General features: G+C 60.0%; 46 protein-coding genes and 1 tRNA gene. 27 read left to right on the top strand and 20 right to left on the bottom strand.

Translation table 11 applies throughout. The features are described 5' to 3' along the window. Positions 1–48 precede the first annotated feature (48 nt). Positions 49–125: transfer RNA gene (locus tag OC71_RS24150), tRNA-Arg, on the bottom strand. A 275-nt stretch (positions 126–400) separates the two neighbouring features. On the opposite strand from OC71_RS24150, the gene folD reads away from it, so the two are divergent. Then, positions 401–1,255: a bifunctional methylenetetrahydrofolate dehydrogenase/methenyltetrahydrofolate cyclohydrolase FolD gene (gene folD, locus OC71_RS24145; RefSeq protein ID WP_041074114.1), complete on the top strand. Its 855-nt coding sequence runs from the start codon at positions 401–403 to the stop codon at positions 1,253–1,255. Between the two features lie 230 nt (positions 1,256–1,485). Beyond that, positions 1,486–2,424 (top strand): D-alanyl-D-alanine endopeptidase, encoded by a 939-nt coding sequence (gene pbpG / locus OC71_RS24140; protein ID WP_041074112.1) that lies wholly within the window; start codon positions 1,486–1,488, stop codon positions 2,422–2,424. A 53-nt stretch (positions 2,425–2,477) separates the two neighbouring features. On the opposite strand, the gene OC71_RS24135 is transcribed toward pbpG, so the two are convergent. The 3 genes from OC71_RS24135 to OC71_RS24125 all read right to left on the bottom strand — a co-directional run bounded on the left by OC71_RS24135 (position 2,478) and on the right by OC71_RS24125 (position 3,663). After that, positions 2,478–2,684 carry a hypothetical protein gene (locus OC71_RS24135; protein WP_027613905.1) on the bottom strand — a complete coding sequence of 69 codons (207 nt, stop codon included), beginning with the start codon at positions 2,682–2,684 and terminating at the stop codon, positions 2,478–2,480. Positions 2,685–2,695: 11 nt separating this feature from the next. Next, positions 2,696–2,902, bottom strand: a complete 207-nt coding sequence (locus OC71_RS24130) for a DUF6021 family protein (RefSeq protein WP_041074110.1) — start codon at positions 2,900–2,902, stop codon at positions 2,696–2,698. An 89-nt stretch (positions 2,903–2,991) separates the two neighbouring features. Then, a complete protein-coding gene (locus OC71_RS24125) occupies positions 2,992–3,663 on the bottom strand; it encodes a lipoprotein (protein WP_041074108.1) in 672 nt (223 codons plus the stop codon). 234 nt (positions 3,664–3,897) lie between these two features. Here OC71_RS24125 and OC71_RS28405 point away from each other — a divergent pair, with 234 nt between their 5' ends. After that, the gene (locus OC71_RS28405; protein ID WP_177327930.1) at positions 3,898–4,059 is read left to right on the top strand and encodes a hypothetical protein; all 162 of its coding nucleotides are present in this window, start codon (positions 3,898–3,900) and stop codon (positions 4,057–4,059) included. Between the two features lie 187 nt (positions 4,060–4,246). Here the strand turns inward: OC71_RS28405 and OC71_RS24120 are convergent, their stop codons facing one another. Both OC71_RS24120 and OC71_RS24115 read right to left on the bottom strand, forming a co-directional pair. Next, a complete protein-coding gene (locus OC71_RS24120) occupies positions 4,247–4,996 on the bottom strand; it encodes a TerC family protein (RefSeq protein WP_041074106.1) in 750 nt (249 codons plus the stop codon). 29 nt (positions 4,997–5,025) lie between these two features. Continuing rightward, positions 5,026–5,268 carry a hypothetical protein gene (locus tag OC71_RS24115; RefSeq protein WP_025108906.1) on the bottom strand — a complete coding sequence of 81 codons (243 nt, stop codon included), beginning with the start codon at positions 5,266–5,268 and terminating at the stop codon, positions 5,026–5,028. 231 nt (positions 5,269–5,499) lie between these two features. Here OC71_RS24115 and nhaR point away from each other — a divergent pair, with 231 nt between their 5' ends. Next, positions 5,500–6,399 carry a transcriptional activator NhaR gene (gene nhaR / locus OC71_RS24110; RefSeq protein WP_041074104.1) on the top strand — a complete coding sequence of 300 codons (900 nt, stop codon included), beginning with the start codon at positions 5,500–5,502 and terminating at the stop codon, positions 6,397–6,399. On the opposite strand, the gene OC71_RS24105 is transcribed toward nhaR, so the two are convergent. Further along, on the bottom strand, positions 6,394–7,557 hold the full coding sequence (locus OC71_RS24105; RefSeq protein ID WP_041074102.1) for an MFS transporter: 1,164 nt from the start codon (positions 7,555–7,557) through the stop codon (positions 6,394–6,396). The two genes, nhaR and OC71_RS24105, sit on opposite strands and share 6 nt — an antisense overlap. Before the next feature lie 337 nt (positions 7,558–7,894). On the opposite strand from OC71_RS24105, the gene sstT reads away from it, so the two are divergent. Beyond that, positions 7,895–9,127, top strand: coding sequence for a serine/threonine transporter SstT (gene sstT, locus OC71_RS24100; RefSeq protein WP_041074100.1), 1,233 nt, complete (start codon positions 7,895–7,897; stop codon positions 9,125–9,127). Positions 9,128–9,281: 154 nt separating this feature from the next. On the opposite strand, the gene OC71_RS24095 is transcribed toward sstT, so the two are convergent. Then, a complete protein-coding gene (locus OC71_RS24095) occupies positions 9,282–9,791 on the bottom strand; it encodes a DUF1993 family protein (RefSeq protein ID WP_041074098.1) in 510 nt (169 codons plus the stop codon). A gap of 125 nt (positions 9,792–9,916) precedes the next feature. On the opposite strand from OC71_RS24095, the gene OC71_RS24090 reads away from it, so the two are divergent. Continuing rightward, entirely contained in the window at positions 9,917–10,561 is a 645-nt protein-coding gene (locus OC71_RS24090; RefSeq protein ID WP_041074096.1) for a YceH family protein, read from the top strand. 131 nt (positions 10,562–10,692) lie between these two features. Here the strand turns inward: OC71_RS24090 and OC71_RS24085 are convergent, their stop codons facing one another. Both OC71_RS24085 and OC71_RS24080 read right to left on the bottom strand, forming a co-directional pair. Next, positions 10,693–11,211, bottom strand: coding sequence for a cupin domain-containing protein (locus tag OC71_RS24085; RefSeq protein WP_041074095.1), 519 nt, complete (start codon positions 11,209–11,211; stop codon positions 10,693–10,695). 216 nt (positions 11,212–11,427) lie between these two features. Continuing rightward, on the bottom strand, positions 11,428–12,246 hold the full coding sequence (locus tag OC71_RS24080; protein WP_041074093.1) for a shikimate 5-dehydrogenase: 819 nt from the start codon (positions 12,244–12,246) through the stop codon (positions 11,428–11,430). A 257-nt stretch (positions 12,247–12,503) separates the two neighbouring features. On the opposite strand from OC71_RS24080, the gene OC71_RS24075 reads away from it, so the two are divergent. The 3 genes from OC71_RS24075 to OC71_RS24065 all read left to right on the top strand — a co-directional run bounded on the left by OC71_RS24075 (position 12,504) and on the right by OC71_RS24065 (position 13,563). Next, positions 12,504–12,854, top strand: coding sequence for a hypothetical protein (locus OC71_RS24075; protein WP_007965394.1), 351 nt, complete (start codon positions 12,504–12,506; stop codon positions 12,852–12,854). A gap of 229 nt (positions 12,855–13,083) precedes the next feature. Beyond that, entirely contained in the window at positions 13,084–13,278 is a 195-nt protein-coding gene (locus tag OC71_RS24070; protein WP_025108897.1) for a hypothetical protein, read from the top strand. Between the two features lie 102 nt (positions 13,279–13,380). After that, complete coding sequence (locus tag OC71_RS24065) at positions 13,381–13,563, top strand: hypothetical protein (RefSeq protein WP_041074091.1); 183 nt, start codon at positions 13,381–13,383, stop codon at positions 13,561–13,563. Here the strand turns inward: OC71_RS24065 and OC71_RS24060 are convergent. Then, positions 13,560–14,621: an AI-2E family transporter gene (locus OC71_RS24060; RefSeq protein ID WP_041074089.1), complete on the bottom strand. Its 1,062-nt coding sequence runs from the start codon at positions 14,619–14,621 to the stop codon at positions 13,560–13,562. The genes OC71_RS24065 and OC71_RS24060 overlap by 4 nt on opposite strands. Before the next feature lie 249 nt (positions 14,622–14,870). Here OC71_RS24060 and yegQ point away from each other — a divergent pair, with 249 nt between their 5' ends. Continuing rightward, positions 14,871–16,214 (top strand): tRNA 5-hydroxyuridine modification protein YegQ, encoded by a 1,344-nt coding sequence (gene yegQ, locus OC71_RS24055; protein ID WP_041074087.1) that lies wholly within the window; start codon positions 14,871–14,873, stop codon positions 16,212–16,214. Positions 16,215–16,423: 209 nt separating this feature from the next. Here yegQ and OC71_RS24050 read toward each other — a convergent pair whose 3' ends face one another. Then, entirely contained in the window at positions 16,424–16,654 is a 231-nt protein-coding gene (locus OC71_RS24050) for a hypothetical protein (protein ID WP_041074085.1), read from the bottom strand. Between the two features lie 92 nt (positions 16,655–16,746). Next, positions 16,747–17,460, bottom strand: coding sequence for a FadR/GntR family transcriptional regulator (locus tag OC71_RS24045; RefSeq protein WP_041074082.1), 714 nt, complete (start codon positions 17,458–17,460; stop codon positions 16,747–16,749). Between the two features lie 366 nt (positions 17,461–17,826). Here OC71_RS24045 and OC71_RS24040 point away from each other — a divergent pair, with 366 nt between their 5' ends. Next, positions 17,827–19,173 (top strand): MFS transporter, encoded by a 1,347-nt coding sequence (locus OC71_RS24040; protein ID WP_041074080.1) that lies wholly within the window; start codon positions 17,827–17,829, stop codon positions 19,171–19,173. Positions 19,174–19,207: 34 nt separating this feature from the next. Beyond that, entirely contained in the window at positions 19,208–20,551 is a 1,344-nt protein-coding gene (gudD, locus tag OC71_RS24035; protein ID WP_041074079.1) for a glucarate dehydratase, read from the top strand. A gap of 127 nt (positions 20,552–20,678) precedes the next feature. Here the strand turns inward: gudD and OC71_RS24030 are convergent, their stop codons facing one another. Further along, positions 20,679–21,551, bottom strand: a complete 873-nt coding sequence (locus OC71_RS24030; protein WP_041074077.1) for a LysR family transcriptional regulator — start codon at positions 21,549–21,551, stop codon at positions 20,679–20,681. A 160-nt stretch (positions 21,552–21,711) separates the two neighbouring features. Between OC71_RS24030 and ampC the strand changes: the two genes are divergently transcribed. Beyond that, the gene (gene ampC, locus OC71_RS24025; RefSeq protein WP_041074075.1) at positions 21,712–22,878 is read left to right on the top strand and encodes a class C beta-lactamase; all 1,167 of its coding nucleotides are present in this window, start codon (positions 21,712–21,714) and stop codon (positions 22,876–22,878) included. Between the two features lie 136 nt (positions 22,879–23,014). Here the strand turns inward: ampC and OC71_RS24020 are convergent, their stop codons facing one another. Beyond that, entirely contained in the window at positions 23,015–23,587 is a 573-nt protein-coding gene (locus tag OC71_RS24020; protein ID WP_041074073.1) for a DUF4174 domain-containing protein, read from the bottom strand. Between the two features lie 209 nt (positions 23,588–23,796). On the opposite strand from OC71_RS24020, the gene OC71_RS24015 reads away from it, so the two are divergent. Continuing rightward, positions 23,797–24,270 carry a GNAT family N-acetyltransferase gene (locus OC71_RS24015; protein ID WP_041074071.1) on the top strand — a complete coding sequence of 158 codons (474 nt, stop codon included), beginning with the start codon at positions 23,797–23,799 and terminating at the stop codon, positions 24,268–24,270. A gap of 80 nt (positions 24,271–24,350) precedes the next feature. Here OC71_RS24015 and OC71_RS24010 read toward each other — a convergent pair whose 3' ends face one another. The 3 genes from OC71_RS24010 to OC71_RS24000 form a co-directional block, all read right to left on the bottom strand. Next, the gene (locus tag OC71_RS24010; RefSeq protein WP_041074069.1) at positions 24,351–25,136 is read right to left on the bottom strand and encodes a sulfite exporter TauE/SafE family protein; all 786 of its coding nucleotides are present in this window, start codon (positions 25,134–25,136) and stop codon (positions 24,351–24,353) included. A gap of 190 nt (positions 25,137–25,326) precedes the next feature. Then, positions 25,327–26,559: an MFS transporter gene (locus OC71_RS24005; protein WP_041074067.1), complete on the bottom strand. Its 1,233-nt coding sequence runs from the start codon at positions 26,557–26,559 to the stop codon at positions 25,327–25,329. Positions 26,560–26,735: 176 nt separating this feature from the next. Then, positions 26,736–27,485, bottom strand: coding sequence for a hypothetical protein (locus tag OC71_RS24000; protein WP_041074065.1), 750 nt, complete (start codon positions 27,483–27,485; stop codon positions 26,736–26,738). Between the two features lie 234 nt (positions 27,486–27,719). On the opposite strand from OC71_RS24000, the gene OC71_RS23995 reads away from it, so the two are divergent. The 3 genes from OC71_RS23995 (at position 27,720) to OC71_RS23985 (ending at position 30,385) form a co-directional block, all read left to right on the top strand. Beyond that, positions 27,720–28,868 (top strand): aldose epimerase family protein, encoded by a 1,149-nt coding sequence (locus OC71_RS23995; RefSeq protein ID WP_041074064.1) that lies wholly within the window; start codon positions 27,720–27,722, stop codon positions 28,866–28,868. A 196-nt stretch (positions 28,869–29,064) separates the two neighbouring features. Then, positions 29,065–29,886 (top strand): aldo/keto reductase, encoded by an 822-nt coding sequence (locus OC71_RS23990; RefSeq protein WP_041074062.1) that lies wholly within the window; start codon positions 29,065–29,067, stop codon positions 29,884–29,886. Between the two features lie 28 nt (positions 29,887–29,914). Beyond that, entirely contained in the window at positions 29,915–30,385 is a 471-nt protein-coding gene (locus tag OC71_RS23985; protein WP_041074060.1) for a DUF1810 domain-containing protein, read from the top strand. Here OC71_RS23985 and OC71_RS23980 read toward each other — a convergent pair. Continuing rightward, positions 30,350–32,710 (bottom strand): DNA polymerase II, encoded by a 2,361-nt coding sequence (locus OC71_RS23980; protein ID WP_161794918.1) that lies wholly within the window; start codon positions 32,708–32,710, stop codon positions 30,350–30,352. The genes OC71_RS23985 and OC71_RS23980 overlap by 36 nt on opposite strands. Before the next feature lie 329 nt (positions 32,711–33,039). Between OC71_RS23980 and OC71_RS23975 the strand changes: the two genes are divergently transcribed. Beyond that, positions 33,040–33,480 carry a CBS domain-containing protein gene (locus OC71_RS23975; RefSeq protein ID WP_041074056.1) on the top strand — a complete coding sequence of 147 codons (441 nt, stop codon included), beginning with the start codon at positions 33,040–33,042 and terminating at the stop codon, positions 33,478–33,480. Between the two features lie 92 nt (positions 33,481–33,572). On the opposite strand, the gene OC71_RS23970 is transcribed toward OC71_RS23975, so the two are convergent. Beyond that, a complete protein-coding gene (locus OC71_RS23970) occupies positions 33,573–34,196 on the bottom strand; it encodes a glutathione S-transferase N-terminal domain-containing protein (RefSeq protein ID WP_041074054.1) in 624 nt (207 codons plus the stop codon). A gap of 1,082 nt (positions 34,197–35,278) precedes the next feature. Between OC71_RS23970 and OC71_RS23965 the strand changes: the two genes are divergently transcribed. The 9 genes from OC71_RS23965 to OC71_RS23925 all read left to right on the top strand — a co-directional run bounded on the left by OC71_RS23965 (position 35,279) and on the right by OC71_RS23925 (position 46,619). Further along, a complete protein-coding gene (locus OC71_RS23965; RefSeq protein ID WP_041074052.1) occupies positions 35,279–36,103 on the top strand; it encodes an energy transducer TonB in 825 nt (274 codons plus the stop codon). Between the two features lie 46 nt (positions 36,104–36,149). Further along, positions 36,150–36,857: a MotA/TolQ/ExbB proton channel family protein gene (locus OC71_RS23960; protein WP_003223576.1), complete on the top strand. Its 708-nt coding sequence runs from the start codon at positions 36,150–36,152 to the stop codon at positions 36,855–36,857. After that, complete coding sequence (locus tag OC71_RS23955) at positions 36,857–37,258, top strand: biopolymer transporter ExbD (RefSeq protein WP_003223575.1); 402 nt, start codon at positions 36,857–36,859, stop codon at positions 37,256–37,258. The genes OC71_RS23960 and OC71_RS23955 overlap by 1 nt, the downstream gene beginning before the upstream one ends. A gap of 207 nt (positions 37,259–37,465) precedes the next feature. Continuing rightward, on the top strand, positions 37,466–40,177 hold the full coding sequence (locus OC71_RS23950; RefSeq protein WP_041074050.1) for a TonB-dependent receptor: 2,712 nt from the start codon (positions 37,466–37,468) through the stop codon (positions 40,175–40,177). Between the two features lie 149 nt (positions 40,178–40,326). Beyond that, complete coding sequence (locus tag OC71_RS23945; RefSeq protein WP_041074048.1) at positions 40,327–42,192, top strand: extracellular solute-binding protein; 1,866 nt, start codon at positions 40,327–40,329, stop codon at positions 42,190–42,192. A gap of 1 nt (position 42,193) precedes the next feature. Beyond that, the gene (locus tag OC71_RS23940) at positions 42,194–43,258 is read left to right on the top strand and encodes a microcin C ABC transporter permease YejB (RefSeq protein ID WP_041074046.1); all 1,065 of its coding nucleotides are present in this window, start codon (positions 42,194–42,196) and stop codon (positions 43,256–43,258) included. Beyond that, positions 43,258–44,280 carry an ABC transporter permease gene (locus OC71_RS23935; RefSeq protein WP_041074044.1) on the top strand — a complete coding sequence of 341 codons (1,023 nt, stop codon included), beginning with the start codon at positions 43,258–43,260 and terminating at the stop codon, positions 44,278–44,280. The genes OC71_RS23940 and OC71_RS23935 overlap by 1 nt, the downstream gene beginning before the upstream one ends. A gap of 14 nt (positions 44,281–44,294) precedes the next feature. Then, positions 44,295–45,980, top strand: coding sequence for an ABC transporter ATP-binding protein (locus OC71_RS23930; RefSeq protein ID WP_052510617.1), 1,686 nt, complete (start codon positions 44,295–44,297; stop codon positions 45,978–45,980). 117 nt (positions 45,981–46,097) lie between these two features. After that, a complete protein-coding gene (locus OC71_RS23925; protein ID WP_041074042.1) occupies positions 46,098–46,619 on the top strand; it encodes a DUF3455 domain-containing protein in 522 nt (173 codons plus the stop codon). Positions 46,620–46,716 lie beyond the last annotated feature (97 nt).

The following is a 46,716-nucleotide window of genomic DNA, read 5'->3' as shown; positions in this document are numbered from 1 at the left end:
ACTGAGCTACGCCCACCATATCGCGCTACTTGTGCCAAAGCTGCCTAATGGCGCACCCGGCAGGACTCGAACCTGCGACCATCCGCTTAGAAGGCGGATGCTCTATCCAGCTGAGCTACGGGCGCCTTATTAATCTGTACTCTTGGAGGACTACAAACTAAATGCTTTCCAGCTTCGCAGAACGCTAATTCCGCTCAACCTTCTTAACCAGTGCTAGGCTGTGCCCGACAAGTGCGACGAATAGTATAGAGCGCTCCCAAGGTCGTCAAATCCTTTTTGAAAAAAATTCATTTAATTAAAGGAGTTAGGGGAATTTGCTGACCAAGCGCCTTTGCCCTCACCGTCTGACATGCGAGAATGCGTTCTCTTTTTTTCCCCTCTCGATGGTTAATCACGCGCAATGACTGCACAACTAATCGACGGCAAATCGATCGCCGCCAGCCTGCGCCAGCAGATCGCCCAACGAGTTGCCGAGCGTCGCCAGCAAGGCCTGCGCACTCCCGGCCTCGCGGTGATCCTGGTCGGCAGCGATCCTGCCTCTCAGGTTTATGTCTCGCACAAGCGTAAAGACTGTGAAGAGGTAGGCTTCCTCTCCCAAGCCTACGACCTGCCCTCCGACACCACTCAAGAAGCGCTGACCGATCTGATCGATCGCCTCAACGACGACCCGGCCATCGACGGCGTTCTGCTGCAACTGCCGCTGCCCGAGCACCTGGACGCCTCCAAGCTGCTGGAGCGCATTCGCCCGGACAAAGACGTCGACGGTTTCCATCCTTATAACGTCGGCCGTCTGGCCCAACGCATCCCGCTGCTGCGCCCATGCACCCCGAAAGGCATCATGACCTTGCTGGAAAGCACCGGCGTTGACCTTTATGGTCTGGATGCGGTGGTGGTTGGCGCCTCCAACATCGTCGGTCGCCCGATGGCGATGGAACTGCTGCTGGCCGGTTGCACCGTGACCGTCACCCACCGCTTTACCAAGGATCTGGCCGGCCACGTCGGTCGCGCCGATCTGGTGGTGGTCGCCGCCGGCAAGCCGGGCCTGGTCAAGGGCGAGTGGATCAAGGAAGGCGCGATCGTGATCGACGTCGGCATCAACCGTCAGGACGATGGCAAGCTGGTCGGTGACGTGGTGTACGAAACCGCTCTGCCCCGCGCCGGCTGGATCACTCCGGTTCCCGGCGGCGTTGGCCCGATGACCCGTGCCTGCCTGCTGGAAAACACCCTCTACGCGGCAGAAACCCTGCACGCCTGAGAGGCTTTTCCGCAATAAAAGAACCCCGCCTTTGTGCGGGGTTTTTTGTATCTGAGAAAAAACACTAACCGTTCGCCGGAAACCCCTCTTTTTACAGGCCTTTTCACGAGATTTTCAGGTCATTCAAACAACCATCGACAGATCTTCAGCCATACTCCTAGAATGCGACGCTTTGAAGAAATAACCCGTTACAAACTAACGGAATATCCAACCTTTATGAGTTCGCCCGCGTGAAAATTCGTCTTTCGATCCTGAGCCTGGTTTTTGCTTTTTCAGGCACATTCGTCACGCCAACCGTCAACGCCGCTGAAACCACTGCTGCGCCACGCGATGCTTCGCAACTGAAGATCGCCTCCGGCAGCGCCCTGCTCATGGATTTGCAGACCAATAAAGTCATCTATTCGAGCAACCCGGATGTGATCGTACCCATCGCTTCGGTCAGTAAGCTGATGACCGGGCTGGTGGTCGTTGAAGCGCACCAGAACATGGACGAATGGATCGACGTCGACATCAGCCACACGCCGGAAATGAAAGGCGTGTTCTCCCGAGTCAAGCTGAAGAGCGAACTGCCGCGCCGGGAAATGTTGCTGATTGCCCTGATGTCCTCGGAAAACCGTGCAGCCGCCAGCCTTGCGCATCACTACCCGGGCGGTTATGCAGCCTTCATCGCGGCGATGAATGCCAAGGCCAAGGCACTGGGCATGACCAACACCCACTATGTCGAACCGACCGGCTTGTCGGAACGTAACGTTTCCACCGCCCGCGATCTGAGCAAACTGTTGGTGGCCGCGAGCAAGCACCCGATCCTCACTGAACTGACGACCACCAAGGAAAAAACGGTGTCGTTCCGCAAACCCAACTACACCCTGGGTTTCCGCAACACCGATCACTTGGTGAACAAGGCCGACTGGGACATCAAAATCACTAAAACCGGCTTCACCAACCCGGCGGGTCATTGCCTGGTGCTGGTGACGCGGATGAGCAACCGCCCGGTTGCCCTGGTGATTCTCGATGCGTTCGGCAAATACACGCACTTCGCCGATGCCAGCCGTATCCGCAGTTGGATGGAAACCGGTCGCAGCACCAACGTTCCGGCAGTGGCCCAACAATATAAGGCCGAGAAAAACCTCAAGGCGCGCCAGAGCGGCGTGGTCGAAGCCTCCAAGTAGTTCGCGAAACAATAAAAAGCCCCGACATCTCGGGGCTTTTTAATGCCTGCGTCTCAGTCATTGGGCAGCGGCATCTGTTCGTCATCGGGAATGCCATCACCGGCACTCGGATCGCGATGATGCTCCGGGGTCAGCACATTAGGCCGGGCCAATGGATCACGCAGCGGGCTGTCCGGATCCAGTACTGGGTCTACGTCATCCTCAGGCGTGGTCGGCACGCTGTCCGGTTTTTTATCGTCAAAGCTGGAATCGGTACTCATACGCACCTCCCTTAGGGTTTCAGATCAGCCAACGGATCATAAGGCTTGGCCGGACGCTTGCTGTCTTCGCCGGTCTCCACATCCTTCGGCGCCTTGGCAGGGCCGACCGGATCAACCTGCGGGTCGTCGAGATCCGGTGAATCCGGATCGAAACCCAGATCATGACCGGACGAATGCTCGCTTGAATGTGGGCCTTTCGGGGATGGGGAATCTGCCATGCTCGCCTCCTGATTCACCCGCACATTCGGGCTCTATCGTTAAGAGGCGTGCCGGGCGTGAGGGTGCCCGGCAAATGACGAACGGAGGCTTAATGTGCAGCCAGAGCTTTTTTGGCTTGCTCCGCTTCACGCTCCTGCCCGGCCTGCGCCAACTCATCGGCCGCCTTTAGCCAGCGCTGACGATCAACCTCGGCTGGAATCTGCGACGGCTTCTGGATCAGCACGGCCCAACCGCCCGACTTCTCGAACGCCGACTCGAAGGAACTGAAACTCATCAGTTCGCGGCGATTCATTCCGGCGCGCAACAGCACTTTCTGTTTCAAGCGGTCGTAACCGGAAAGAATGGCGTAACGCGGCTCAGCCCAGAACGCCGAGCCTTCGCTAAAGCGCACCATCACCGGATATCCGGCCGCGACCTGGGTGAGCAAGGCTGGCAGGTTCTTGTCCAGCGGATAGACCACCATGCCGTAATCGCGGGCCAGGTTTTGCAGATTCTGCTGCAACTGATCCTGTGCACCCGGCAGCTGCAACGGTTTTTCCAGCAGCCCCGGCGTGATCATGATGCCCTGCTGCGACAACAGGCTGGCCAGCACTTGCGGACCACTCTGATTGGCTTCACCGCGATAGAACGTACCGCTGAGTTCGACCCGCTCCGGCAGGCGCTTGACCTGCGGCGCGACAGTGCCCGCACAACCCGCCAATACAGCCGCGCAACCGGCCACCAGCAACGCCCCTCGCAATCGAGTCAATACCTGCACCATTGTCACTCTCTGATCAGACGCCGGTCATCGTGTTCCGGCAACGCCTGTGATCATAGGGCGACGCACGGCTGCGGTATAGCCTTAACCCGCAGACCGATCGATTGCATAGAGCGAACTGATTGGTCATCACCGACCTTTGGTCAATAGTCTGAAACACCCCATTGTCTAGACTGTCACTGAAACAGAGCGAATTGAAAAAGTGTGTGCCCGACGCAGGGCAAAGAGGAGGCACTGATGAGCCTGACCATGACCATCGTAATGTTGATAGCCGGCTGGCTGGCCGTTGCCAGCGCCATGCTGTGGGGCGTGCTGCGCATTGCGCGACGCCATCATCATCCAGTCGATTCGACCCCGAATCACAAGCCAGAAAAGCACCACCACGCGACTGCGCACTGACAGGTCAGTTGATATAAAACCTCTGTAGGAACTGCCGAAGGCTGCGATCTTTTGATCTTGCTCTAAAAATCAAAAGATCGCAGCCTTCGGCAGCTCCTGCATAAGGCACAAGCCGTACGGCATGAGGCATAAGCAAAAGGGCCGGCTGAACTCGACGAGTCCAGCCGGCCTTTTGGTTTGCTGCAGATTATGCCTGCTGAGCCAGCTTCTTCTGCTTCGCCCGGCGCGACATCATGTTCAGCACTTCAATCGCTGCCGAGAAGGCCATGGCCGCGTACACATAACCTTTCGGTACATGGGCACCGAAGCCTTCGGCGATCAGCGTCATGCCGATCATGATCAAGAAGCCCAGGGCCAGCATCACCACTGTCGGGTTGTCGTTGATGAACTTGGCCAGCGGCTCAGCTGCGAACAGCATCACCATCACCGACACCACCACCGCGATCACCATGATCGGCAAGTGTTCAGTCATGCCCACCGCAGTAATGATGCTGTCGATGGAGAACACCATGTCCAGCATCAGGATCTGACCGATTGCGGCAGCGAAGCCCAGGGTCACGGTCGAAGTTGCCGTTTTCGGATCTTCCGGAGCCGGGTCCATGCTGTGATGGATCTCGGTCGTGGCTTTCCACACCAGGAACAGACCACCGGCAATCAGGATCATGTCTTTCCAGGAGAACGCCTGGCCCATGATTTCGATTACAGGTTCGGTCAACTGCACGATGAAAGCGATGGTGCTCAACAGGGCCAGACGCAGGATCAGCGCCATGCCGATACCGATGCGGCGCGCCTTCTGCCGATGCTGCACAGGCAACTTGTTGGTCAGGATCGAAATAAAGATCAGGTTATCGATGCCGAGCACGATTTCCATCACCACCAGTGTGGCCAAAGCAACCCAGGCGGCGGGGCTGGCGGCGAGTTCTAACAGATATTCCATGGGTCAGTCCTGGCTCTTGTATGACGGTTTTAGATGGTCTTGGAGGAAGATTCGGATTTTTCCGCATCTTTTTCCGGCGCTTCTTTTTTCTCGATCAAGCCGCCGGTGGCGTCGCTGAGCGCTTGTTCAGCAGCTTTGTGCGTATCGTCGATCGCCTGTTTGGCGCTTTCGGCAGCCTTGCCCATCAACTGCTGGGCACTTTTCTCGGCCTGATCGCAACCGGCCATGAGCAGTAAAGACGTGAACATCAATGCAGGGATTGTGTATTTCATGAGACTTCCTTCGAATGAACAGACAGGGTCACAGACCACCCGTCGATGGCTGGGCATTCTAGGGAGACAAACACTTCAGGAAAATTCGTATTTTTAGCGGCTATACTTCGGCATTAACGAACTATGACCATCAGTGTAGAAGCTGCCGAAGGCTGCGATCTTTTGATTTTTTAAAGCAAGATCAAAAGATCGCAGCTTGCGGCAGCTCCTACAGGGGGGGGGAACCTTAGAGTGCTCAATTACCGACAACTGCATTACTTCTGGGTGGTCGCCAAGACCGGCAGCATCGTGCGTGCCTGCGAGCAACTCAACCTCACACCGCAAACCATCAGCGGGCAGATTTCGCTGCTCGAACAAACCTACGGCATCGAACTGTTTCAGCGGGTCGGCCGCCAGCTGGAACTGACCGAGGCCGGACGCCAGGCCCTGCCCTACGCCGAGCAGATGTTCCAGTTGGGCGGCGAACTGGAGTTGATGATGCGTGCCCAGCCCAACGAACAGCAGATCCTGTTTCGCGTCGGCGTGGCCGACGTGGTGCCCAAGTCCATCGTCTATCGGCTGATCGCGCCGACCATGGAGTTGCACGAACCGCTGCGCATCACCTGCCGCGAAGACAAACTCGAACGCCTGTTGGCGGACCTGGCCATCCAGCGTCTGGACCTGGTGATTTCCGACAGCCCGATGCCGTCGCACCTCGACATCAAGGGCTACAGCCAGAAACTCGGCGAATGCGGGATCAGTTTTTTCGCCACCGCGCAATTGGCGGCGCAATACGGGCAAGACTTTCCGCGCAGCCTCAACGGCGCACCGCTGCTGATTCCCGGCGCAGAAACCGTGGTGCGCAGCCGTCTGCAGCGCTGGTTTGCCGAGCAGCAGATCCAGCCACAAATCGTTGGGGAATTCGATGACAGCGCCCTGATGCAGGCCTTCGGCCAATCGGGCAGCGGGATTTTCATCGGCCCAAGCGTGATTGCCGATGAAGTCAAACGCCAGTACGGCGTCGAGGTGATTGGCCAGACCGACGCGGTGACCGAGTCGTTCTATGCCATTTCCGTGGAACGCAAGGTCAAGCACCCCGGCATCGTGGCGATTACCGAAGGTGCCCGACGCGAGCTGTTTACCGCGCTATGACGCCTGGGCGCACGCTTCGCGCGGCTTGAGCGTCATCAAGACCATGGCGAGGAATACCGACAACAGAATGAACCCGGCAGCGGCAAATCCCAGAAAGCCAAGGCCGGCACTGTCGATCACTCGACCGCCGATCATCGCTCCGAGGCCGATCCCGAGGTTGGCCCCGGCGATATTCAGCGAGGCGGCAAAGGCTGGCGCTTCCGGTGCGGCCTTCATCAGGCGTACATGGCTGACCAGAAACAGCGCCGCCTGGGTGATACCCCAGATGCCCATGGCCACCGCCAGGCCCAGCGTCGAGTGGATATTCGGCACCAGCGAGACCATGCCGGCAATCATGAACGCGCAGAACAACACCGAGGCGCCCAGTGGATGACGATCCACCGCGCGACCGCCCAGTGAGTTGCCGATCAGCCCGACCGCACCGAAGCCCATCAGGCACCAGCCAACCACCGTACCGTTGAACCCGGCCAGACGCTCAAGAATGTCGGCCAGATAGGTATAAGCGGTGAACATGCCGCTGAATACCAGGATCGACAACAGCACATGGCCGAGCATCAGCGGGCTGCGCAGGATCTTGAACTGCGAGCTGAAGCTGACCTGGTGCTGATGCAGGCTGGTTTTCGGCAAATAAACAAACAGCAACAAGGCCTTGGCAAAAGCGATCACCGCCAGAATCGCGAATGCACTGCGCCAGCCGAACGCATCGGAAATCAACGTGCCCACCGGGATGCCGAATACCGTCGCGCAGACGATGCCGAAGCCGATCTTGGCAATCGCACGGCCGGCGTAATCCGGGCCGACGATGTCTACAGCGGTCTCACTGGCCAAGGCCCAGAACACCGGCAGGCCGAGGGCCGGGATCAAGCGCGCAATGGCCATGACCCAGATGTTCGGCGCCAGCGCGGCAACGGTGTTGGCCAGGCCGAACATGATCAGGATGGTGATGAACAACTTGCGCCGCTCGAAGCGGGCGAAATAGGCGGTCAAAAACGGGCCGAACATCGCCACCGTGAAAGCGAACAGAGTCACCAGCAGACCCGCCTGCGGAATGGTTACCGCCAGGTCTCGGGCAATGGCCGGCAACAGGCCGACGATGACGAATTCCGTGGTCAGCACCGTGAATCCGGCAGCGGACAACAGAAGAATGGGCAACAGCATGAGCAACTCCAGCAAAACGACGACACCAGCGAAGGCCGGAAGGCCCGCTGGCAACGATTAAAATGAGGATGGCGAATCTTAACAGAGTGTTTCAGCAGTGACTTGCATAAACCTGCCGACTTGCCGATCAATCCGGTGGCAGATCGTCACAGGCCTGAAGGATAACGCCTACGCTGTGATAAAGTCCGCGCCCTGAAAAACGTACACCCTGTTCAGCGCCCCGTTTAACAGCGTTGATCGCGCGTCAGCCCTTTCGGTTCGTGCCGGTGACCTGCCCCCTTGATGTACCACCGGTTTCACGCAACCTTGCACCCTATAAAAAATCAGAGATGCCGTTATGACCGCTTCATCCCCTTCTCTAATGCAACGCCTGAAAAACCTCAGTCTGGTCACGCAGATCCTGATCGGCCTGCTCGCCGGTATCGCTCTGGCGTTGTTCGCCCCGGAAGCGGCAAAAGGCTCGGCGTTCATCGGCAAAGTATTTGTCTCGGCGCTCAAAGCCGTGGCGCCGATTCTGGTGTTCGTGCTGGTGATGGCGTCGATCGCCAACCACAAGCACGGTCAGGAAACCCACATCAGACCCATCCTGTTCCTGTATCTGCTCGGCACTTTCGCCGCAGCCGTGGTCGCGGTGGTGGCCAGCATGGCGTTTCCCTCGCATCTGGTGCTGTCCACCGACAATGTGTCAGTCACCGCGCCGGGCGGCATTGCCGAAGTGCTGCAAAGCCTGCTGTTGAGCGTGGTCGACAACCCGGTCAGCGCGCTGATGAATGCCAACTTCATCGGCATTCTGGCCTGGGCGATCGGCATGGGCGTCGCGATTCGCCATGCCAGCGACACCACACGCGAGGTGCTGGGCGACCTGTCCAACGGCGTGACCGTGATCGTGCGCGTAGTGATTCGTTTCGCCCCACTGGGCATTTTCGGTCTGGTGGCGTCTACCCTCGCCACCTCGGGCTTCGGCGCGTTGATCGGTTATGCGCACCTGCTGGCCGTGCTGCTGGGCTGCATGCTGTTTGTCGCGCTGGTGATGAACCCGCTGATTGTGTTCTGGAAGCTGCGCCGCAACCCGTACCCGCTGACCCTCAAGTGCCTGCGCGAAAGCGGCATCACCGCCTTCTTCACCCGCAGTTCGGCAGCGAACATTCCGGTCAACCTGGAACTGAGCAAGCGCCTGGGCCTGCATGAAGACACTTACTCGGTATCGATCCCGCTGGGTGCGACCATCAACATGGCTGGCGCAGCGATCACCATCACCGTGCTGACCCTGGCTGCCGTGCACACGCTGGGGATTGCCGTGGACATTCCGACCGCGATCCTGCTCAGCGTCGTCGCGGCGATCTGTGCCTGTGGCGCCTCGGGCGTGGCCGGTGGCTCGCTGCTGCTGATTCCGCTGGCGTGCAGCCTGTTCGGCATTCCCAGCGAGATTGCCATGCAGGTGGTGGCGGTGGGTTTCATCATTGGTGTGCTGCAGGACTCGGCGGAAACAGCGCTGAACTCGTCCACTGATGTGCTGTTTACTGCCGCGGCTTGCTTGGGTGAAGAGGCGAAAGTTCAGCGCTCAGTCTAAAGATCAAAAGATCAAAAGATCGCAGCCTGCGGCAGCTCCTACATTAGGAATGCGTTTCCCTGTAGGAGCTGCCGCAGGCTGCGATCTTTTGCTTTATCCAATAAGAAGCCCGCCAAGGCGTGAACCTTGGCGGGCTTTTTTGTCGCCGGGTGTTTTAGTACGCGCCCATGTAATCGCGTTTACCCACTTCAACACCGTTGTGGCGCAGCAGCGCATAGGCAGTGGTGACGTGGAAGAAGAACTGCGGCAGACCGTAGCTCAGCAGGTAAGCCTGACCGCTGAAGCGCTTCTCTTTCGGCGTGCCCGGACGGGTCACGATCTCGATGCCTTCCTTGCCGTTGATCTGCTCCGGCTTGATCTCGCCGATGTAGGCCAGCACCTTGGCGATCAGCGCCTGCAGTTCGGCGAAAGTGGTTTCAGTGTCGTCATACTTCGGGATTTCGACTTCGGCCAGACGCGAGGAAACGCCCTTGGCGAAGTCGACGGCGATCTGCACCTGACGCACCAGCGGAAACATGTCCGGGTACAGGCGCGCTTGCAGGAAGGCGTTCGGGTCGATGTTTTTCTCGGTGGCGTGGGCTTCAGCCTTTTTCAGGACATCGCTCAGGGCGCTGAGCATTTGTTGAAAAACCGGGACGGATGCGGCGTAAAGGGAAATGGTCATGGCAGTCTCGTGTGGTGGCTGGGTGGAACGTGGAGGCGATTATAGCCATGCTTGATGACCACACGGCTTGCCTTTTGTTAGCCAAGGATTAGGCTAGGCGCCTTCGACTGCTGAGGGAACGCGCGATGACCACCGAACTTGCAACCACCACCAACGAACCACGGCTCAACGCCACGGAAATCCGCATTCTGGGTTCGTTGATCGAAAAACAGGCCACCAGCCCGGAAACCTATCCGTTGACCCTCAATGCATTGGTGCTGGCCTGTAATCAGAAGACCAGCCGCGAGCCGGTGATGAACCTGACTCAGGGCCAGGTCGGCCAAAGTCTGCGGGCGCTGGAAAGCCACGGTTACACCAAACTGGTCATGGGCAGTCGCGCTGATCGCTGGGAGCATAAACTCGACAAGGCGCTGGAGCTGGTGCCGGCCCAAGTGATTCTCACCGGTTTGATGTTCTTGCGTGGCCCGCAGACAGTGAATGAGTTGCTGACCCGCAGCGGCCGCATGCACGATTTCGAAGATGCCGAGCAGGTGGTGCATCAGCTGGAGCGTCTGATCGCCCGTGGGCTGGCGGTGTTGATCCCGCGTCAGGCCGGGCAACGCGAAGACCGCTACACCCATGCGCTGGGCGATCCGGCGGACATCGAGGCGATCCTGGCGGCGCGGCAGAATCCTGGGGAGCGCGCGACCAGCGGCGTTTCGGTCGAGCGCATCGAAGAGCTGGAAGCACGGATTGCCGCACTGGAAGAGCGCCTGGCGCGCCTCGAATAACCCCGAAATCCTACTGTGGGAACGAGCTTGCTTGCGAATGCGGTGTGTCATTTAGCAATGATGTGAATGACACATTGCATTCGCGAGCAAGCTCGCTCCCACAGGGGCTGCACCAAGACGAAGGTCTCTATTTACTCACCATCCCAATAATCCACCCCATCCGCCTGCCGCGCCACGGCGACAAAACCTGATGCATTGCCCTCGGCATCAACCTTGAAGTTGTCCATCACTGCGTATTTGTTGGAGTCCGGGTATTCGCAGATATCCGGTTGCTGCTGGGTGCTGACCGCCAGGTAACGCAGTTCCGCTTCGCTGGTATTGATGATTTGATGCGCCGTCTCCGGGCCGCCCGGCGGGCAGGCGATCACGTCGCCCGCGCGAATCGGAAAGCGTTCGGCCCCCAAGCGCACCTCGCCCTCCCCGACCACCACATAGAACATCTCTTCATTGACCCGGTGGCTGTGAAACGGACTGCCGCGCATGCCTGGCGGTAATGCGTACAGGCGATAACCGAGTTTTTGCGCGCCGAGTTGCTGGCCTACCCGCGCCATGCGCTGCAGATAACGCCCGGCGGTTTCGCCTTCCGGGGCCAGGGCTTCGGGCAAGGGTTCGAGTTCGACCTGATGCAGGTTGAGAATGGGTGGGTGCATGGCGGGCCTCGGTCACGGTTTTTGTGGGTGGCAAGTCTGGGCTGGCTGGGGAGGCAGTATAGGCATGGATGTCTGACTTGAGACCGTGGTGCATCCTTCGCGAGCAGGCTCGCTCCCACAGAGGATCTACAGCGAACACACAATCTGTGCATGACAAAAATTCAACTGTGGGAGCGAGCCTGCTCGCGAAGAGGCCCGCCCAGCCAGCACAACTCATCAGCTCCGGGCAAACGCCACCGCCGCCGCAAACTGCTCTTCACTCGGCCGCACGCCCGTGTACAGCACAAACTGCTCCAGCGCCTGGATCGCAATCACCTCCAGTCCGGTAATCACTTTCTTGCCCTCGGCCCGGCCGCGCACGATCAGCGGCGTTTCCGACGGAATCGCCACGACATCGAACACGATCCCGGCTGCCTGGATTACTTCAGGCTCAAACGCCAGTTGCCCCGCCTCCGGCCCGCCGTCCATGCCCACCGGGGTGACGTTGATCAGCATCTGCGGCCGCTCTTCGCCCAGCTCCGCCTGCCAGCGATAGCCAAGCGAGTCCGCCAGTGCCTGGCCGGCGCGCTCGTTACGCGCCACGATCAGTCCATTCTTGTAGCCACCATCACGCAGGGCGCTGGCCACGGCTTTGGCCATGCCGCCGCTGCCACGCAGGGCGAACGTCGAATCTTTCGGCACTGCGTGGGTTTCCAGCAATTGCGCGATGGCGATGTAATCAGTGTTATAGGCCTTGAGGTGACCGTGGGTGTTGACGATGGTGTTGATCGACTGGATCGCCGCCGCCGACGCATCCAGCTCATCGACCAGTGCGATGCACGCTTCCTTGAACGGCATCGACACACCACAACCACGAATCCCCAGCGCACGAATGCCGCCGACAGCCCCCGACAAATCCTGACTGCTGAACGCCTTGTAATAGAAGTTCAGGCCCAACTGCTCGTACAAATGGTTATGAAACCGCAGACCGAAATTCCCCGGGCGCCCGGACAGGGACATGCACAGCTGGGTGTCTTTGTTGGGATTCATCTGCATGAAACTTCTCCTTCAAAACGGACTTTCGGATGGACGGAGTTAGCCATTCCATCGGGTTCTGGACGATCATAAGCGCCTGTCTGCAACGGGCCGCGTGCCCCTTTGACCTGCCGGTAAAGAAGCCGGTACAGACCTTACACAAAATTTACCCAGCGGCTGTGCTGATTTTCAGAATTTCGCTGTCATAGAAGTATCCCCGCGACAACTTTGGGCCTGGTGCAGGCCCGGACGCCGGGTCGAAGAACCGAGGAATTATCATGATTCGTAAACTCCCCATCGTGGCCTTGTTGATTGGTGCATTCGCGATCACAGGTCAGGCAGAAGCCCACGGCGGTGGCTGGCAGGGTCCGGCCGTGTTTGGTGCGATCGTCGGCTCGGCCATCATCGGCTCGGCACTGATCAACCAGGACCGGCCGGTCTACGTGCAACAGCCTGTTTACGCTCAACCGGCACCGGTTTATGTGCAACAACCGCCGCCACCGGTCTATTACCAGCCGGCCCCGGTTTACGTGCAACAACCGGTCTACGTGCCTGGCCCGGTCTACTACGGCCCACCACGCGGCTATTACGGCCGGCCACACGGCTACTACGGTGGCCCACGCTGGTAATCGCCAACAAACAGCCCTGCTTTATAGCGGGGCTTTTTTATGACCGTCGGTCGGGCAACGTCTGAAAAAATCTTGCCAAGGTCGCTGTGAGGATAGTTCCAGCGGCTAAAGTCGGCATGATGGACTTGACCGCTGGGGGCAAAACACAGAACGGTCATCGATTTGTCATGACGGAACCGCAATCTGAATCCGTCCGTAAACAACAGGTTGATAACAACAAGGACGACCCATGCCTACTCAAAATCCGCACCGCATCGTCGGCCTGTGCACTTCAAGCAAGGTGTACAGTGCGCTGACCGAACTCAAACACCTGGAAGGCCACCGCTGCGCCAAGTTCCTTTCGCTGCTGGCGGAGAACCTGGTGCACAAGGGCCTGCTCAACGAGCGCGAAGTGGTGCACATGCTCGACCAGGTTGTCGACTGAACCCGTCCTCACTGTTATCAATGACCACTATCGAAAGCGTTGATTGTCCCTGAGCACAGCGAATCCCTAAGGTAGCTCCACAGATTGATGGAGGTACTGGTCATGGCTCAGGTTCAAATCATGTCGGTCATCGGCAGCGCTGTTCCCGCATCGCTCAGAGCGTCGGGATTGCTCGCCTGCTGGTATCTGGTGCGCGACGGTGAGCCCATCAGCGGCCCGCTGACTTCGCTCCCGGCAGCGCAGGCGCTGTCGCAGAAAATCGTCAGCGCGCCGTTCCACGCTTAAGGCAACTGGACTTTCGGTTTGGTCTCGATAAACAGCGCCCAGCTCGACATGAAGAGCGCCGCGATCAGCGGCCCGATCACGAAACCGTTGAGGCCGAACACTGCGAGGCCGCCGAGGGTCGAGATCAGGATCATGTAGTCGGGCATGCGCGTGTCTTTGCCGACCAGAATCGGGCGCAGCACGTTGTCCACCAGACCGATCACAAATACCCCGAACAGCCCCAATACCACGCCCTGCCAGATCATCCCGCTGAGCAGGAAGTACACCGCCACTGGCGCCCAGACGATTCCCGCGCCCACCGCCGGCAACAGCGACAGAAAGCCCATCAGCACCGCCCAGAGCAATGCGCTGGGGATGTCGAGAAACCAGAAAATCGCCCCGCCCAATGCGCCCTGAGTGACCGCCACCACCAGGTTGCCCTTCACCGTCGCCCGTACCACACGGTTGAACTTCAACTGCAAACGGCGTTTGTGGGTCTCTTCCAGCGGCACTGCGGTGCGTACCTTGCGTACCAGTTCGGCGCCATCGCGAAGAAAGAAAAACAGCAGGTACAGCATGATGCCGAAGCTGACCACAAACTCGAATGTGCCCTGGCCGAAACTGAAGGCCTGACTGGCCAGCACCTGACTGCCCTGCATCGACGCCTTGACGATTTTCTCGCGCAGACCGTTGAGTTCGCCCATGCCGAAGCGATCGAGCAAATGCTGAAAGTAAGGGGGCAAGCTGTGTTTGAACTGTGCCAGGTAGGCACCGATGTCCAGTTGACCGCTTTCGATGTTGTTGTACACCGTCGCGCCTTCCTGAACCAACAGGATGCTGAGAATGATCACCGGGAGAATCGCGATCACCAGACAAATGCCCAGCGTGCAAAGCGCTGTCAGGTTGCGCTGCCAGCCGAATTTGAGCTGTAACTTGCGCTGCATCGGCGCAAACAGAATGCCGAGAATCACCGCCCAGAACACCGCACCGTAGAACGGCAGCAGAATCCAGATGAAGGCGACCGTCACCAACAGCAACAGCACGGTGAGGGATTTGAATTGCAGCGTTTTTTCGTTCATGTCCGATCCATGTCAGTCAGGCGTCACGCACGCCTCGAACCTTAGTCCACCGGGGCGCGCACGAGTGCCATCTTTGTTCATGGAGCATAGATCGCCTGGTAGAAGCAGCTCGCTGCACCTGATGCAGCGGGACCTTGCCATGGTGCCGGCGCGGCACAGATCAGCGGCACCCGCGCAAAGATAGATCCAGATCAATAAACCGTACTTGCCGCTGCACTACCCTGCCGCGCTTTTGCGACCGACGCCGCCATGATCCTTGACCTCCCCCTCGCCGCTCCGGAGCTGCTGGCTCCCGCCGGCACCCTGAAGAACATGCGTTATGCCTTCGCCTACGGCGCCGATGCGGTCTACGCCGGCCAGCCGCGTTACAGCCTGCGGGTGCGCAACAACGAGTTCGACCACGCCAACCTCGCCCTCGGTATTCGCGAAGCGCAGGCCCAGGGCAAGCGCTTCTACGTGGTGGTCAATATCGCCCCGCACAATGCCAAGCTGAAGACCTTCCTCAAGGACCTGGCGCCGGTGATCGAGATGGCGCCGGATGCCCTGATCATGTCCGACCCGGGCCTGATCATGCTGGTGCGCCGGCATTTTCCGCAGATGCCGATCCACCTTTCGGTGCAGGCCAACACGGTGAACTGGGCGAGCGTCGAGTTCTGGCAGCAACAAGGTCTGAGCCGGATCATCCTGTCGCGGGAATTGTCGCTGGAGGAAATCGCTGAAATCCGCGAACAGGTGCCGGGCATGGAACTGGAAGTGTTCGTCCACGGCGCGCTGTGCATGGCTTACTCCGGGCGCTGCCTGTTGTCGGGCTACATGAACAAGCGCGACGCCAACCAAGGCACCTGCACCAACGCCTGCCGCTGGAAATATTCGGCGCAGGAAGCCACGGAAAACCAGCTCGGCGAGATCGTGCAGACCTTCCAGCCCGAGCCGACCCTGGGCATTGGTGCGCCGACCGATCAGGTGTTCCTGCTGCAGGAAGCCAATCGTCCCGATGAATTGATGCCGGCGTTTGAAGACGAGCACGGCACCTACATCATGAACGCCAAGGATCTGCGCGCGGTGCAGCACGTCGAACGCTTGACGCGCATGGGCGTGCATTCGCTGAAGATCGAGGGTCGCACCAAGTCGCATTTCTATTGCGCACGCACCACCCAGGTTTATCGCCGGGCAATCGACGATGCCGTAGCCGGGCGCGAGTTCGATCGCAGCCTGATGACCGACCTCGAATCACTGGCCCAGCGCGGCTACACCGAAGGTTTCCTGCGCCGGCATGTGCATGACGAATACCAGAATTATCAGAACGGCAGCTCGGTGTCGGAACGTCAGCAATTCGTCGGCGAACTCACCGGTGAGCGCCGTGACCGGTTGGCCGAGGTCAAGGTGAAAAACCGGTTTGCACTGGGCGACCACCTGGAACTGATGACGCCCAAGGGCAATTTCCACTTTGATCTGCACCAGTTGCAGAGTGCCAAGGGTGAAGCGATCGAGGTGGCACCGGGGGATGGGCACACGGTGTACCTGCCGATTCCGGATGCGGTGGATTTGCGCTTTGGGTTGCTGATGCGTGATGTAGCTGCCAATCCGGTATGAGGACACGCAACACCTTGTAGGCGTCACTGATCTTCAGCCACATTGCGGCCGCCATCGCTGGCAAGCCAGCTCCCACAGGGGTTGTGTTGAACACAAAATCCCATGTCATCAACAACCACTGTGGGCTTGCCCGCGAAGAGGCCGGCATGAACAAAACACCTCGCCACTGACCGACCAAAAAAAACCCGGCTCCAGAGCCGGGTTTTTCACTACCGGAGATCATCAGACAACGGCGTCGGCTCATCCGCCGGCGGCACATCATCGTCCGCCGCCGGGTCCTTCCAGTCTTCCGGCCGATCGGCATCACTCAACGGATCACGTCCCGGACTCATGCCCGGTGGCGCATCGTGATCGGCCAGTGTCGGCTCATCCGTGCCGGGCACCGGACGGGTCGGATCGGTCGGCAGCACACCACCTTGAAACAGCAAATCATTAGCCATGACACACCTCACCAAGGAGGTCCGGAAAACCCGGGCCATACCGCTTGGAAGCAGGCCTGCGCAGGCCGTGCCATCGAGCAGACCAACGGCAATCAGCCCTGCGCACTGAAACGGTCGCGGCTGTTGGTCAGGTGCAGCCACATCGCCGCGCGCGCTGCGTCCGGGTCCTGGCGCTTGATCGCATTCAGGATCGCTTCGTGCTCCAGATGCGCCAACTGCCCCAACTTGCTCAGATCCGCCGCCCCACGCTCGGCCGCGTTGAGCCGCTGACGCGGAATCATCGCGCTGCCCAGATGCTGCATGATTTCGCTGAAGCAGACGTTGCCGGTGGCTTCGGCGATCAGCAGATGAAAACGTCGATCCGCCTCGACGCAACTGTCGTTGCTGTCCAGCAGACGCTGATAGTCATCCAGCGCCTGGCGCATGTGCAGCAATTGTTGTTCGCTGCGCCGTTGCGCGGCCAATGCGGCAGCCTGAGTTTCCAGGCCCATGCGCAACTCAAGAATACTGCGCACGCCGAGCGCGGTGTCGACATTCAGGCGCAAGCCCTGCTCGGCAGCGCGTTCGATGACGAAAGTGCCGATGCCGTGCCGCGTCTCCACCAGCCCTGACGCCTGCAACTTGGAAATCGCCTCGCGCACCACCGTGCGACTGACGCCGTGCTCCTGAACGATAGCGTTCTCCGACGGCAGCTTGTCGCCGGGCGACATCTGGCCGAGCAGGATGCTCTGGGTGAGTTTCTCCACCAGATCATGGGCGAGGTTGTGCGCACGTTTGGGCGCGGGGGCGTCGAGGTCTTCTTGCATGTTCGGTTCCGGTGATCGGGGCTTGCCGATCGTAGCACTGCGTGATGGCTGACGAGTCGATTTTAGCGCCGAAACAGCACTCAACTTGTATGACAACACTCAATAAAACGAAAAAAACGCAACAATCAAGCGCTACGCCCTGTTTGAACATTTGGATCGTGAACCCAACAGGCGCGTCTGACTCGCCGCGATTAAGACCAATAAAAACGGGGTAAAACACCAAAAAGAAATAAAGAAATCGTTCACCAGACAAATTTAATCGCTGCACCCCACTTGTAGGACAAAAAAATCAAGTTGTATGATGTCTAGCAACAACGCAGCACCCAGCCCTACCCCGCATAAAAATAATCAGTGGGAGAAAACCAAGTGAAAACCTCCGTCTCCGGGATCAACGAGGGCGTCGATTCGACACTCGCGTCCGCCATCTCGAAAGTGAAACGCCACGTCCTGCCGCTCTTCGTGATCATGTTCATCGTCAATTACATTGACCGAGTGAACATCGGTTTCGTCCGCACTCACATGGAACATGACCTGGGCATCGGGGCGGCCGCCTACGGCTTCGGCGCCGGTCTGTTTTTCATCGGTTACGCGCTGTTCGAAGTGCCGTCCAACATGCTCCTGCAAAAAGTCGGCGCGCGTATCTGGCTGACCCGCATCATGCTCACCTGGGGCCTGGTCGCCGCCGGCATGGCGTTCATCCAGAACGAAACGCACTTTTACATCCTGCGCTTTCTGCTTGGCGTGGCCGAGGCCGGATTCTTTCCCGGGGTGATCTACTACTTCACTCGCTGGCTACCCGGCGCCGAACGCGGCAAGGCCATCGCGATTTTCCTCAGTGGTTCGGCGGTGGCCTCGTTGATCTCCGGCCCATTGTCCGGCCTGCTGTTGCAGATCAACGGCCTGGGCATGCACGGCTGGCAATGGATGTATTTTATCGAGGGGATGTTCTCGGTCGGGCTGTGCGTGTTCGTCTGGTTCTGGCTCGACGCCAAACCCCACGACGCGAAATGGCTAACCCGCGCCGAACAGGACGCGCTGGTCAGCGCCATCGATGACGAACAGAAGGCCCGCGAAGCCGCGACGCCGATCCGCCCATCAATGGGCAAACTGCTCAAGGACCGGCAGATCATCCTGTTCTGCCTGATCTACTTTTTTATCCAGCTGACCATCTACGCCGCGACGTTCTGGCTGCCGAGCATCATCAAGAAAATGGGTGAGATGAGTGACTTCCAGGTCGGGCTGTTCAACTCGATCCCGTGGTTGCTGTCGATCGTCGGCATGTACGCCTTCGCCGCTTTCTCGGCCAAATGGAAGCACCAGCAGGCCTGGGTCGCCACCGCGTTGTTGATCGCCGCGGCGGGGATGTTCATGTCCACCACCGGCGGGCCGATTTTTGCCTTTGTCGCGATCTGTTTTGCCGCGCTCGGCTTCAAGTCCGCCTCGTCTTTGTTCTGGCCGATTCCGCAGGCGTATCTGGATGCGCGAATCGCCGCAGCGGTGATTGCGCTGATCAACTCGGTGGGCAATCTCGGCGGCTTCGTCGCGCCGACCACCTTCGGCCTGCTGGAACAACACACCGGCTCGATTCAGGGCGGCCTCTACGGTTTGGCCGCGACCTCGATCATCGCCGCGATCATCGTCTTCGCGGCCCGCACCACACCGAAACCTGCTGCTGACCTTGCCGTGGCCGAAGCCGCGCCGAAGCACGCATGACTTCCTTTTTAAAGATGCTGACAAGGATAAAAACATGACCGCACACGACACTGCCAAAGCGCCAATCATCACTGAAATGCAGGTGATTCCCGTGGCCGGCCACGACGGCATGCTGCTCAACCTGAGCGGCGCCCACGGGCCGTTTTTCACCCGCAATATCGTCATTCTCAAGGACAACGCCGGCCACACTGGCGTCGGTGAAGTGCCCGGTGGCGAGCGCATCCGCCAGACGCTGGAGGATGCCCGCAGCCTGGTGCTCGGCAGCACAATCGGCAACTATCAGAAAATCCTCAATCAGGTGCGCCAGACCTTCGCCGAGCGTGACGCCGGCGGCCGTGGCCTGCAGACGTTCGACCTGCGCATCACCATTCACGCAGTGACCGGACTCGAAGCCGCCCTGCTCGACTTGCTCGGCCAGCACGTCGACGTGCCGGTCGCGGCGCTGCTCGGCGAAGGCCAGCAGCGCGATCAAGTGAAGATGCTCGGCTATCTGTTTTACGTCGGTGACCAGCGCGAAACCAGCCTCGCCTACCGCAGCGAACCGGACGCCGATAACGACTGGTTCCGCGTCCGTCACGAGAAGGCCATGAGCGCCGAAGCGGTGGTGCGTCTGGCCGAAGCGGCCCAGGCCAAATACGGTTTCCAGGATTTCAAACTGAAGGGCGGCGTGCTCAGCGGTGATGCGGAAATCGAAGCCGTGACGGCACTGGCCGAACGCTTTCCCGAGGCGCGTATCACCCTCGATCCGAACGGTGCCTGGTCACTGAAGGAAGCGATCCGCCTGTGCCGCGATCAGCATCACGTGCTGGCTTATGCCGAAGACCCTTGCGGTGCGGAAAACGGTTACTCAGGGCGTGAAGTCATGGCCGAATTTCGCCGCGCCACCGGGCTGAAGACGGCGACCAACATGATCGCCACCGACTGGCGTGAAATGGGCCACGCCATTCAGTTACAGTCGGTGGACATCCCGCTGGCCGACCCGCACTTCTGGACCATGCAAGGCTCGGTGCGTGTCGCGCAACTGTGCCACGAGTGGGGACTGACCTGGGGCTCACACTCCAACAACCACTTCGATATCTCGCTGGCGATGTTCACCCATGTCGCGGCGGCGGCACCGGGCGACATCACCGCCATCGACACGCACTGGATCTGGCAGGACGGCCAGCGCCTGACCCAGGCACCGCTGCAAATTGTCGACGGTTGCGTGCAAGTGCCGCAGAAACCGGGACTGGGCGTGGAGCTGGACATGGATCAAGTGGCCAAGGCTCATGAGCTGTATAAAGGCATGGGCCTCGGTGCGCGAGATGACAGCGTGGCGATGCAGTTTTTGATTCCGGGGTGGACGTTCGATAACAAGCGGCCGTGTCTGGTGCGCTGACATTCTCAAGCTCACCGTACTTCAAATGTGGGAGCGAGCTTGCTCGCGAATGCGGTAAAACAGCCAACATTTTTGTCGTCTGACACAGCGCTTTCGCGAGCAGGCTCGCTCCCACAGGGGTCTTGTATTAACCAGAGATTTGCAGCAGCCAGTTTTTGAACGCCGTCATCGCCGCCGTCTCCGGCCGCGACTGCAAACGCGTCAGCCAATAACTGCCGGTGGTGATTTCAATCGCAAACGGCTGACGAATCACATCCGCCGCCAATTGCCGGGCGAACATCAGCGGCGGTGCCAACGCCACCCCGCTGCCCTGCAGCGCGGCGTCCATCATCGCCAGCGACGAGTCGAACACGATGCTCTGCGGCGGCGCGGCGTGGGTCGCCAGGCCGGCGGCGTGAAACCACTGCGGCCATTCATCGGTGCGATACGAGCGCAGCAAACGCTGCTGCAACAGGTCACCCGGGGATTGCAACTGCCGGGCAATTTCCGGCACGCACAACACCGACAGTGGCGCATCGAGCAAGCGCGTGGCCTCGATGCCATGCCACGCCCCGGCACCGAAACGAATCGCGTAATCCAGTCCTTCGGCGGCGACATCGACCCGGTTGTTGTGAGTCGACAGTCGCAAATCTATGAGCGGATGTTTCGCCTGGAAGTCTGCCAGCCGTGGCAGCAGCCAACCGACCGCAAAGGTTCCGACGGCTCCCACGGTCAGCATTTCCCGATACTGACCGCCGGCCAGCCGCTCAAGCAACTGCGCGATGTGATCGAACGAAGTGGTCAGAACGGGCAACAGGGTCTCCCCTTCACTGGTCAGCATCAGCCCACGGGGCAGGCGTTTGAACAAGGTGACGTTGAGTTGCGCCTCAAGGCTTTTGACCTGATGGCTCACCGCTGCCTGAGTCACGCATAACTCCACGGCGGCGCGGGTGAAGCTCAAATGACGCGCAGAAGCTTCAAAAGCGCGCAGTGCATTGAGCGGCAGTTGAGGTCGAATCATGCCCATTCCTAAATTTTTCTAATGGCTCATGCGAGATTTCATCGTTTGTCGATCATCGCCGGACTGCCTAAATTGACGGCGCTGATCAGTCGCCCAACAAGAAGATCGCCCGCAGTGTAGCGGGATATCACCCTCAACACTCATGGAGAGTGGGTCACACATGTCCTTCATCAACCAGAGCAAAGTCAATATCTGCAGCGCATTTGGCGTGATTTTCGCTGCTACCACGTGCATGGCCGCCACACCCAGCGACGAGCAATTGCAAGCCCTGGTAAATAAAGCCGTCGCCCCGGTGATGCAGCAACAACAGGTTCCTGGCCTGGCCGTGGCTGTCACCGTACACGGCCAACCGCATTACTTTAATTACGGCGTCGTCGCCAAGGATACCGGGCAGAAAGTCAGCGAAAACACCCTGTTCGAAGTCGGCTCGGTGAGCAAAACCTTCGCCGCGACCCTCGCCGGCTATGCGCAGGCGACGGGCAAACTGGACCTGTCGACCAAGGCCAGCCAGATCTGGCCAGAACTCAAGGGCAGCGCCTTCGATGGCATCAGCGTGCTGCAACTGGGCACCTACAGCGCTGGTGGCCTGCCGCTGCAATTCCCTGACCCGTGGGATTCGGCGGACAAGATGCTCGGCTACTACCAACAGTGGAAACCGAGCTTCCCGGCCGGTAGCCAGCGCCTGTATTCCAACCCCAGCCTGGGCCTGTTCGGTTATCTGGCCGCCAAGACCCTCGGTCAGCCATATGATCAGGTGATGAGCGAAACCCTGCTGCCGAAACTCGGCCTGCAACACACTTACCTACAAGTGCCGAAAGCGCAAATGAGCCTGTACGCGCAGGGCTACGACAAGAACAACCAACCGGTGCGCGTCACCCCGGGCGCGATGGATGCGCAAGCCTATGGCGTGAAAACCAGCGCCGCCGACATGCTGCGTTACGTTCAGGCCAACCTGAAACCGGCAAGCCTCGATACTCCGCTGCAACAAGCCATCGCCAACACCCACACCGGTTACTACACCGTCGGCGACATGACCCAAGGCCTGGGTTGGGAAATATACCGTTACCCGATCAGCCTCGACCGCTTGCTGGCCGGTAACAGTACGGAAATGGCCATGCAGCCGCATAAGGTGAAGTGGCTCAACCCGCCACAGCCACAGGCGGATAATGTGCTGCTGAACAAAACCGGGTCTACGGGTGGCTTTGGCAGTTACGTGGCGTTTGTGCCGTCGAAGGATGTCGGCGTGGTGATTCTGGCGAACAAGAACTTTCCGATTCCGGAGCGGGTGAAGATTGCTCACACGATCCTCAGCGTTTTGACCGACTGAAAATCAAATGATCGTTGCCTTCGGCAGCTCCTGCACCGGCCCCATGTAGGAACTGCCGCAGGCTGCGATCTTTTTGGCGGGCAATAAAAATGGGCGACCTGTAGAGGTCGCCCATTTTTTGATTCAGGCCATGCCATCAATCATCCGGCATTTCCGGTGGTTTGCTCGGTTTCGCCGGTTTGCTCGCCTTGGCGCCCTTCTCGCCTTTCTTGGCTGCCGGTTCGGCGGTGGTGGCCTTGGTTTCAGCGACCGTTGGTGCGCTGATTTCTTTCTCGCTCGCCGGCAGCGCATCAACGGTGTCGAAGATTTTTTTCAGGTCCACCGACTTCGCTTCATCGCCCGAGGCCGAGAGTTTGGTCTCGCCGTCCTTGCCCAACAGGAACACTTTCGGGTACGCCCCGGCGCCCAGCTTCAGCGAGCGCAACAGGGCCATGGTGTCCTGCTGGCCAAGGTCCTTGCCGTCGAGCTGACCGGCCATATTGAGGATGGTGTAGACCTTGATGTTGCGGTCAGTCACACCTTTCTTGTTCGCCGGATCTTCCAGCGACTTTTTCAACCCCACCCACACGGGGTCGACGGTGCTTTGTGCGATCACGATCAACGGTCGGGCCCGTCCCATATCCCCGGCTATGGGCGAATCGTTGTCAGCGGCGAACAAGGGACCGGCAATCGCCAGCAAGAGTGTCAGGGTCAGTGACCTGATGAGCATGCGCATCTCCTTTTGATATCCACGCTCTAATGATTGCGCATCGCGGCGATTGTTCCGGGGTCGTGCCCGGCAAATATGTTTCGCCTTGTCAGAAGCTTAGGTCAGCCGCGTCATTGCGCAACCGCATCGGCGTAATCGTGACGCGGATTTGATTACGTTTTGTGAGCGCATTAGGCTGGCTGTTCAGCCCATGAAAAGGAGTTCAGCCCATGCACATCGACTACCTGTGTGATCACCCGCATTTGATTGAGGAACTGGCCGAACTCAATTTCAAGGAATGGGGCGAATTCCGTGACGGCGATACCCTTGAAGCCCGCACCGAGCGTATGCGCGCGGCCTGCGGCAAGGGTGCGGTTCCCAGCGTGGTGGTGGCCATTGAAGACGAAAGATTGCTCGGTGGCGCGCTGCTGATCGACAGCGACATGAAGATCCGTCCCGAGCTGACGCCTTGGCTGGCGGGGGTTTATGTGAAGGCTGAAGATCGCGGACGCGGAATTGCTTCGCAACTGGTCAACAGGATCGTCGCCGAGGCGGCGACGCTGGGAGTGACTGAGTTGTATCTGTACACCGACGCTGCGCAATCGCTGTATGCGGGGTTGGGTTGGGAGGTGGTCGAGGATCTGGTCTACGAGGATTTGCCGGTGACCGTCATGAAATTCAACATCCTTCATACCGCAGCGTAGGAGCTGCCGCAGGCTGCGATCTTTTGATCTTGATCGTAAAAACGAAGATCAAAAGATCGCAGCCTTCGGCAGCTCCTACATCAGAACGCCAGTTTATAGCCGATCAACAGCAACATGGTCGCCAGACACGGGCGCAGCAATTCATCGGAAATGCGCCCGGTCAGGTGGCTGCCCAGCCAGATGCCCGGCAGCGAACCCATCAGCAGGAAACCCAGCACGCCCCAATCCATGTTGCCCATGCTCGCATGGCCCAGACCTGCAACCAGGGTCAGCGGCACGGCGTGGGCGATTTCGGTGCCGACCAGGCGCCGTGTTGGCAGCAGTGGATAGAGAATGAACAACGCGACCGTGCCGAGGGCGCCGGCGCCGATTGAGGTCAGGGCGACCATGGTGCCGAGGATCAGACCGGTGATCACCGTCATTACGTTCAGGCGCGCGCCGCTCGGGTTGTAGTTGCCGCCCGCACGGTTATGGGCGAATTCGAGCAGGCGTTTCTTGAACAGAATCGCCAGCGCGGTGGCGAACAACACCCAGCCCAAGGCTTGCTTGATGATCGCGTTCATCGCCTCGGGCGCGGTGTGCAGACTGCTGAGAAACCACAAGGTCAGGGCGACTGCCGGCACGCTGCCAAGGGTCAGCCAACCGGTGATCGCCCAATCGATGTTGTTGTTCTTCTTGTGAACCAGCACGCCACTGGATTTGGTGATGGCCGCGTACAACAGGTCAGTGCCCACCGCGGTTGCCGGGTTGATACCGAACCACAGCAGGATCGGCGTCATCAACGAACCGCCGCCGACACCGGTCATGCCGACAATAAAACCCACCACCAGCCCGGCGATGACCAGGCCGAAATTTGCCAATTCCATTAAGACGTCCAGAAAAACGACAGGAAAAATCTGGCCCGCAGCATAGCGATTTTTCATATAACCACATATATCAATGCGGTCTATAGTTATGCCCGATTCCTACATCTAACCCTGTAGGAGCTGCCGGAGGCTGCGATCTTTTGATCTTGATTAAAAGACAAAATCAAAAGATCGCAGCCTCCGGCAGCCCCTACACTGGAGGTGTGGTTGAGTGCACGCGCCGGCCCGGTTTGAAACTGTGATGCCGGTTGATCCACACCGTCGCCAGCGCAATCAGCGACAGGATCAACAGCGCCCACGGAAACGACATTGCCCCCGCTTGATCCAGCAGCAACCCGCCAAACAGGCCGCCGCCGGCAATTGCCACGTTCCAGGACGTGGTGAGCATTGCCTGCACCACGTCCACATGCTCGCCGGCCGAATCCGCCGCAGCCGTCAGCAGCAACGTTGCCGAGCCGCCGAATGACAGGCCCCACACCGCCATGCAGGTGTAGATCAGCCACGGCGACGGAGACATCAACGCCAGCACCAGTGCAGTCAAGGCAAACACCGCGAGGCTGATCAGGGTCAGCCAGCGCAGCCAGCGATCCACCAGCACGCCGATGATCCAGATTCCGACCAGCGAACACAGGCCAAACACCAGCAGCACCAGATCGACACGCTCGGCCAGCCCGGCCTGCATCAGGAAAGGCGCAATGTAGGTGTAAAGAATGTTGTGCCCGAGCATCCAGGTCAGCACCACGAACAGCACCGGCCGTACGCCCGGCAAACGCAGAGATTGCAGCAACGGCAGGCGTTCGGCGCTGGCCTGGCCCGGACGGTCCGGCACCGCCAGCACAATCCACGCCGCCAGCACCAATGCCAGCGCCGACATGATCCCGAACGACGCGCGCCAGCCGATCAGGTTACCCAGCCACGTCCCCGCCGGGGTACCCAGCGACAGCGCCACCGGGGTACCCAGCATCGCGATTGCCAGCGCCCGCCCCTGCTGGTGCACCGGCACGATCCCGCGGGCGTAACCGGCCATGATGCCCCACGACAGTCCTGCGGCCATCCCGGCGAGAAACCGCGACGCGAGGGTCAGGCCGTAATGGCTGGAGAACGTGGTGACGGTGTTGAACAGCAGGAAACCGCCGACCGTCATCAGCAGCACCCGGCGCCGTGGCCAGCCCCGGGTGGCGACGGTCAGTGGAATCGCCGCGACAATCGAGCCCAACGCATACAGCGTCACCAGTTGCCCGGCGAGCACTTCGCTGACCCCAAGCCCGGCGCCGATCTGCGGCAGCAGCCCGGCCGGCAGGGTCTCGGTGAGGATGGCGATGAAGCCGGTCATGGCGAACGCCAGTAGCGCGGCGTACGGCAGTTTTTCTGTACGGGCGACGCGGTCGATGCGGTTGAAGTCGGTGCTTGCGGAGTCGGTCATGACAGGTGCAGCTCCCTTTGGATCAATAGTAGCGATGGATTGTATACAAAAATCCCAAGCACAATTTGATCAATGTGGAAGCGAGCCTGCTCGCGAATGCGGTGGATCTATCAGAGATTCAGCACTTGGCAGATCGCTTTCGCGAGCAAGCTCGCTCCCACATTGGATCTCCACACTTACTGCACCGGAAGGAAATTCAGGAACAGCAGGCTCTGCGCGTAATTCAGGCCAATACGCCGGTAACGCTCGTCGAGCATCTGCGTCAGCAAGTCGAGCCGCGCGACGATCTTGCCGAATTCGGTGGCGAAGCTCAGGTTGCTGCCCTCCTCCGAGATTTCATTGGAGAACAGCAGCGGCTGGCCTTCCTTGTTCTGGCGCTGGGCCAGGATCCACGTGGCTTTCTCAATGTTACGCGCGGCGTTGTGGACGAAGGTCGGGTTGATTGCGTCGGTCATGTAGAACTCGACGCGGTTGCCATGAGCGGTGACCAGCATGCTGCCGATGGCATAGATGAAGGCGCCGACCCGATCCCCGAGAAACTCCGGACTCATCGCATAGCTGAGCGCCGCCAGATCCTTGCGCCCGCCCAGCACCGGCAACGGTTGCTGCTGCTCGACCGCCAGACGCACCTGTTTCACCGCGGTGTTGATGTCGAGGAACCCCGATTTGCGCAGTTCTTCCGGGTTGCGCAAATACAGCTTGCCCATCAACCGATAAAGACTGTTGAGGTTGTCGCGCATCGCTAATGTGGCCATGCGGTCGACGCTGGTCTGCAGGAATTCCTGCGGTTGACCGTCACGCATCTGGGCGAAGAATCCATTGCCGGTCTGGTGCGTGCAACCGCTGACAAACAGCGATGCCAGACAGGCCAGCAGCAGACACGGGCGGCGAACAAATCGGATGATCGGGTGAAAAGCTCTCGGCATGAATTCTCGAACGGGCACATTCCTGCGCGGCGGGCGTCGCCGCATCCTGGCCATGGATAGAGCCGCCGAATCCGGAAAAGTGCAGCGCTGGCACGATTTCCCGACCTTCGGCAACTATTTAGTATGACTTTATATTTGCACTAAACCTTTAACCGGCTATAAATTCTGACTCAACCCACAATTAGCATGACTATTACCCTGTTTTGAAAACAACAACAAAAAGGAAGGTCAACCATGCTTCAATCCCGTCACCTGCTCTCCGGCCTCGGACTGTCCCTGATGATCGCCACCCTCTCCGCCAACGCGGCCGGCCTCAGCGCCGAACACAAAGCCTTTGGCAAAACCAATGACGGCACGCCCGTCGAGCAATACATCCTGCGCAACAGCCACGGCCTGCAGGCGACCGTCATCACCTACGGCGCCACCTTGCAATCGCTGCTGGTGCCGGACAAACACGGCAAAGCAGCCGATGTGGTGCTGGGTTTCGACGATGTCCAGGGTTACCAGAAAGGCACGGCGTATTTCGGCGCAACCATCGGCCGTTTCGGCAATCGCCTGGCCGAGGGTGCATTCGAACTCGACGGCAAGCGCTATCAAGTGCCGCAGAACGACAAGTCCAACGCTTTGCACGGCGGTACTCAGGGCTTCGACAAGAAGGTCTGGAAAGCGCAGGAAACCAAGGACAAGGATTCCGTCGGCGTGACCCTCACCTATCTGTCGGCGGACGGTGAAATGGGCTTCCCCGGCAATCTCACCACCGAAGTGACCTACCGCCTGACCGACAACAACGAGTTGCGCATCGACTACAAGGCCAGCACCGATAAACCGACGGTGCTCAACCTGACCAACCACAGCTACTTCAACCTCGCCGGTGCCGGCAATGGCGACATCCTCAAGCAGGTTGCCACCTTGCACGCCAGTCATTACACCCCGGTCACCGGCAAGCTGATCCCGACCGGCGAACTGGCGCCCGTGGCCGGCACGCCGATGGATTTTACCCAGCCCACTGCCATCGGCACCCACATCAAGGCTGATCACCCGCAGCTGAAATTCGCCGAACCGAAACAGGGCGGCTTTGATTTCAACTGGGTGCTGGACACAAAAGGTGATGTGAGCAAAGTCGCCGCCGAGGTCAGTGACCCGCAATCCGGACGGCATCTGCAGCTGTTCACCAGCGAGCCGGGCGTGCAGTTCTACACCAGCAACTTCCTCGACGGCACGGTCAAAGGCAAGGGCGGCAAGGTCTATCCGCACTGGGGCGCGTTTACTCTGGAAACGCAGCACTATCCGGATGCGCCGAATCAGCCGGACTTCCCAAGTACGCGTCTCGATCCGGGGCAGACTTACAACCACAGCGTAATCCTGAAATTCTCCACGAAATGACACTTAGCCCGTGGCGAGGGAGCTTGCTCCCGCTGGCCTGCGCAGCAGGCCCTGCTTTTTCAACTGAATGAAGAGCAGGGCCGCTTCGCGCCCCAGCGGGAGCAAGCTCCCTCGCCACAGGTTCATCGACCTCCATTGGAACCCCTGCGCTATCCTGCTGCCCACTAAGGTATGACCATCAGCACAGGAGGTTTGAATGCGTACCCTTGAACTGGCAGGCGTGCAGGTTCCAGTGATCGGCCAAGGCACCTGGCGCATGGGCGAAGACCGCTCGGCGCACTCGCGTGAAGTGTCCGCGCTGCGCCAAGGCATCGAACTGGGCATGACCCTTATCGACACCGCAGAAATGTACGCCGAAGGCGGTGCCGAATCTGTCGTCGGCGAAGCCATCGCGGGCCTGCGCGACCAAGTGTTTCTGGTGAGCAAGGTCTACCCGCACAACGCCAGCCGCAAAGGCATTCCGCAAGCCTGCGAGCGCAGTCTGCGCCGGCTCGACACCGATTACATCGACCTCTATCTGCTGCATTGGCGCGGCCAGTATCCGCTGGAAGAAACCGTCGAAGCCTTCGAACGCCTGCGTTCGGACGGCAAGATCGGCCGTTGGGGCGTGTCGAATTTCGACGTCGATGACCTCGAAGAACTGGCCAATCCTGCCTGCGCGACCAATCAGGTGCTGTACAACCTGGAAGAGCGCGGCGTCGAATTCGATCTGCTGCCATGGTGCCAACAGCAACGCATGCCATTGATGGCGTACTGCCCGATCGGTCAGGGCGGTGCGATGCTGGCTGAACCGGTGCTGAACACGATTGCCACTCGTCACAAGGTAACCCCGGCACAGGTTTCACTGGCGTGGATTCTGCGTCAGGATGGTGTGATTGCGATTCCCAAAGCTGTGCGACCGGAACACGTGCAACTCAATGCACAAGCGGCGCAGTTGCAACTGGATGCCGGGGATCTGGCGGCGCTGGATCAGGTATTCAAAGCGCCACAACGCAAGCAGCGGCTGGCGATGGTCTGAGTCGCTGGGCGCTGGCGAGGGCTTCGTCATGAGAAGCACTGATCAGTACGACCCGTTCAATCTGCAGCGTTTCGTCCAGGCGCAGGACCCGGTGTTCGAACGGGTTCAGCGTGAACTCGGTGAGGGGCGCAAACGTAGCCACTGGATGTGGTTTGTGTTCCCGCAGTTCGCCGGGCTGGGCGGCAGCGAGATGTCCCGGCGTTACGCCATTCAATCCGCCGAAGAGGCGCAGGCCTATCTGGCCCACGACCTGCTTGGCGCACGGCTGCGCACCTGCACGCAACTGGTGCTGAACATCCGTCAGCGCTCGATAGCCGAGATTTTCGGCCATCCCGACGACCTGAAATTCCACTCCTCGATGACCCTGTTTGCGCAGTTCAGCGCAGAAGATTGCCCGTTCGCTCAGGCACTGGAGCGCTACTTCCACGGCATCCTCGACGAATGGACGTTGCAGCTACTGGACTCAAAACAGGCCCAGTTGCCCCCCGATCAGGGTTGAAAAATCGTCATCGACGAACGGCAGAATCGCATCCGCCACCGGTTGCAGCTGACGAGTGATGTAGTGGTCGTAGTCGATCGCGGCGCGGCGCACTTCCAGCGGTTCCGGCCCGGCCAGGGTGATGACGTAACTGATCCAGCCGCCATTCTGGTACTGCCGTGGGCGCCCGTGCTGCGCGTTGTAATCATCGGCCAGTCGCGCCGCCCGCACATGCGGCGGCACGTTGCGTTCGTAGTCATCAAGGGTGCGGCGCAGGCGTTTGCGGTAGACCAGTCGTTCATCGAATTCGCCGGCCAGGGTTTTGCGTACGTAATCGCGCACGTAATCCTGATACGGTTTGCGCTGGAAGATCCGCTCGTAGAGTTCCTGCTGGAACTGCCGGGCCAGCAGTGACCAGTCGGTGCGCACGGTTTCCAGGCCCTTGTAGACCATTTCGTCACTGCCGTCGGCGCGGGTAACGAGGCCGGCGTAGCGCTTTTTGCTGCCCTCCTCGGCACCGCGAATGGTCGGCATCAGAAAACGTTTGTAGTGGGTTTCGTACTGCAATTCGAGAGCACTTTGCAGGCCGTATTCCTCACGCACGTGCTCGCGCCACCAGTCGTTGACGTGCTTGACCAGCGCCTGACCGATCTGTGCCGCTTCCTCCTGACCGTGCGCGCGACGCAGCCAGACGAAGGTCGAATCGGTGTCGCCATAGATCACCGCGTGGCCCTGCGCTTCGATCAGCTGTCGGGTGCGCAGCATGATCTCGTGGCCGCGCAAGGTAATCGACGATGCCAGACGCGTATCGAAAAATCGGCAACCACTGGAACCGAGCACGCCGTAGAACGCGTTCATGATGATCTTCAGCGCCTGCGACAGTGGCGCGTTGTGCTCGCGTTTGGCGGTCTCGCGACCTTCGGCGACCCGCGCGACAATCGACGGCAGGCAATGTCGGGTGCGCGAGAAACGCGCGCCGCGAAAACCCGGAACCGAATCGGCATCGTCCGGGTGCTGCAAACCTTCGATCAGCCCCACCGGGTCGATCAGAAAGGTGCGGATGATCGACGGGTACAGGCTCTTGTAATCGAGCACCAGTACCGACTCGTACAGCCCTGGCTGTGAATCCATGACGAAGCCGCCCGGGCTGGCCTGCGGTGGATTGGTGCCCAGGTTCGGCGCTACGAAACCCTGGCGATGCATCAGCGGCATATACAAGTGGGTGAACGCCGCCACCGAACCGCCGCTGCGGTCCGCCGGCAGGCCAGTGACGCTGGCGCGTTCGAGCAAAAACGTCAGCAGTTCGGTTTTGGCGAAAATCCGCGTGACCAGTTCGCAGTCCTTGAGGTTGTACTTGGCCAGCGCCGGTTTGTCCTCGGCGAACATACGGTTGATTTCGTCCATGCGCTGGTACGGGTTGTCGATCGCCTTGCCCTCGCCAAGCAGGGTCTGGGCGACGTTTTCCAGGCTGAACGAAGGGAAACTCCAGGTCGCCGAACGCAGCGATTCGATGCCATCGATGATCAGCCGCCCCGCTGCCGAAGCAAAGAAGTGCGTGCGACTGCCGTGTTCGCGCCACTGCATCTCTTCACCGCCACGGCCGATTTTCAGCGGCACGCCGAGGCGCCGCGCGTGTTCGTGAAGGATGCGCAGGTCGAACTGCACGACGTTCCAGCCGATGATCGCGTCGGGGTCATGCCGGGCGAACCAGTCGTTGAGCTTTTTGAGAAGAACGGTGCGCGAATCGCAGTATTCGAGGTCGAAGTCGACAATGCTCGCATCACCGTTCGGTGCGCCGAGCATGTACACCTGACGCTGGCCGCAGCCTTCCAGGGCAATGGAATACAGCTCGCCGGTTTCGGTGGTTTCGATATCCAGCGAGACCAGCCGCAGTTGCGGTCGGTATTTGGGGTCGGGTTTCAGTTGGGCATTGAGCAAGACGCCGTCGTCATCGGCACTGCCACTGAACAGCACCGGCGCGGTGATGAAGCGCTCCATCAGGTAGCGTTCCGGCGGACGCACGTCGGCTTCAAAGACGTCGACCCCGGCGCGGTTGAGCGCGGTTTCCAGGCGCATCAACTGGCCGTGTTGCTGGCAATACAGGCCCAGCACCGGGCGATGCTCGAAATCCTGCAGGGCCAGCGGGCGCAGTTCGACATTCTTTTCATCGTGCAGCAGACGTTCGGCCGCTTCGCGTTGTGCAGCGGGGATAAACGCCACTGACGTCTGCGGCGCCAGACGCACACGGCGCGGTCCGGCGTCGGTCGCCAGCCAGAACTCGACTTCGGTGCCGGCCGGGGTGTCGCGCCAATGCCGGGTCAGGACGAAGCCCTGCTGTAAATCCACCACTGCAACCTCAGGAATTGAATCAGAGGGGCATTCTACGCGGCATCGTCCGAGATAACCCCATCCCCTGTGGCGAGGGAGCTTGCTCCCGCTCGGCTGCGCAGCAGTCGCAAAGCCAGGCAATTCGGTGTATCAGGCAAACCGAATTCTCAGGGTTTGGGCCTGCTACGCAGGCCAGCGGGAGCAAGCTCCCTCGCCACAGGGATAGAGGTGAGCCGGAAAAACCGGCAAATGACGTTTTTTGCGTGCTATCTGCCGCTTTGCCACCTTGCCCTGCACGCCAGCGTCTACGATGCTTGGAGAACAACGACAACACCTGAGTAACCACCATGAAGACCGTCGCCCAACTGCTCAAGCTCAAAGATCAGAAAAATCAGGAAGTGCATCAGATCAAACCCGATCACATGGTGCTCGAAGCGCTGATGAAGATGGCCGAAAAAAACGTCGGGGCCCTGTTGGTGGTGGAAGACGAAAAAGTGGTCGGCATCATCAGTGAGCGTGATTACGCGCGCAAACTGGTACTGCACGGGCGCTCCTCGGTCGGTACACCGGTGCGCGACATCATGGTCAAGGATGTCATCACCGTGGACACCCATCAGACCGTCGACACCTGCCTGGGCATCATGTCCGACAGACGCCTGCGCCACTTGCCGGTGGTGGAGAACGGCAAACTGATCGGCTTGCTGTCGATCGGCGACCTGGTGAAAGAGGCGATTGCCGAACAGGCCGAGCTGATCAAGCAGCTGGAGCAGTACATTCGCGGGGAATAATCCCCAAGATCAAAAGATCGCAGCCTCCGGCAGCTCCTACAGAGAACAGTGTAGGAGCTGCCAGAGGCTGCGATCTTTTGATCTTTGCACTCTTAAACCGGCCAATGCCGGGCAAACACCGGCGCCAGCACCGGGTGCCGGTCAATGCGCTGCAACCATGCGTAGAACCCGGGGCGGGTCTGGCGCAGGTGCTCGCGACTCCCCGACCAGCGCGTCACCACCGCTGCCAGCACGTCCAGGGCGCCGGGCGTCTCGTCGTCCAGGTACAACTCGGCGGAAAACTGGTCGGCAAACACTTCCCAACTCCAGTGCAAGCGCTCGCGGGCACCGGCCATCAGATTCTGTCGTGAGGCTTCGTCCGGCATCACCAGCCAGCGTTCGGGGTAATCGATGACGCCGATGGCCGCGTAGCAATTGCTCGCGATGTAGACCATGCCGCGAATCGCCTGATCGCGATCAGTGGCCTCGGCCGGCAACAGGCCGAATCCGGGAAAGCGCAGGCCCAGGTGAATCAGAATCGCCACACTCTCGGTGATCGCACTGCCATCGGGCAACTGCAGGGTCGGCACCTGTTTCAGTGGATTGAGGCGCGCGAGGGCTTCGGCCGCCTCGCTCGAAGCTTCGATATCGATGAAGCGATAGGCGATCTGGCATAACTCCAGCGCTGCTTCGATGGCTGCAGCACCCGAATTGCGATGTCCGTACAGTTGATACATGCCCCCTCCTCGATCTCGACGGATCTGTGTAGCCCTATTTATAGCGGGTGTATCGGCTTTGGCACGTTTTTCCCATGCATTCGCGACTTGCGAATTCAAACCCCGCAAAACCGCGCTGGCGGTGCCCATCCCGCACCAAGAGCAATCATCGAACGCTATCCGCGTTCTTGTAAGGTGCGATACCGGACCAAAAGTTCGCGTATCCGAACTGGCAACAAGGAGGTCACTGCGTGAATCTTCAATCGTTCTGCCGCTTCACGGCCTGTTTATATCCATCCGCGCAATGTCGAGTTCACCTGAACAGTACCGGCCATCCGCGAATTTACGTCATTACCTGAACCTGACAAACGACCACTGTGTTGGCGCTGAATAATGTGCCGACAGCAGCGTGGTATTTATTTTTTAAATAAGACCCATGAAGTTATTGCGCAAGCACTGCGTCAATCAACGATTGCCGAATTGTCGAACAATAATTTCAACTGATTTTTTAATTGCACCAAAAGCGTTCCTGCGCACGCAACTAACGCAGATTCGAAATACTGATTTCATTTAAACAAAAACAAGGAACATGCGCCGTGACCCGCTAAAACATTGACCCGCACCAAATCAGTCCGTCGCGCACCATCAAGCGCCCTGGAGGACTCGAGCTCAGCGGCTCTATCTGGCTAATCCGGCCGATACAGCGCCCGGTCTGACTCGCCTGCAAAAAAGCCCCGGCGTTCGGGGCCGCGGACAGTCATGCACTAAAGAAAACCGAGGCACTCTGTAAAACTTATATAATTGCGACATGAGTAACAGCCATGAAATAACCGCTCTACATTTCAGCAATATTTGGCACAGCGGTTGCAAAATGAATCACGACCATTGAAACAATCCACACCGATACAGAACAACACCAGGGAATGGCGAATGAACAAACGAAGTCATTGGCGTTAAGCCAGTAAGCCTGCACAAGCCTATTCAATAGATAGTTCAACTATCGGCTTGCGTACACCCAAAAGAAAGTTACACCCATCCACTCGAACATCACCGAAATGTTCGGACGGCACCTTATTGCCCTTCATCAACCCGAGGGAGCTTTAATGAACGATGCGGTAAAGCACAGAACCCTGCCGGGGCCGTTAAGGGACGCGCCAGTCCCGCCACCACCGGGCAGACCGGCCTTCACGGCCAACACTTCGCAGCCCGGCGGGTTGAATAAGCAGCAGATGCTGTTGCTGGTGGCGGTGTCGGCACTGATACACGGCGGTGCCTGGTGGTTTTTCCAGCAGACCCGGCCCGAACCCCTGCCGACGCCGCCGCAGATTCCGGAAATGACCGTCGAGCTGACCAGCCCGACGCCACCGGCACCGCCCACACCGGAACCACCTCCGCCACCGCCGCCCCCTCCACCTCCGGAACCGGAACAACCGGTGGAAGACGAAGACGCGGTCAAGCCACCGCCCAAACCGATGGAGAAACCCAAGCCGATCGAAAAACCGAAACCGGTCGAGAAGCCCAAACCGGTGAAGAAAGTCGAGCCGCCAAAAGCTCCGCCCGCCCCGGCACAACCGGCCGCTCCCGCTGCGCCGGCGACACCGAGCGCGCCACCGGCCCCGGCCGCCGCGCCTGGCCCGGTCAAGGAATCGGCCGCGATTTCCGGCCTTGCCAGCCTCGGCAACCCGCCGCCGGAATACCCGTCACTGGCGCTGCGGCGCAACTGGGAAGGCAGCGTGGTGCTGCGCATTCAGGTGTTGGCCAACGGACGTGCCGGTTCGGTAACGGTCACCAAGTCCAGCGGCAAGCCGCAACTGGATGACGCCGCCGTCGCGGCGGTAAAGAACTGGAAGTTCATTCCGGCCAAACGCGGTGACACGCCGATTGACGGCTTCGCCACCCAGACCATCGATTTCAAATTGCCGCAATAACGGCAAACCCAACTCATAACCGACTTAATGCAAGCGAGGTGTAGCCATGAACTCTTCACTGTCTTCGATGATTGTCCCCGGGGTGCTCTGGGGCCTGGTGCTGTTTTCCGTGGTCAGCTGGGCGATCCTGCTGGTCAAGTCGGCGCAATACCTGCGCCAGAAAGCCCAGAACAAACAGTTCAGCAAAGCCTTCTGGGGCGCGCCGGATCTGCTGACCGCCGCCGAACATGCCAGCCAGTATCCGGGCTCGCTGGCGCGCATCGCCAGCAGCGGTTTCGAAGCCTTGCTGGTGGAAGAATCGCCGCGTACCACGCAACAACTGGCGCACACCATCAACCGTTCCGATCGCCTGGAACGCAACCTGCGCCAGCAGATCCAGAAAGAACGCCGCTCGCTGGAAAACGGCCAGGCGATCCTCGCCAGTATCGGTAGCACCGCGCCGTTCATTGGTCTGTTCGGTACCGTGTGGGGGATTATGGAAGCCCTGCAAAGCATCGGCGAAACCGGTTCGGCGAGCCTTGAAGCGGTCGCCGGACCGATCGGTCACGCGCTGATCGCCACTGGCGTCGGGATCGCCGTCGCGGTCCCGGCGGTGCTGATTTACAACTTCTTTCTGCGCCGCCTGAAACTGGCCTCGGCAGACATGGATGACTTCGCCCACGACTTCGACGCCCTCGCCTCACGCAGCGCGTTTTCCATCAGCCGCCAGGCCATCGCCAGCAAAACCACTGCCGCCGTGCGGGAGGCCAGCTGATGTCCTTTTCCACTCAAGACAGCGATGAAGTGCTCAGCGAAATGAACGTCACGCCGCTGGTGGACGTGATGCTCGTGCTGCTGGTGGTGTTTATCGTCACGGCACCGCTGATGACCAACGCGATCAAGGTCAACCTGCCGAAAACCGACGCCGTCGCCCCCGCCGAGAAGAAAGACCCGGTGGTGGTCAGCGTCGATCAGGACGGCAAGTTCTACCTGGCGAAAACCGAACTGGCACCGGAATCTCTGGAGGCCAGCCTCAAGGAGGTCAAGGCCAAGGACGCCGAGGTGCGCGTGCAGCTGCAGGCCGACGCCAACGTCAATTACGGCCAGGTGGCCAAGGCCATGGCGTCCATCGAACGCTCGGGCATCAGCAAGATTTCGGTGATGACCACCCACTGAGTGCGGTGTCGGGCGCGCGTTGAGAAACGCGCCCGACACCGCGAACCGCTTCCCGTCGCAATCAGCCGACCGAAAAACGCCAGACGTCTTCGGAGGGGATCGGCTTGCTTGAAGAAAGTGGCTTTCCGCATGCGGTATCACCGAAAGCGGAGCAATGAGGGGCTCACAAGGCCAATTCGATAACGTCTGATCAAGTCGGAAACAACCATGCTGATGAACACTCCACGCTTCACGCTCAAACCTTTGGTGGCAACGATTTCTCGTCACCGTTTTGTTCCGTTGTACCTGGTGGCCATGGGGATGGGCGCCGGGACCGTGCAAGCCGCCGAGGACGACAACGCCGTCGTCCCCGCTGCAGCCGCAGTGGTGGCACCGACCACGCAACTGCAACGGGTGGAAGTGACCGGCTCGGCGATTCGCCGGGTCGATGCGGAAACGGCCGTGCCGATCACCATTTTGAAAGCCGATGAGCTGCGCAAACAGGGCGTGACCACCACCGCCGAACTGGTGCAGCGGATCACCGGCAGCCAGTCGATCAACAACAGCGCAGGCTCAGTCGGCGCCGCCACCGGTGGCGCTTCGTTTGCCGACATGCGTGGTATCGGCGCAAACAAGACCCTGGTGCTGCTCAACGGTCGGCGCCTGGCCAACAATGCCTTGTCCGGCACCAACTCGGCCGGTGGCGCGGTGGATCTGAACATGATCCCGTTTGCCGCCATCGAGCGCGTGGAAGTTCTGCGCGACGGCGCATCAGCCCTGTACGGCACCGACGCCATCGGCGGCGTGATCAACTTCATCACCAAAAAATCCCTGACCGACGGCCAGCTCACCCTCGGTGGCGAAACCCCGACCCACAGCGGCGGCGGTGCCACCAAAGACATGAGCGCCAGTTGGGGCTATGGCGATCTGGAAGAAGACCGCTTCAACGTGCTCGGCGTGTTCAACTACAACAAGCAGCAGAACCTCGACGCCAACGACCGCTCCTTCGCCCGCGACTACGATCCTGGTCGTGGCCTCGATCAGACCTCCGGCACCGCGTTCCCCGGTAACTACAGCCAGAACGGCAACGCCACCAACCCGTTGGCCAACAGCAATTGCAACGGGCCGAACCTGGTCGCGCGCGATGGCCTGTGCCGCTTCAGCACCCGCGAATACATCGACCTGATTCCGCAAACCGAAAAGACCTCGTTCTTCGGCAAGACCACCGGCAAACTCGGCGACGATCACAACGTCAACCTCGAATACTTCTGGTCACGCAACAACAACGCCACCGCTGTCGGCCCGGCGCCGCTCACCGGTTTGAGCCTGGATTCGTCATCGCCCTACTACCCCGGCAACGGCATCACCCCCGGCCCGACCGGTTTCGCCCTCGACCCGACGCAACCGGTCGACGTCAACTGGCGCGAAACCGCCGCCGGCCCGCGCGAATCGAAAGACCAAAATACCAGCCAGCGCTTTCTGCTGAGCTTCGACGGTCTGGTCGGCGGCTGGGATTACAACGTCGGCGCCTCGTACAACCAGAACAAAATCGTCTCCAGCGTCACCAGCGGCTATGTCAGCGATCAGGCGATGATCAACGGTCTGGCCAGTGGCCTGCTCAACCCGTTCGGCCCGCAATCCGCCGCCGGTCAGCAGTACATCGACGCCGCGATGTACCACGGCGCCTACACCACCGCCGTTGGCCGCGTGGCCGGTTTTGACGGACGGGTCAGTCGCGAGATCGGTGACTGGTTCGGTGCCGGGCCGGCCGGTCTGGCGCTGGGTGGCGAGTACCGCAAAGAGAAATTCCACCAGGACTTCGAACAGTTTGCCGGTGACATCCAGAGCCTCGGCATCGACCCGGCCGGTAGCGTCGAGGGTGACCGCAGTGTGAAAGCCGCCTATGCGGAAATCAACGTGCCGGTGCTCGACAGCCTCGAACTGTCCGCCGCTGTGCGTCACGACAAATACAGCGACTTCGGCAGCACCACCAACCCGAAATACTCGTTCCGTTATCAGCCGCTCAAAGAGCTGGTGGTGCGCGGCGCGTACAGCGAAGGTTTCCGGGCGCCGTCGCTCTACGAGCTGTATTCGCCGCGCAGCATCACCTACACCCAGGGCTACTACAACGATCCGGTGCTGTGTACCGGCGGCGTGGTGCAACCGGGTGGCAACGGCGGGCGCGATTGCGGTCAGCAGTTCCTCAATCAGATCGGCGGCAATGAAGATCTGGCTCCGGAGAAAGCGCGCAACGTGACGCTGGGCTTCGTCTATCAACCGGTCAGCAACCTGTCGGTGGGTCTGGATTTCTGGTGGATTCACATCTCCAACCAGATCCAGCCGTTCCCCGAGTCCACCGTGTTCGATCAGGCCGGCAGCTACCCGGATCGCTTCGTGCGCAACGCCGACGGCACGCTCAACTACATCGTCACCGGCAACGCCAACCTCGGCATCGTCGAGACCAACGGTGTCGATGTATCGCTGGATTACCGCTTCCCGAACACCCCGTACGGTCAGTTCGGTCTGGGGCTGCAAGGCACCTACGTCGACAGTTACGACTTCCAGAGCACCATCAAAGGCCCGTTCACCGACAAGGTCGGCGACTTCGAAGGGGACGGCGTGATCGCGCGTTGGAAACACAACCTCACCGGCAGCTGGACCTTCGGCGCCGCAAGGGCGTCGCTGACCAACCGCTTCACCACCGGTTACAACGACTACGACCGCGATACCCATGCGCGCGTGGCGTCGTATTCGGTGTGGGACCTGTCGGCCGGCTACACCTTCAACAAGGTGCTGGATGTCGATGCCGGGATGAAGAACATGTTCGACCGCAATCCACCGTTCTCCAACCAGGCCTACAACTTCCAGAGCGGCTATGACCCGCGCTACACCGACCCGCTGGGCCGCACGCTGTTTGCGCGCATGACGTATCACTTCTAAAGAACGAGCGCCAAAAAACCCTGTGGGAGCTGGCTTGCCAGCGATAGCGTCGTATCAGTCGACATTTACTTCACTGACATACCGCTATCGCTGGCAAGCCAGCTCCCACATGGGAACCGGGTTTCTTCAGGGATTTTCAGGGTGACCTCATGAGTTTTTTGCGCAACATGGCTGGCCTGCTGCTCGGCAGTGCGCTGCTGTGCACTGGCACTTCGGCGCTGGCCGGCGGCGGTTATGCGTTAACGGTGTACGGCGAGGCGCCGAAGTATCCGGCGGGTTTCCAGCATTTCGATTTCGTCGATCCCGACGCGCCCAAGGGCGGTTCGCTCAGTCGCGCGTCGATGGAAATCGGCCAGTACAACTACATCACCCCGTATGCCGATCAAGGCATTTCCGTGGTGCAGGTCAACGACTGGGTGTATGCGCCGCTGGCGTTCCGTTCGCTGGACGAGCCCTACACCGTTTACGCACTGGTCGCGCAACAAATGGAACGCGATCCCGAGGGGCTCTGGGTGCGCTTCACCCTCAACCCTAAGGCCCGCTTCGCCGACGGTACGCCGATCACCGCCGAAGACGTGCGCTACACCTTCAACCTGCTGATGACCAAGGGCAGCCTCAGTTATCGCCAGCAGTACGCCGACGTGCAGGACGTACTGATCGAAGGTCCACGGCAGGTGCGTTTCACCTTCAAGAACAACCTCAACCGCACCCTGGCGCTGGACCTGGCGACGCTGCGCGTGGTGCCCGAACACTGGTGGAAGACGCGCGATTTCGCCAACGGCGGCGGCTTCGAACCGCCGCTGGGCAGCGGTCCGTATCGCGTGAGCAAGGTCGACGCCGGGCGCAGCATCAGTTTCCAGCGCGATCCGGACTGGTGGGGCAAGGACCTGCCGGTCAGTCGCGGGATGTACAACTTCGACACGCTCACGGTGAATTTCTACGGCGACACCGACGTCGCTCGCCAACTGCTGCAGGCCGGTGCGTTCGATTACAACCGCGAGTTTTCTTCGTCCGGTTACGTGGTCGGCTACGACAGCCCGGCATTGCGTGACGGGCGTTTGCAACAGGCGATTCTCGCCCCGGAAAAACCCACGGCGGCGCAAGGCTTCGTGTTCAACCTGCAAAACCCGATTTTTCAGGATCGCCGCGTGCGTCAGGCGATCAGTCTGCTGTGGGATTTCGAGTGGACCAACAAGCAGATGATGCGCGGCTTCTACGTGCGTCAGAACAGCTTCTGGCCCAAGAGTGAAATGGCCGCCACCGCCCTGCCCGACGCCGAGGAATTGAAGATCCTCGAACCGTTGCGCGGGCAGATCCCGGACGAGGTGTTCACCGAGGTCTATCAGGCGCCGAATACCGACGGCAGCGGCTACATACGTGACAAGCAGTTGCAGGCGCTGAAACTGCTCGCCGAGGCGGGCTGGACGCCGCAACACAGCCGACTGGTCAACGCCGATGGCGAGCCGCTGGCGTTCACCTTCCTCGACGGTCAGGGCGGCTTCGACCGCATGCTGTTGCCATTCAAACGCACCCTCGCGCAGATCGGCATCACCCTGAATTTGCGCCGGATCGATTCGGCGCAATACGTCAATCGGCTCAACGCCCGCGACTACGACATGATCGTCACCAGTTTCCCGCGCAGTGGCGATCCGATCGTCTCCCCCGGCCGCGAACTGTACAGCCTGTACGCCTCGCAAAGTGCCACGCAAGTCGGCAGTTCGAACTCGATGGTGCTGGCCAACCCGGCGGTCGATCAACTGATCGACGGGCTGGTCAAGGCCGACACCCGCGATGCCATGGTGCATTACGCCCGCGCCCTCGACCGGGTGCTGCAATGGGGTTACTACATGATTCCCAACTACTACTCCAAAGGCACGCCGACGGTGTATCAGAACCGCTTCGGCATGCCGCCGGTGCAACCGGCTTACGACGAAGGCCTCAACACCTGGTGGGAGGTCTCGGCCAAGCCGTTGACCACGCAACAGATGCACACCCAGCTTGCGGGGGGCCAGTGACATGCTGCGTTATCTGAGTCGACGTTTGCTGCTGATCATCCCCACGCTGCTGTGCATCCTGGTGGTCAATTTCCTCATCGTGCAGGCCGCGCCGGGCGGCCCGGTGGAACAAGCCATCGCGCGTCTGCAAGGTTTCGGCGGGCACAGCATGGGCGGTGGTGGCGAAGTCGCTGCGACGGGCGGTGCCGGGCGCAGCAGCCGTGGCCTCGACCCGGCGCTGATCGAGGAAATCAAACACCACTACGGTTTCGACAAGCCGATGCACGAACGCTTGTGGCTGATGCTGAAAAACTACGCCCAGCTGGATCTGGGCAGCAGTTTCTTTCGCGGCGCCAAGGTCACCGATCTGATCCTGCAGAAACTGCCGGTGTCGTTGTCGCTCGGCTTGTGGGCGACGCTGATCACCTACCTGATTTCGATCCCGTTGGGCATCCGCAAAGCGATCAGGAACGGCAGCGCATTCGATGTCTGGAGCAGCACCGCGATCATCATCGGCTACGCGATGCCGGCGTTTCTGTTTGCGATTCTGCTGATCGTGGTGTTCGCCGGCGGCAGCTACGTCAACTGGTTCCCGGTGCAGGGGCTGGTGTCGGATAACTTCGACAGCCTCAGCACGTTGGGCAAGGTCGGCGACTACCTCTGGCACCTGGTGTTGCCGGTCACGGCGCTGGTCATCGGTGGCTTCGCCACCCTGACCATCCTCACCAAAAACAGCTTCCTCAACGAGATCAGCCGCCAGTACGTGATTACCGCACGGGCCAAGGGTCTGACCGAACACCGCGTGCTTTACGGCCACGTGTTTCGCAACGCCATGCTGCTGGTGGTGGCGGGTGTGCCGTCGGCGCTGATCGAAGTGTTTTTCGCTGGCTCCTTGCTGATCGAAACCCTTTTCAACCTCGATGGCCTCGGGCGCATGAGTTACGAAGCGGCGGTGTCGCGGGACTATCCGGTGGTGTTCGGCGCGTTGTTCCTGTTCACCCTGTTCGGCCTGTTGATCAAGCTGATCGGCGACCTCAGCTACACCCTGCTCGACCCGCGCATCGACTTCTCGGCGAGGACTGCCTGATGTTCACACTCTCTCCTCTGGGTCAGCGCCGGGTCGCGCAGTTCAAGGCCAACCGCCGTGGGCGCTGGTCGCTGTGGCTGTTCATTGGCCTGTGCCTGATCTGCCTTGGCGGCGAACTGATTGCCAACGACAAACCCTTGGTGATCCGCTACCACGGCGCTTTGTACTTCCCGATCCTCAGCGATTACCTGGAAACCGATTTCGGCGGCGAGCTGCCGTTCCAGCCGGATTACGCCAGCGCTTACGTGCACTCGCTGATCGAGGATCAGGGCGGCTGGATGCTGTTTCCGCCGATTCCGTTCAGCTATGACACGGTCAATTATGACCTGACTGAACCGGCACCCAGCCCGCCCTCGGCGAGCAACTGGCTGGGCACCGACGATCAGGCGCGGGACGTATTGGCGCGGGTGATTTTCGGTACACGGATTTCGATTCTGTTTGCGCTGATCCTCACCGGCATCAGTGCGTTGGTCGGTATCGTTGCCGGCGCGTTGCAGGGTTATTACGGCGGTTGGGTGGATTTGCTCGGGCAACGGCTGCTGGAGATCTGGTCGGGGCTGCCGGTGCTGTATCTGCTGATCATTTTGTCCGGGTTCGTCTCGCCGAGTTTCTGGTGGCTGCTGGGGATCATGGCGCTGTTCTCCTGGCTGGCGCTGGTGGATGTGGTGCGCGCCGAGTTCCTGCGTGGACGCAATCTGGAATACGTCAAAGCCGCGCGGGCGCTGGGGCTGACCGACAGTGAGCTGATGTGCCGGCACATTCTGCCCAACGCAATGACCTCCACCCTGACCTATTTGCCTTTCATTCTGACCGGCGCCATCGCCACCCTCACCGCGCTGGATTTTCTTGGCTTCGGCATGCCGGCGGGCACCGCCTCACTGGGCGAACTGATTGGCCAGGCCAAGCGCAATCTGCAAGCGCCGTGGCTGGGGCTGACGGCGTTTTTTGCCTTGGCGCTGATTCTGTCTTTGTTGGTGTTCATCGGTGAGGCTTGCCGAGACGCGTTTGATCCACGATCTTGATCCGAGGAGCTGACATGCAAAACCATTTGATCGAGATTCGCGACCTGCGCGTGGCCTTTGGCGAGCAAGCCGTGGTGCACGGTTTGAACCTCGACATTCGCCGTGGTGAATGTCTGGCGCTGGTCGGCGAGTCCGGCTCGGGCAAGTCGGTCACGGCGCATTCGATCCTGCGTTTATTGCCAGGTAAAAGCGTCAGCAGCAGCGGTTCGATTACTTACAGCGGAGTGAACTTGCTGCAGGCCAGCGAGCAACACCTGCGCGGTTTACGCGGCAACCGGATTGCGATGATTTTCCAGGAGCCGATGACCTCGCTGAACCCGTTGCACACGGTGGAAAGGCAAGTCAGTGAAGTGCTGGAGATTCATAAAGGCCTGAAGGGTCGCGCGGCACGTGAGCGGACGCTGGAACTGCTGGAACTGGTCGGTATTCGCCAGCCTTTGCAGCGTTTGAAAGCCTATCCGCATCAGCTGTCGGGCGGACAACGGCAACGGGTGATGATCGCCATGGCGCTGGCCAATGAGCCGGAACTGCTGATCGCCGATGAACCGACCACCGCGCTGGACGTGACCGTGCAGCAGAAGATTCTTGAGCTGTTGATCGAACTGCAACAGCGCCTGGGCATGTCGCTGTTGCTGATCAGTCACGATCTGAATCTGGTGCGGCGCATCGCGCAACGGGTGTGCGTGATGCGCCACGGCGAAATCGTCGAACAGGCCGACTGCGAGACGCTGTTTCGCACCCCGCAACATCCTTACAGCCGCTTGTTGATCGAAGCCGAACCCAGCGGTGTACCGGTGCCGAGTGCGTATCAACACAATCTGCTGGAGGTCGATGATCTGAAGGTCTGGTTTCCACTGCCCAAGGCGCTGTTCAGTCGTTCGCAGGCGTACATCAAAGCGGTGGACGGCGTCAGCTTCCGCCTGCAACGCGGCAAAACGTTGGGGATTGTCGGCGAATCCGGTTCGGGCAAATCCACGCTGGGCCAGGCGATCCTGCGGCTGGTGGAATCCGAGGGCGAGATCCGCTTCGGCAACAAGCAACTGAGCCTGCTCAATCAGCGCTTTATGCGCCCGTTGCGGCGGCAGATTCAAGTGGTGTTCCAAGACCCGTTCGGCAGCCTGAGCCCGCGCATGTCGGTGCAGCAGATCATTGCCGAAGGTCTGCTGACCCACGGCATCGGCACCGAGGCCGAGCGCGAGGCGGCGGTGATTCGCGTACTGGAGGAAGTCGGCCTCGACCCGAAGAGTCGCCATCGCTACCCCCACGAATTTTCCGGCGGCCAGCGCCAGCGCATCTCCATCGCCCGCGCGCTGGTGCTGGAGCCGGCGCTGATCCTGCTCGACGAACCAACCTCGGCGCTGGATCGCACGGTGCAGAAACAAGTGGTGGAGCTGTTGCGGCAACTGCAGATCAAGCATGGGCTGACCTATCTGTTCATCAGCCATGACCTGGCGGTGGTGCAGGCGCTGGCCCATGACTTGCTGGTGATCAAGGATGGCAAGGTCGTGGAACAAGGTTCGTCGCGGGAGATTTTTGCCGCACCGCAGCACCCCTACACCCAGGAACTGCTGAAAGCCTCCGGCCTCAAGCCCGCTAAAGTCCCCTGTGGGAGCGAGCTTGCTCGCGAAAGCGGTGGTGCAGATATAAATGAGTCGACTGACACTACGCCTTCGCGAGCAAGCTCGCTCCCACAGTTTTGATTTGCAGAGATTGAAAAATATTTGTCGGGCACTGCATCCAAACGCCTCCGTCACGGGTAGTCCCTGTAACAGCCCTCTTTGGCTGTCAGCGGTTTACCCCTTTCGGAGATAACACAGATGAACATCACTCAACTGATTGGCCTCAGCGGTTTGCTCGCCCTGTCCTCGACAACCTTCGCCCAGAGCAGCTATCCCGACGCGATCAAAGTCCCGGAAGGCCACAAGATCGCCATGGAAACCACCGGCGTCGGCGAGATCACCTATGAATGCCGCGACAAGCCCAACGCGGCCGGGCAGACCGAATGGACCTTCGTCGGCCCGAAAGCGGTGCTCAATGATCGCAGCGGCCAGCAGGTCGGCACCTACTTCGGCCCGCCCGCCACCTGGCAGGCCAAGGACGGTTCGAAAGTCACCGGCACGCAACTGGCCGTCGCCCCGTCGAGCCCGGGCAACCTGCCCTATCAACTGGTCAAGGCCAACCCCGCCGAAGGCAAAGGCGCGATGAGTGGCGTGAGTTACATCCAGCGTGTCGCGCTCAAGGGCGGCGTGGCCCCGGGCAGCGAATGCACGGCGGCGAACAAGGGCAAACAGGAAGTGGTGAAGTATCAGGCCGATTACATTTTCTGGGCGGCGAACTGATCTTTGGATCACTGAAATCAAAGGTGGGAGCGAGCCTGCTCGCGAAGGCGGTATATCAATGAAGGTTAAGTTGACTGATACGACGCCTTCGCGAGCA

The organism is Pseudomonas sp. W15Feb9B (genome assembly GCF_000828175.1).
Taxonomy (GTDB): Bacteria; Pseudomonadota; Gammaproteobacteria; order Pseudomonadales; family Pseudomonadaceae; genus Aquipseudomonas; species Aquipseudomonas parakoreensis.
The sequence above is the reverse complement of the archived record's forward strand: the minus strand, read 5'-3'. Positions and strand labels throughout refer to the sequence as shown.

Excerpts from the sequence above, each read along its gene's own strand:
- folD (WP_041074114.1), top strand. The coding sequence starts at position 401 with ATGACTGCACAACTAATCGACGGCAAATCGATCGCCGCCAGCCTGCGC.
- OC71_RS24135 (WP_027613905.1), bottom strand. The coding sequence starts at position 2,684 with ATGAGTACCGATTCCAGCTTTGACGATAAAAAACCGGACAGCGTGCCG.
- OC71_RS24130 (WP_041074110.1), bottom strand. The coding sequence starts at position 2,902 with ATGGCAGATTCCCCATCCCCGAAAGGCCCACATTCAAGCGAGCATTCG.
- OC71_RS24125 (WP_041074108.1), bottom strand. The coding sequence starts at position 3,663 with ATGGTGCAGGTATTGACTCGATTGCGAGGGGCGTTGCTGGTGGCCGGT.
- OC71_RS28405 (WP_177327930.1), top strand. The coding sequence starts at position 3,898 with ATGAGCCTGACCATGACCATCGTAATGTTGATAGCCGGCTGGCTGGCC.
- OC71_RS24120 (WP_041074106.1), bottom strand. The coding sequence starts at position 4,996 with ATGGAATATCTGTTAGAACTCGCCGCCAGCCCCGCCGCCTGGGTTGCT.
- OC71_RS24115 (WP_025108906.1), bottom strand. The coding sequence starts at position 5,268 with ATGAAATACACAATCCCTGCATTGATGTTCACGTCTTTACTGCTCATG.
- OC71_RS24105 (WP_041074102.1), bottom strand. The coding sequence starts at position 7,557 with ATGCTGTTGCCCATTCTTCTGTTGTCCGCTGCCGGATTCACGGTGCTG.
- sstT (WP_041074100.1), top strand. The coding sequence starts at position 7,895 with ATGACCGCTTCATCCCCTTCTCTAATGCAACGCCTGAAAAACCTCAGT.
- OC71_RS24095 (WP_041074098.1), bottom strand. The coding sequence starts at position 9,791 with ATGACCATTTCCCTTTACGCCGCATCCGTCCCGGTTTTTCAACAAATG.
- OC71_RS24090 (WP_041074096.1), top strand. The coding sequence starts at position 9,917 with ATGACCACCGAACTTGCAACCACCACCAACGAACCACGGCTCAACGCC.
- OC71_RS24085 (WP_041074095.1), bottom strand. The coding sequence starts at position 11,211 with ATGCACCCACCCATTCTCAACCTGCATCAGGTCGAACTCGAACCCTTG.
- OC71_RS24080 (WP_041074093.1), bottom strand. The coding sequence starts at position 12,246 with ATGCAGATGAATCCCAACAAAGACACCCAGCTGTGCATGTCCCTGTCC.
- OC71_RS24075 (WP_007965394.1), top strand. The coding sequence starts at position 12,504 with ATGATTCGTAAACTCCCCATCGTGGCCTTGTTGATTGGTGCATTCGCG.
- OC71_RS24070 (WP_025108897.1), top strand. The coding sequence starts at position 13,084 with ATGCCTACTCAAAATCCGCACCGCATCGTCGGCCTGTGCACTTCAAGC.
- OC71_RS24065 (WP_041074091.1), top strand. The coding sequence starts at position 13,381 with ATGGCTCAGGTTCAAATCATGTCGGTCATCGGCAGCGCTGTTCCCGCA.
- OC71_RS24060 (WP_041074089.1), bottom strand. The coding sequence starts at position 14,621 with ATGAACGAAAAAACGCTGCAATTCAAATCCCTCACCGTGCTGTTGCTG.
- yegQ (WP_041074087.1), top strand. The coding sequence starts at position 14,871 with ATGATCCTTGACCTCCCCCTCGCCGCTCCGGAGCTGCTGGCTCCCGCC.
- OC71_RS24050 (WP_041074085.1), bottom strand. The coding sequence starts at position 16,654 with ATGGCTAATGATTTGCTGTTTCAAGGTGGTGTGCTGCCGACCGATCCG.
- OC71_RS24045 (WP_041074082.1), bottom strand. The coding sequence starts at position 17,460 with ATGCAAGAAGACCTCGACGCCCCCGCGCCCAAACGTGCGCACAACCTC.
- gudD (WP_041074079.1), top strand. The coding sequence starts at position 19,208 with ATGACCGCACACGACACTGCCAAAGCGCCAATCATCACTGAAATGCAG.
- OC71_RS24030 (WP_041074077.1), bottom strand. The coding sequence starts at position 21,551 with ATGATTCGACCTCAACTGCCGCTCAATGCACTGCGCGCTTTTGAAGCT.
- ampC (WP_041074075.1), top strand. The coding sequence starts at position 21,712 with ATGTCCTTCATCAACCAGAGCAAAGTCAATATCTGCAGCGCATTTGGC.
- OC71_RS24020 (WP_041074073.1), bottom strand. The coding sequence starts at position 23,587 with ATGCTCATCAGGTCACTGACCCTGACACTCTTGCTGGCGATTGCCGGT.
- OC71_RS24015 (WP_041074071.1), top strand. The coding sequence starts at position 23,797 with ATGCACATCGACTACCTGTGTGATCACCCGCATTTGATTGAGGAACTG.
- OC71_RS24010 (WP_041074069.1), bottom strand. The coding sequence starts at position 25,136 with ATGGAATTGGCAAATTTCGGCCTGGTCATCGCCGGGCTGGTGGTGGGT.
- OC71_RS24005 (WP_041074067.1), bottom strand. The coding sequence starts at position 26,559 with ATGACCGACTCCGCAAGCACCGACTTCAACCGCATCGACCGCGTCGCC.
- OC71_RS24000 (WP_041074065.1), bottom strand. The coding sequence starts at position 27,485 with ATGCCGAGAGCTTTTCACCCGATCATCCGATTTGTTCGCCGCCCGTGT.
- OC71_RS23995 (WP_041074064.1), top strand. The coding sequence starts at position 27,720 with ATGCTTCAATCCCGTCACCTGCTCTCCGGCCTCGGACTGTCCCTGATG.
- OC71_RS23990 (WP_041074062.1), top strand. The coding sequence starts at position 29,065 with ATGCGTACCCTTGAACTGGCAGGCGTGCAGGTTCCAGTGATCGGCCAA.
- OC71_RS23985 (WP_041074060.1), top strand. The coding sequence starts at position 29,915 with ATGAGAAGCACTGATCAGTACGACCCGTTCAATCTGCAGCGTTTCGTC.
- OC71_RS23975 (WP_041074056.1), top strand. The coding sequence starts at position 33,040 with ATGAAGACCGTCGCCCAACTGCTCAAGCTCAAAGATCAGAAAAATCAG.
- OC71_RS23970 (WP_041074054.1), bottom strand. The coding sequence starts at position 34,196 with ATGTATCAACTGTACGGACATCGCAATTCGGGTGCTGCAGCCATCGAA.
- OC71_RS23965 (WP_041074052.1), top strand. The coding sequence starts at position 35,279 with ATGAACGATGCGGTAAAGCACAGAACCCTGCCGGGGCCGTTAAGGGAC.
- OC71_RS23960 (WP_003223576.1), top strand. The coding sequence starts at position 36,150 with ATGAACTCTTCACTGTCTTCGATGATTGTCCCCGGGGTGCTCTGGGGC.
- OC71_RS23955 (WP_003223575.1), top strand. The coding sequence starts at position 36,857 with ATGTCCTTTTCCACTCAAGACAGCGATGAAGTGCTCAGCGAAATGAAC.
- OC71_RS23950 (WP_041074050.1), top strand. The coding sequence starts at position 37,466 with ATGCTGATGAACACTCCACGCTTCACGCTCAAACCTTTGGTGGCAACG.
- OC71_RS23945 (WP_041074048.1), top strand. The coding sequence starts at position 40,327 with ATGAGTTTTTTGCGCAACATGGCTGGCCTGCTGCTCGGCAGTGCGCTG.
- OC71_RS23940 (WP_041074046.1), top strand. The coding sequence starts at position 42,194 with ATGCTGCGTTATCTGAGTCGACGTTTGCTGCTGATCATCCCCACGCTG.
- OC71_RS23935 (WP_041074044.1), top strand. The coding sequence starts at position 43,258 with ATGTTCACACTCTCTCCTCTGGGTCAGCGCCGGGTCGCGCAGTTCAAG.
- OC71_RS23930 (WP_052510617.1), top strand. The coding sequence starts at position 44,295 with ATGCAAAACCATTTGATCGAGATTCGCGACCTGCGCGTGGCCTTTGGC.
- OC71_RS23925 (WP_041074042.1), top strand. The coding sequence starts at position 46,098 with ATGAACATCACTCAACTGATTGGCCTCAGCGGTTTGCTCGCCCTGTCC.